We start from the raw sequence: 57,671 nt of genomic DNA, 5'->3' as shown, positions 1-57,671 counted from the left end.
ATTTTGCCGAGATGGCGCTGATTGAAAACCGCCGCGGGCTGCGCAGGCGTCCGCTGTGGGAGTTTGAAATCGACACCGCGCGCCAGCAGCTTAACCTGCAGTTCGGCACCCGCGATCTGGTCGGCTTTGGCGTTGAAAACGCCCCGCGCGGCCTCTGCGCCGCCGGTTGCCTGCTGCAATATGTCAAAGATACCCAGCGCACCTCCCTGCCGCATATCCGCTCAATTACCATGGAGCGTCAGCAGGACAGCATCATTATGGACGCCGCCACGCGTCGCAATCTGGAAATTACCCAGAACCTGGCGGGCGGTTTCGAGAACACCCTGGCCTCGGTGCTCGACTGTACGGTCACGCCGATGGGTAGCCGCATGCTTAAACGCTGGCTGCACATGCCGATCCGCGACGTCAACACCCTGACCGCCAGGCAGCAGACTATCGCCGCGCTGCAGGAACACGCCGCGCAGCTCCAGCCCGTGCTGCGCCAGGTGGGCGATCTGGAACGCATCCTTGCTCGCCTTGCCCTGCGTACAGCAAGGCCGCGGGATCTGGCGCGGATGCGCCATGCGTTCCAGCAACTGCCGGAACTGCGGGCGCAGCTGGCGGAAATCGCCTGCGCTCCGGTGCAGCAGCTGCGGGAAAAGATGGGCGAGTTCAGCGAACTGCGTGAGCTGCTGGAGCGGGCGATTATCGACGCGCCGCCGGTGCTGGTACGCGACGGCGGCGTAATCGCTCCGGGGTACAACGCCGAGCTGGACGAGTGGCGCGGGCTGGCTGACGGCGCCACGGATTATCTCGACCGGCTGGAGATACGCGAACGGGAGAAGCTGGGGCTTGATACGCTGAAAGTCGGCTACAACGCCGTCCACGGTTATTTTATTCAGATAAGCCGCGGCCAGAGCCATCTCGCGCCGATTCACTACGTACGCCGCCAGACCCTCAAAAATGCCGAACGCTACATTATTCCCGAACTGAAAGAGTACGAAGACAAAGTGCTCACCTCGAAGGGGAAAGCGCTGGCGCTGGAAAAACAGCTGTATGACGAACTGTTCGATCTGCTACTGCCGCACCTGGCCGACCTGCAGCAGAGCGCCGCGGCGCTGGCGGAACTGGATGTGCTGACGAACCTGGCAGAGCGCGCGGAAACGCTGAACTACTGCTGCCCGACATTCAGCGATAAACCCGGCATCCGTATTGTCGAGGGGCGTCACCCGGTCGTGGAGCAGGTGCTGACCGAGCCCTTTATCGCTAACCCGCTGAATCTCTCCGCGCAGCGCAGGATGCTTATCATCACCGGGCCGAATATGGGGGGTAAAAGTACCTATATGCGCCAGACGGCGCTGATTGCCCTGCTTGCCTGGATAGGCAGCTACGTCCCGGCGCAGAAAGTGGAAATCGGCCCGATTGACCGCATTTTCACCCGCGTTGGGGCCGCGGATGACCTGGCCAGCGGGCGCTCGACCTTTATGGTGGAGATGACCGAAACCGCCAACATCCTGCATAACGCCACCGAACACAGTCTGGTACTGATGGACGAGATTGGCCGCGGCACCTCCACCTACGACGGCCTGTCGCTGGCGTGGGCCTGCGCGGAGAATCTGGCGAATAAAATCAAAGCGTTGACGCTGTTTGCCACCCACTATTTCGAGCTGACCCAACTGCCGGAAAAAATGGAAGGGGTAGCGAACGTTCACCTGGACGCCTTAGAGCACGGCGACACCATCGCCTTTATGCACAGCGTACAGGACGGGGCGGCCAGCAAGAGCTATGGTCTGGCGGTAGCCGCGCTGGCAGGCGTGCCGAAAGAGGTGGTGAAACGCGCGCGGGCCAAGCTGCGCGAGCTGGAGAGTTTATCCCCCAGCGCGGGCGCAACCCAGATCGATGGCACCCAGATGTCGCTGCTCGCCGCGCCGGAAGAGACCAGCCCGGCCGTTGAGGCGCTGGAAAATCTTGACCCAGATTCGCTGACCCCACGCCAGGCGCTGGAGTGGATCTACCGCCTGAAAAGCCTGGTCTAAACCTTTGATGCCGTCATTACTCTGAAAATGCGCCATAGCCGGGCAAGCCTGGCTGTGGCTTCTATACTTTTTATCTCTGTTGAAGATAAAAAAGGAGCGATGATATGACGATTCAGAAGAAAGGGCAGGCCCACTGGGAAGGCGACATCAAACGCGGGAAAGGCACAGTTTCAACGGAAAGCGGCGCGCTCAGCCAGCAGCCGTACGGCTTTAACACTCGCTTTGAAGGCGCGGCGGGCACCAACCCGGAAGAGCTTATCGGCGCGGCCCACGCGGCCTGTTTCTCTATGGCGCTGTCGCTGATGCTGGGCGAAGCGGGCCATACCGCTGAAAGCATTGACACCACCGCGGTGGTCTCGCTGGACAAAGCCGGTGACGGCTTCGCCATCACCAAAATCGCCCTCAACAGCACGGTGAAAGTGCCGGGCATTGAAGAAGCGGCTTTTGACGAAATCATTCAGAAAGCCAAAGCGGGCTGCCCGGTATCACAAGTCCTCAATGCGGATATTTCGCTGGAGTACACGCTGAATTAATCCCCCAGCCCCGGGCAGGGGTTCCTGCTTTACTGGCCGCCGCGGGCGGCCTTTCTTTTATTCCATCATCCGGCGAATCAGCCGGGTAAACTGCGCCTGTTCAGCTTCGCTTAATTTGCCAAGAAACGCATTGTCCACGCCGTTACCCAGCGGCATGCTGTTTTGCAACAGCGTCTCCCCTTCTGGCGTAAGAAACAGAAAACGCCGCCGCTTATCATCAGGATCGTGCTCACGGCGCAGCAGCCCGCGCGCCTCCATACGGCTTAACATCTCCGCCAGCGTCGCTTTGGTGCTGGCAGCGACTTCGATGAGCGCGACCTGCTCTATGCCGGGGTGCTCCGCGATGGCGCGCATCACCGCATACTGCGGCTTGGTCAGGTCCGGCAGCGCCTGCTGCCAGCAGGCGGTGTGCTGCTGAAACAGGTGGCGTAGCAGATGAAACGTCTCGTTTCTTAACTCCATGAATGCTCCATCGTTGAAATCACCCCCTCATGATAGCCGCTAAACGGCGAAATTTTAACGCGCCCGGCTTGTGCAAAAAATGCGGCCCTGTGCAAACGCGATTGTCGACTTTCGAGTGAAGGAGTAATTTAAATGAAAATGTTCGTACACGAACAATTATTGAGGATATGAATGAGACTGATTATCGGAATGACGGGCGCGACCGGCGCTCCGCTGGGCGTGGCGCTATTGCAGGCGCTCCGCGCAATCCCAGATGTGGAAACGCACCTGGTCATGTCGAAATGGGCCAAAACCACCATCGAACTTGAAACGCCCTTTTCCGTTCGCGATGTCGAAGCGCTGGCGGATGTGGTTCACAGCCCGGTCAACCAGGCCGCGACAATCTCCTCCGGGTCGTTTCGTACCGACGGCATGATAATCATCCCTTGCAGCATGAAGACGCTGGCAGGCATTCGCGCAGGTTATGCCGAAGGGCTGGTTGGGCGGGCGGCCGACGTCATCCTTAAAGAGGGGCGCAAGCTGGTACTGGTGCCCCGCGAAACGCCGCTGAGCACCATCCATTTAGAGAATATGCTCGCCCTCTCCCGCATGGGCGTGGCGATGGTTCCCCCGATGCCCGCCTGGTACAACCATCCGCAAACTGCGGACGACATTGCGCAGCATATCGTCACCCGCGTGCTTGACCAGTTCGGTCTGGAGCACAACCGTGCCCGGCGCTGGGAAGGGCTAAAGGCCGCACAGAATATTTCACAGGAGAATGAAAATGGCATTTGATGATTTACGGAGCTTTCTGCAAGCCCTCGACGACCAGGGGCAACTGCTGAAAATCAGTGAAGAGGTGAACGCCGAGCCGGATCTGGCCGCCGCCGCCAACGCCACCGGGCGCATCGGCGATGGCGCGCCGGCGCTGTGGTTCGATAACATTCGCGGCTTCACCGATGCACGGGTCGCCATGAACACCATCGGCTCGTGGCAGAACCACGCCATCTCTCTGGGCCTGCCGCCCAACACGCCGGTTAAGAAACAGATTGATGAGTTTATTCGCCGCTGGGACAACTTCCCCGTCACCCCGGAACGCCGCGCTAATCCGGCATGGGCGGAAAACACCGTCGACGGCGACGCGATTAACCTGTTCGATATTCTGCCGCTGTTTCGTCTGAACGACGGCGACGGCGGGTTCTATCTGGATAAAGCCTGCGTTGTCTCCCGCGATCCGCTGGATCCGGATAACTTCGGCAAGCAGAACGTCGGCATCTACCGGATGGAAGTCAAAGGCAAGCGTAAGCTCGGCCTGCAGCCGGTGCCGATGCACGACATCGCCCTGCACCTGCATAAAGCGGAAGAGCGCGGGGAAGACCTGCCGATCGCGATTACCCTCGGCAACGATCCAATCATCACCCTGATGGGCGCCACGCCGCTGAAATACGATCAGTCGGAATATGAAATGGCGGGCGCGCTGCGTGAAAGCCCGTACCCGATCGCCACCGCGCCGCTGACCGGCTTCGATGTTCCCTGGGGTTCAGAAGTGATCCTCGAAGGGGTGATCGAAGGCCGCAAACGTGAAATCGAAGGCCCGTTCGGCGAGTTTACCGGCCACTATTCCGGCGGTCGTAATATGACCGTGGTGCGCATTGATAAAGTTTCTTATCGCACCAAACCGATCTTTGAATCCCTCTACCTCGGCATGCCGTGGACCGAAATCGACTATCTGATGGGGCCTGCCACCTGCGTGCCGCTCTATCAGCAGCTGAAAGCCGAGTTCCCGGAAGTGCAGGCGGTGAACGCCATGTACACCCACGGCCTGCTGGCGATTATCTCGACCAAAAAACGCTACGGCGGTTTTGCCCGCGCGGTTGGCCTGCGTGCGATGACCACCCCGCACGGGCTGGGCTACGTGAAGATGGTGATCATGGTGGATGAGGATGTCGATCCGTTTAACCTGCCACAGGTGATGTGGGCGCTGTCGTCGAAGGTTAACCCGGCAGGTGATCTGGTGCGGCTGCCGAATATGTCGGTACTGGAGCTGGATCCGGGTTCAAGCCCGGCGGGGATCACCGATAAGATGATCATCGACGCCACCACGCCGGTCGCGCCGGATATTCGCGGCCACTACAGCCAGCCCGTACAGGATCTGCCGGAAACCAAAGCCTGGGCTGAAAAACTGACCGCCATGCTGGCCAACCGTAAATAAGGAGTTGCAGATGATTTGTCCACGTTGTGCCGATGAGCATATTGAAGTGATGGCGCACTCGCCGGTGAAAGGGGTCTGGACGGTGTACCAGTGCCAGCATTGCCTGTACACCTGGCGTAATACCGAACCGCTGCGCCGCACCAGTCGCGAGCATTATCCGGAAGCGTTTCGTATGACGCAGAAAGATATCGACGAGGCGCCAATGGTGCCGAGCATTCCGCCGCTGCTGCCAGCAGATAAGCGCTAAGGCGAAAAGCAGGCATAAAAAAGGCCGGTCAGTTGACCGGCCTTTCTGTTTCTTAGCGCTTACTCGCGAAAGAGTGCTTCGATGTTCAGCCCCTGCGCCTGCAGGATTTCACGCAGGCGACGCAGACCTTCAACCTGAATCTGACGAACGCGTTCACGCGTCAGACCGATTTCACGACCCACATCTTCAAGGGTTGCTGCTTCGTAGCCCAGCAAGCCGAAACGACGCGCCAGCACTTCACGCTGTTTGGCGTTCAGTTCGAACAGCCATTTGACGATGCTTTGCTTCATGTCATCGTCCTGCGTGGTGTCTTCCGGGCCGTTGTCTTTTTCATCGGCCAGGATGTCCAGCAGCGCTTTTTCAGAATCACCGCCCAGCGGGGTATCCACCGAGGTGATGCGCTCGTTGAGACGCAGCATACGGCTTACGTCATCAACCGGCTTGTCGAGCTGCTCTGCAATCTCTTCCGCGCTTGGCTCGTGGTCCAGCTTATGGGACAGCTCACGTGCGGTACGCAGATAGACGTTCAGCTCTTTCACAATGTGAATCGGCAGACGAATGGTGCGGGTTTGATTCATGATCGCCCGCTCAATAGTCTGTCGAATCCACCAGGTCGCATACGTAGAGAAACGGAAGCCGCGCTCGGGGTCAAATTTCTCAACCGCACGAATCAGGCCCAGGTTCCCTTCTTCAATCAGATCCAGCAGCGCCAGACCACGATTGCTGTATCGACGGGCAATTTTCACCACCAGACGCAAGTTACTTTCAATCATGCGGCGGCGCGAAGCGACATCGCCACGCAGAGCGCGACGGGCAAAATAGACTTCTTCTTCGGCCGTTAATAACGGAGAATAACCAATCTCTCCGAGATACAGTTGAGTCGCGTCCAGCACACGCTGGGTCGCACCCTGCGATAACAGCTCCTCTTCGGCCAGGTCGTTATCACTGGGTTCCTCTTCAACTAAGGCTTTTTCATCAAAAGCCTCTACTCCGTTCTCATCAAATTCCGCATCTTCATTTAGATCATGAACTTTCAGCGTATTCTGACTCATAAGGTGGCTCCTACCCGTGATCCCTGAGTAAAGCACTTAAAGTGTCTTCATTCAGACAGTTACAGCGGCATCTGCGCACGCTGTAAGGTCATAAATAAGGAACCTTCAACTACTTTACCGATTTATCGCTGCGGCAAATAACGCAGCGGGTTGACGGATTTCCCCTTGTAACGAATTTCAAAATGCAAGCGTGTAGAGCTGGTTCCGGAGCTACCCATGGTTGCTATTTTTTGCCCCGCCTTAACTTCTTGTTGTTCCCGGACCAGCATCGTATCGTTATGGGCGTAGGCACTCAGGTAATCATCGTTGTGTTTGATGATGATAAGATTACCGTAACCGCGCAGCGCGTTACCGGCATATACAACGCGCCCATCTGCGGTCGCGACGATAGCCTGCCCTTTGCTGCCTGCGATATCGATACCTTTGTTGCCACCTTCGGTTGCAGAGAAGTTATCGATAACGTTGCCCTCAGTCGGCCAGCGCCATATAGCAATCGGCGTGCTGGTTGTCGTACTGCTGACAGTCGGTTCGGTTGTGCTGACAGATGGAGCCGTAACAGGCGCTGTGACGGGTGTCGCAGGCTTATTGTTCGGCAACATTTTGTTAGCACTTTGTTCACCTGAGTCCTCAGAATACGTAATTGTCGGTTTTGAAGCAACAACCACGGTGGAATTTTGCGCAGGTTTTGAGACTATTCCTTGTGCAGAAGCATCAGCCTGAGTGATTGCATTTCCGCCAGTTATTGGCGTACCTGATGCATTCCCTACCTGTAGCGTTTGCCCGACAGTCAGGCCATACGGGGCCTGAACGTTATTCCGCTGTGCTAAATCACGGAAATCGTTCCCGGTGATCCAGGCGATATAGAATAGAGTATCCCCGCGCTTGACGGTGTAGGTACTGCCGCCGGTATAGCTTCCTTTCGGAATATTCCCATACTGACGATTGTAAACAATACGTCCGTTAGCGGTTTCAACAGGCTGTTGCGCGACGGGTTGCGTCTGCGTCGGCTGGACGACCGGCGCCTGAACCGGCGGCGGCTGAATCGGCTGCGATTGTGGCTGTGCGCTCATTTGCGACGGCGGCGTGATTAACATCCCGGAATTGGTGCTGGGCGTCGTACTGCCGTTAACGGAACTGACCGGCGCAGGCGGATTGCCGGAACTGGTACAGCCTGCCAGCCAGAGTGAAACCAGTGATAATGCCGCAACACGGCTTACGGTGAATTTAGGGCTTCCCGTGCTCATTTATCCCCCAGGAATGTTTTAGCTACCAATGACTTAAAAAGGACCGTGTCGGAACAGGCAAATTTGCCCACCATACGCTGAAACGGCGGCATTAACCCAGGAAAAATCTGTTTCTCAGGCCAGCTCGCCTTTCACCAGCGGAACAAAACGCACGTCTTCCACGGTATCGATGATAAATTCGCCTCCCCGCCGACGAACACGCTTTAACTGCTGGTGTTCGTCGCCCACGGGTAAAACGAGAATGCCGCCTTCGTCCAGTTGCGACATGAGCGCTGCCGGAATTTCCGGCGGCGCGGCGGTCACGATAATGGCGTCGAACGGGGCGCGAGCCTGCCAACCCTGCCAGCCATCGCCGTGACGTGTTGAAACATTGTGTAAATCAAGTTGTTTGAGCCGTCGACGCGCCTGCCACTGCAGGCCTTTGATACGCTCGACGGTACAAACATGATGCACCAGATGCGCCAGTATGGCGGTCTGGTAGCCGGAACCGGTGCCAATTTCCAGCACCCGCGACTGCGGCGTCAGCTCCAGCAGCTCCGTCATGCGCGCCACCATATAGGGCTGTGAGATGGTCTGCCCCTGACCGATGGGCAGCGCAACGTTATCCCAGGCCTTGTGCTCAAACGCCTCATCAATAAATTTTTCGCGCGGCACCCGCGACAGTGCCTCCAGAACGTGCTCGTCCTGAATCCCCTGGGCGCGTAATTGAGAAAGAAGTGTCTGGACGCGTCCGTTTACCATTGCGAACTTACTCCAGCGCGATCCAGCCAGCCCGAAACCACCTCATGGGCGCTGTAGGCGGTTAAGTCGACGTGCAGCGGCGTGACGGAGACATAGCCTTCATCGACGGCGGCGAAGTCGGTATCCGGCCCCGCATCGTGTTTCTCCCCCGGCGGCCCTATCCAGTAGAGCGTATTGCCGCGCGGGTCCTGCTGCGGGATGACTTTATCCGCCGGATGACGGCTGCCGCAGCGGGTAACCCGAATGCCTTTGATGTCGCTAAGCGGCAGGTCAGGCACATTGATATTCAGTATCCGTCCGGTACGCAGCGGCTCGCGCGACAGGGCGCGCAGAATAGAACAGGTGACCGCCGCCGCGGTATCGTAGTGGGTCTGCCCATTGAGCGACACCGCCAGCGCCGGAAAGCCAAGATGCCGTCCTTCCATCGCCGCAGCGACGGTGCCAGAGTAGATAACGTCGTCGCCCAGATTGGGCCCGGCGTTAATACCCGAGACCACCACATCCGGGCGGGGGCGCATCAGCGCGTTAACGCCCAAAAAGACGCAGTCGGTCGGCGTGCCCATCTGGACGGCGATATCGCCGTTATCAAAGGTGAAAGTTCTGAGCGAGGATTCAAGCGTGAGCGAGTTGGACGCGCCGCTGCGGTTACGATCGGGAGCGACTACCTGCACCTCGGCAAACTCCCGCAGGGCACTGGCCAGCGTCTGAATACCTGGCGCGTGAATCCCGTCATCGTTACTCAGCAATATTCGCATAGTCACCCAATGTATTGATCGTTTCTCTTACTACGCTGGTGGCGAAGCTACCTGCCGGTAGCCAGAAGCGTAACTCGACGGTTACGTCATCCCACCAGTTCCAGCTAAGCTGTTGCGGAAAAAGCAGCATCGCGCGGCGGGCGGCTTCGACTTTTTCCCGTACCAGAAGATGCTGTAATTCAGGCATATCAGCAATGGCGGCCTGTTCAAAGGCCAGCGCGTCACGCTGGGTGCCCCACTCGCCGGAGCCCGGCAGCGCCGCGGTAATCAGCAGCGCCTGCCCATCAACGCGGGCCTGTAATTCTTCACGCTCTTCCGGGGTGGCAACGAACCAGCTCCCGCGCCCGGATAATTGTAGCGCATCGCCGTCAACAACTTGATTAAAGTCCGGTTTTTTCAACCGCTCGCTGACTATCTGATTAAACAACGCGCTACGCGCCGCCGACAACCAGAAACTGCGCTTATTGCGATCGCGCACCGGCGTATCGCTCTGCGCCCAGCGCAGCGCACCCTGCAAGTTACTGCCGCCGATGCCGAAGCGCTGTGCGCCAAAATAGTTTGGCACCCCGTGCTGGCTAATGGCATGAAGACGGGCGTCGACATCCGCGCGATCGCTCACTTCACGCAGCACCAGCGTAAAGCTGTTGCCTTTAAGCGCGCCTAAACGCAGCTTACGCTTATGACGCGCGTATTCCAGCACCTGACAGCCTTCAAGCTGAAACGCGCTTAAGTCCGGCATCTCTTTGCCCGGCACCCGCGCGCAGAGCCACTGTTCGGTGACGGCCTGTTTGTCCTTCTGCCCGGCGAAGCTCACTTCGCGGGCGTGTATTTTAAGGAATTTTGCCAGCGCGTCGGCAACAAAACGGGTATTGCAGCCGTTTTTCAGAATTCGTACAAGGATATGTTCGCCTTCGCCATCGGGGGCGAAGCCTAAATCCTCGGTTACCACGAAATCTTCCGGGCTGGCTTTTAACAGACCGCTGCCCGCCGGTTTACCGTGCAGCCAGGTGAGATTATCGAACGCCGTCATTTTGCCGCCTTCACCAGTAAGGCAACCGCTTCGCAGGCGATACCTTCACCGCGCCCGGTAAAACCCAGCTTTTCTGTCGTGGTGGCCTTAACGTTGACATCATCCATATGGCAACCGAGATCTTCGGCGATAAAGACGCGCATCTGCGGAATGTGCGGCAGCATTTTCGGCGCCTGAGCGATGATTGTGACATCGACATTGCCAAGGGTGTAGCCTTTCGCCTGAATACGCCGCCAGGCTTCACGCAGCAGCGCGCGGCTGTCCGCACCCTTGAACGCGGGATCGGTGTCGGGAAACAGTTTGCCGATATCGCCCAGCGCCGCAGCGCCAAGCAGCGCGTCGGTTAGCGCGTGCAGCGCCACATCACCGTCGGAGTGCGCCAGCAGCCCTTTTTCCCAGGGAATGCGCACGCCGCCAATAATAATCGGGCCTTCGCCGCCGAATGCGTGTACGTCAAAACCGTGTCCAATGCGCATTATGATGTCTCCAGGTCTGCTGAATGGGTGAGATAAAATTGAGCAAGCTGTAAGTCTTCTGGCCGCGTAACTTTGATGTTATCCGCGCGCCCGGCGATAAGCTCAGGGTGGTAGCCGCAATACTCCAGCGCCGAGGCTTCATCGGTGATGGTGGCGCCTTCGTCGAGCGCCCGCGTCAGGCAGTCGTGCAGCAGTTGATGGGGGAAAAATTGCGGCGTCAGCGCGTGCCAGAGGTCGTTGCGCTCAACGGTATGGGCAATGGCGTGTTTACCCGGCTCGGCGCGCTTCATGGTGTCGCGCACCGGGGCGGCGAGAATGCCGCCGACGCGGCTGGTGGCGCGCAATGCCAGCAGCCGGTTGAGATCGTCCTGATGCAGGCAGGGACGCGCGGCGTCATGCACCAGCACCCACTGGGCCCCCTGCGCCGCTTTCAGCCCCGCCAGCACGGAGTCGGCGCGCTCTGCCCCCCCCTCCACGACGGTTATCGCGGGGTGCTGCGCCAGCGGCAGCTGTGCGAAACGCGCATCGCCGGGGCTGACGGCGATAATCACCTGCCCCACCTGCGGGTTACGCAATAACGCCGCGACCGCGTGTTCGAGGATCGTTTTATCGCCAATGGAAAGATACTGCTTGGGACATTCCGTCTGCATGCGGCGGCCAAATCCGGCGGCCGGCACCACGGCACAAACGTCCGGAATTCTTGCTGCCATGTCTTAAGCCCGGGATTGTTTATCGATTATTTTGTGTGTTCTGTATGGACCCCTGGTTGCGTTTGGACGCGTCAGGCACCAGACGATAGAAGGTCTCGCCCGGTTTGGTCATCGTTAATTCATTACGCGCGCGTTCCTCAATCGCCTCCTGGCCGCCATTGAGATCGTCAATTTCAGCAAAGAGTTGATCGTTGCGCGCTTTTAATTTGGCGTTTGTCGCCTGCTGTGCGGCGACATCTTCGCTGACCCGGCTGTAGTCATGAAGCCCGTTCTTGCCGAACCACAGCGAGTACTGCAGCCAGACCAGCAAAGCCAGCAATAGCAGCGTTAGTTTACCCATCCTGCCCCCTGAAAAACGGCAACATCATCCCATAACTTTTTCGCAGACTCCACACCGGGGCCGGGTTATACCGCGTCACCGCGACAGAATGTAGCATAGTTAACGCGCTTTCCGTAGGGCTGAACGCCGGACACATCGTCTTAATGTGAGTTACGGTTTGAAGTATGAACGCCTTTACCCCATCAGCCACATAAAGAGCGCGCCGAACATGGCGACCACCACCAGGGCGGTAATGATCGCGCTGAAAATCAGTTTGCCATTGGCAAGAGAGTGGAGGGCGATGCCGACCACTACAGAGACAGGCATCAGCGCCAGAAAGAAAGGCCAGGTATACAGAAACAGGAACAGCGTATTGGAGCCGTACAGCATAAACGGGATCGATAGCGCCAGTAGCCATGCGACAAAGCCCACAATGGCCCCAGGCAGGGACCAGGTGGTTTCTTCGCTGGTCGTGATGGAATCCGACCGGGAGAAAGTGATGTTCTGACTATTACGCATATCTGATCCCATTGCCTGACTGTCCGGCGAGGCTGGATACGCCACGCATTCAGCGTATCCCCGGTACTGTCTCAGGATCTGATAATATCGTCCCGTCTCATGAGGTCTAATAATTGACTCACCAAATTTGTTACTAATTGTTCACCTGCCAGGTGAACATCCGGCGATTCAGGCGCTTCGTATACCGCGTCGATACCGGTGAAGTTTTTCAGCTCTCCGGCGCGCGCTTTTTTGTACAGCCCTTTCGGGTCGCGCGCTTCGCAGATAGCCAGCGGCGTATCAACGAAGACTTCGATAAAGCGCCCCTCGCCCAGACGTTCGCGCACCATCTGGCGCTCGGCGCGGTGGGGGGAAATAAAGGCGGTCAGCACCACCAGTCCGGCGTCCACCATCAGGCGGGCCACCTCCCCCACCCGGCGAATATTTTCCCGCCGGTCGTCATCGGTAAAGCCAAGATCGTTACATAAGCCGTGGCGCACGTTATCGCCGTCCAGCAGATAGGTGCTCACGCCGAGCTTATGCAGCGCCTCCTCCAGCGCCCCTGCCACGGTAGATTTCCCGGAGCCGGAAAGGCCGGTGAACCACAGCACAACCCCCCGGTGACCGTGGAGCTGTTCGCGGGCGCTGGCCGTTACCGGATGGGCGTGCCAGACGACGTTCTCGTCATGCTCCGCCATTACTGGCCTCCCAGCAGATCGCGCGCGCCCCAGTGCGGGAAGTGTTTGCGAACCAGCTGATTAAGCTCCAGTTCAAAAGCGCTGAACTGCGACGGCGCGGTATCAGCCTGCTGGTGCACTTCACGCACCATGCCTGCGCCAACCGTAACGTTGGTCAGCCGGTCGATGAAGATAAGACCGCCGGTTACCGGATTCTGCTGGTAAGGGTCAAGAGTAAGGGGCTCATCAAAAGTCAGATTGACCAGGCCGATGCCGTTTAGCGGCAGCGCCTCCACTTCCCGCTGGGTCAGGTTGTTGATATCCACCTGGTACTGAATCGCGTCCACGCGGGCGCGGGTTTTCTTGCCGGCGATTTTGACATCAAAACTCTGCCCCGGCGACAGCGGCTGCTCCGCCATCCACACCACGTCCAGCGCGGCGCTCTGTACCGCAGGCACCGTCTCCTGGGCGTCCAGAATCAGGTCGCCGCGGCTGATGTCGATCTCATCTTTCAGCACGAGGGTAATGGCTTCACCCGCGTAAGCTTCCTGTAGATCGCCGTCAAAGGTGACGATGCGCGCTACGGTGGATTCAACGCCGGACGGCAGGGCTTTAATGCGCTGCCCTACCCTGACGCTACCGGAGGCCAGGGTGCCGGAAAAGCCACGGAAATCGAGGTTCGGACGGTTGACGTACTGCACCGGGAAGCGCATCGGCTGGCTTTCCACCACCCGCTGGACCTCAACGGTTTCCAGCACTTCCAGCAGCGTCGGGCCGCTATACCAGGCCATGTTATCGCTCTGGCTGGCGACGTTATCGCCTTCCAGCGCCGACAGCGGCACAAAACGGATATCCAGGTTGCCCGGCAGCTGCTCGGCAAAGGTGAGGTAATCTTCACGGATACGGTTAAAAGTCTGCTCGCTAAAGGAGACCAGATCCATTTTATTGACCGCTACCACCAGGTGCTTAATCCCCAGCAGGGTGGAGATAAAGCTGTGGCGGCGGGTCTGATCGAGCACGCCTTTACGGGCGTCGATCAGCAGGATCGCTAAGTCGCAGGTGGAAGCGCCCGTCGCCATATTGCGGGTGTACTGCTCGTGCCCCGGCGTGTCGGCGATGATAAATTTCCGCTTCTCGGTGGAGAAGTAGCGATAGGCCACGTCGATGGTGATCCCCTGCTCGCGCTCGGCCTGGAGGCCATCCACCAGCAGCGCCAGATCCAGTTTTTCGCCCTGGGTGCCGTGGCGCTTGCTGTCATTGTGCAGCGTAGAGAGCTGATCTTCGTAAATCTGACGGGTATCGTGCAGCAGACGGCCAATCAGCGTACTTTTGCCGTCGTCGACGCTGCCGCAGGTCAGAAAGCGCAGCAGGCTTTTATGCTGTTGCGCGTGCAGGTATGCTTCGACGCCGCCTTCGTTAGCAATTTGTTGGGCGATAGTGGTGTTCATGGCGGCTCCTTAGAAGTATCCCTGACGTTTTTTCAGTTCCATCGAGCCGGCCTGGTCGCGGTCGATAACGCGGCCCTGGCGCTCGCTGGTGGTGGAGACCAGCATCTCCTCAATGATTTCCGGCAGCGTCTGCGCGTTCGATTCCACCGCCCCGGTCAGCGGCCAGCACCCCAGAGTACGGAAGCGCACCATGCGCTGTTTGATCATTTCGCCGGGCTGCAGGTCGATACGATCGTCATCGATCATCATCAGCATGCCGTCGCGCTCCAGCACCGGGCGCTCAGCCGCCAGATAGAGCGGGACAATCTCGATATTTTCCAGAAAGATGTACTGCCAGATATCCAGCTCGGTCCAGTTGGAGAGCGGGAACACGCGAATGCTTTCGCCTTTGTTAATCTGGCCGTTGTAGTTATGCCACAGCTCCGGGCGCTGGTTTTTGGGGTCCCAGCGGTGGAAGCGGTCGCGGAAGGAGTAGATCCGCTCTTTCGCACGGGATTTTTCTTCGTCGCGGCGCGCGCCGCCGAACGCGGCGTCAAAGCCGTATTTGTTCAGCGCCTGCTTGAGCCCTTCGGTTTTCATAATGTCGGTATGTTTGGCGCTGCCGTGCACAAAGGGGTTGATGCCCATCGCTACCCCTTCCGGGTTTTTGTGCACCAGCAGCTCGCAGCCGTAAGCTTTGGCGGTACGGTCACGGAACGCGTACATCTCGCGGAATTTCCAGCCGGTATCCACATGCAGCAGCGGAAACGGCAGCGTACCCGGGTAAAAAGCCTTACGCGCCAGGTGCAGCATGACGCTGGAGTCTTTACCAATGGAGTACATCATCACCGGGTTAGAAAATTCGGCGGCCACTTCGCGGATAATGTGGATACTTTCCGCTTCCAGCTGCCGCAGGTGAGTAAGTCGTTTTTGATCCATAACCGTTCCTTTAAAAGCCTGGCAGGCGATCTCTAAGCCAGATTGACCACAGAAGAAGCGAAGTTCTCTGCGTCTGTTGTAGGTTGAAACCAGGCGAGTTGCTGATGAAGCTGCACCACTTCGCCCACCACGATCAGAGCGGGCATTGGCGCATCTTTCGCCAGCGCTTCGAGTTGTTGTAAGGTGCCGGTTCTGACCTGCTGGTCAGGCCGGGTGCCGCGGGAAATAACTGCGGCTGGCGTCTTCGCATCACGCCCGTGCTTAATCAGCTGTTCGCTGATTTCCGCCGCCTTCATCGTGCCCATATAAATGGCCAGCGTCTGGCGGCTTTGGGCCAGCAGCGACCAGTCAAACGGGGCGCTGTCGGCTTTGTAATGGCCGGTAACAAAAGTGGCGCTCTGGGCATAATCACGATGGGTCAGCGGGATGCCCGCAAACGCCGTCGCGCCGGAGGCCGCCGTCACGCCGGGCACCACCTGGAAGGGAATGCCCGCCTGCGCCGCCGCCTGCAGCTCTTCGCCGCCGCGGCCAAAAATAAACGGGTCGCCGCCTTTCAGACGCACCACGGTTTTGCCTTCACGCGCCGCGTCAATCAGCATCTGGTTGGTTTCATGCTGCGCCACCGCGTGGCCGCCTGCCCGCTTGCCGACGCAGATTTTGTCCGCATCCCGGCGCGTCAGCTCCAGCACCTCGTCGCTGACCAGATGGTCGTAAAAGACCACATCCGCCTGCTGTATCACCTGCAAACCGCGCAGGGTGAGCAGCCCGGCGTCGCCCGGCCCGGCGCCAACCAGAATGATCTCGCCTGAGGCTGCGCCCGGGTTCGCCAGCTCATCGGCCAGCGCCTGTTCAGCAGCCTGCTCGTTGCCCGCCGCCATCAGGCTGGCAAAGCGCCCGCGAAAGGCGCGCTCCCAGAAACGGCGGCGCTCATCGGTGGTTTTACGCACCGCTTTGATACGCGTGCGCCAGCGCCCGGCCACCTCCGCCATGCGCCCGAGGTTAGCTGGCAGCAACGCCTCGATTTTTTCCCGCAGCAGCCGGGCCAGTACCGGCGCGTTACCGCCGGACGAGATGGCGATTTGCAACGGAGCCCGGTCGACAATCGACGGGAAAATAAAGGAGCACAGCGGCTGGTCGTCCACCACGTTCACCAGCCGCTGGCGGGCGTTAGCGGCGTCGAAAACGCGTCGGTTCAGCGCCCGGTCGTCGGTGGCGGCAATCACCAGAAAAACGCTGTCCAGCTGCGCCTCGTCAAAAGCTGTCGCCAGCAGGTGGATATGCTGCGCCTGGGCCAGCTGTTGCAGTTCGCCATTAAGCGAAGCCGCTACCACCAGAATCCGTGCGCCCGCTTTGCGTAAAAAGAGGATTTTTCGCGCGGCGACATCGCCACCGCCCACCACCAGCACGGGGCGATCTTTAACAGCGGCGAACAGGGGAAGGTAGTCCACAGGGCAACAACTCTCTAACAATCAGGAATAGGGGGACTATAGGGGCGAGCTTAGAACGAATGAAATTACGAATTGGAATGAGTAGTTCCGCAAAAGAATAACGGTGTGGAAAAACAAATATCAAAAAGTGCTTAACCATTGCGTTTTCGCAGGGTTAAGGAGATTTGAATTTGTGTAAAGCCGATCACAGTTTCATACTAAGCGCGGTAAAAATTTTGTCTTAAAAAGGACTCTCTATGTTTTCCGCATTGCGCCACCGTACCGCTGCCCTGGCGCTCGGCGTATGCTTTATCCTTCCTGCTCAGGCACGAGCCCCTCAGCCCGGCGATTTCGCCAGCACTCAGGCACGCTATATCGCAACGTATTTCCCAGGCCGGATGACCGGCACGCCGGCAGAAATGCTCTGCGCCGATTATGTGCGTCAGCAGTTCGCGCAGATGGGCTACCAGAGCGATATTCGCCAGTTCAACAGCCGCTACAGCTGGACCGCGCGCAATAATCAGCAGAACTGGCGTAACGTCACCGGCAGCACGGTGATTGCCGCCCATGAAGGCAAAGCGCCAGAGCAAATTATTATCATGGCGCATCTGGATACCTACGCGCCGCGTAGCGAAATAGATAACGACCACAATCTGGGCGGTCTCACCTTACAGGGGCTGGACGATAACGCCTCCGGGGTGGCCGTGATGCTGGAACTGGCGCAGCAGCTTAAATCCACGCCCACCGAATACACCATCCGTTTTGTCGCCACCAGCGGCGAAGAAGAGGGTAGCCTTGGCGCAGAAAACCTGCTTAAGCGTATGAGTGAAAAAGAGAAAAAGCAGACGCTGCTGGTCATCAATCTCGACAACCTGGTGGTGGGCGATAAGCTCTACTTTAACAGCGGCAAGAAAACCCCCGCCTCGGTGCGCAAACTCACACGGGACCGCGCGCTGGCTATCGCCCGTAAGCTGGGGATCGGCGCAGCCATCAACCCCGGACAGAACCCCAACTACCCGAAAGGCACAGGTTGCTGTAATGACGCCGAGGTGTTTGATAATGCAGGCATTCCGGTGCTGTCGGTGGAGGCCACTAACTGGTCGCTGGGTAAAAAGGATGGTTACCAACAGCGGGCTAAATCCAAAGCCTTTCCCAACGGCGTAAGCTGGCATGACATCCGTCTGGACAGCGTTCAGCATATCGATCAGGCGCTGCCGGGGCGTATTGAACGCCGCAGCCGCGATGTGGTAAGAATCATGCTACCGCTGGTGAAAGAGCTGGCGAAGGCGCATAGCCGGTAAGAAAGCGTTCCGGCAACAGGGAGTGTAGCCATAATGCTTATTCGTTTTCTTCTGTTCTGTTGCCTGCTGATGAGCGAAACGGCGATAGCCGACAGCCAGGTCTATATCTGGCAACGCGTCTGGCGCGCCGATCATCAGCAGGCGCTACATCAAAGCCAGGATCTCTTCTCTACTCTGCGCGTACTGGGGTTACAAATTCACCCGCAGGAAGGGGCGCGCGTGGCCCGTGTCGATACCCGGCTTTTACAGCAGGACGGCCGCCCGGTCTGGCTGGTGGCGCGCCTTGACGGTAGCCTGACCCGGCTTAATGCCGCCGCGCTCCAGGCGCAGGTCAGGCCGATTATTGATAACTGGCGAGCCGCGGGCGTTAACCTGCGCGGGCTGGAAATCGATTACGACGCCCCCACCTCCCGGCTTGGCGATTACCAGCAGCTGCTCAGCGCCTTACGCCCCGCGCTCCCTGCTGACATGACGCTCAGTATTACCGCTCTGCCGACGTGGCTCTCTTCTGCGCAGCTTAAGGGTTTGCTGGCGACGGTAGACAGTTCGGTGTTGCAGGTGCACAGCGTACTCTCGCCGGATAAGGGGCTGTTCGACCCGCCGCTGGCGCAGCGCTGGAGCCAGCAATACAGCCTTATCGCCCCCCACCGATTTTATCTGGCGCTGCCGGCTTATGGTTCAGCGCTCTTCTCCGCGCCGGGCCGCACGGCGCAGGTGGAGAGCGAATCGTCGCTGCGGATAGCGGGGGACAGGCAGGAGCTTAGCGTCTCGCCGCAGCAGGTAGACACCTTTACCCGGGGGCTGGAAGAGAAGCCGCCAAAGAATTTCGCCGGCTTTGTCTGGTTTCGCCTGCCGCTGGCGAGCGACACCCGCGCCTGGTCGCTTACCACGCTTGCCGCGGTCATTCATCACCAGCCGCTCACCGCGCGCTGGCAGTGGCTGACGCGGCGTGATGCGCAAAATGCCAGCGCGGACTCTGCCCTCTATGAGCTGGCCGTCAAAAACGTCGGCACCATTGACGCGCCGCCGCCAGCCACAATTAACCTGAACGCTGACGACTGTCTGGCCGCAGACGGCGTAGGCGACTATCGCTTTAGCGAGCAGGCTTTTCACCTGACCACCCCGGCGTTATTACGCGCCGGGCAAACCCGCGCCGTTGGCTGGGCAAGATGCCCGAAGCCGCCACAAGGAGAGTTTCATGACAGCCCGTAAATTACCGCTGGCCCTGCTGCTGACAACTGCGCTGAGCGCCACCGCCAGCCACGCCTGCGGCCCCTTCTTCCCCAACTATTTGCTGGCGGACCGCAACGCCAACCTGCTCTATATGCCGGAAGGCAGCTTCGCGCTGGAGAGCAGCCGCCTGGTCGCACCCGACCCGCGCCTGCCGGGATGGCGCGACACGTCCGATGAAAAACCCACGCCCGCCACCGCGCAGCAGAGGTTACTGGCGGAGATTCGCGCGCGCGGCTCGCTGGAAGAGGCGGAGAAGATGGCCGCCGACCTGCCCCCTGCCGCCCGGCTGTATGCGCTCGGGTCGGTGGCGTTTGCCAGCCACGATAGCCGGGCGCGGGACTATTTCCGCCAGCTGCTTGCCCTGCCCGCCGACCAGCAGGGGGAGTGGGGGCTAAAAGCGCGTTACTCGTTGGGGCGCGATTTAATGCATGATTATCCGGGGCGCAGCAGGCTCGATGTATTCTCGACGTCGCGTGGTAATAAAGAGGAGCTACAGGAAGCCTTCGGCCTGTATCAGCAGATAATCGATGCCGTACGCAACGGTGCGGACGACCCGGAGCAGCTTGCGCTGGCAAGCCTGGGACAGCAAGGGCGCATCAAGGCCTGGCAGGAGGAGTGGTCCGACGCCACGCAACGCTATGCCCTCCAGGCCGCGCAGGGTTCCCCCACCGGCACGCTCTCGCTAGGCTACGTCGCCAGCATCCTGGACCACCCGGAAAATGCCCATATCCTGCAACCGCTCCTTGACGATCCGCTGATTCAGCAACTGCTTATCGCCGATTTTTTCACGCATCCGTTTACCGCCTGGTCCGATGAAGATAAAAAGATCAAAGAGTACCAGGAGGCGGTAATAGCGACGCTCGCGCAGAAGGTGAATCACGATTTTCCCGGCAGCGATCGCCTGATTGCTCTTGCCTGGCGTAACGGCCAGTATCCGCTTGCGGCTTTGCTGCTAAAGAACGCGAAGGAAAACGGGCTGACGTCCTGGGTCAGAGCCAAAATGGCGCTGCGGGATGGGGATGTGAAAAAAGCAACCGCGTGGTATGCAAAGGCGGCGGCATCGTTTCCAACCGATGAGGCCTGGGGATACCAGTATTTCAATGAAGATATCGGCGGGGAGGAGTTTGTTATTCCGGCCTGCCGCATTAGCGCCGAACGGGCTATCCTGGCGTTAAATCGTAATGATTACCAGGAAGCGATGCGGCTGATGTTTAAGGCTAAGGAGAATTACTGGGCAGATGTGGCATGGATTGCCGAGCGGGTGCTGACGTTAAAAGAGTTAACGGCGTTTGTGGATAAAAATACCCGCGCGCCGCAGTCCCCGTTGTCACGTGATGTGGCGCTCTCCGCCGACAGCAGGCTGCGCGCCCTGCTTGCCCGTCGCCTGATGCGTGCGGGCCAGTATCAAAAAGCATTGGCCTATTTTGATGTTGCAGAAGAACGGCTGATGGCGCAGCGTTACCTCGACGTCTTGCCCAAAGGCGGGCCGAAGCTTGCCAAAGCCCAGGCGTGGTGGCAGGCCGCGCTTATCCTGCGCGATCAGGGTATGCGCCTGACGGGCTATGAGATGTCGCCGGACTTTGCCCTGTATGATGGCGGGTACTCGTGGCCTTATTACGATGACGGGCCAGAAAACAATGCAGCAGAAAAATCATGGGTGAGCGCAGGCGAACGCGCCCGCGCCGGGCAATCCCAGCCAGCCAGCGACAACCATTTTATGCACTATCGCTGGCAGGCGGTAAAGCACGCGGAAAATGCCGCCGGACTGTTGCCGCATAAATCGCAGGCCTACGCCGCGGTTCTCTGTAACGCGACGGACTGGATATGGGCGCAGGATCCTAAATCCGTGCGGCGGTTATACCGGATTTACGTAAAAAACGGCGCGCCCTTCCCCTGGGCGGAGAATTTTGGCCGCCAGTGCCCGGAGCCGGATTTTGCTTCGCTTAACCGCGACGGCAAAAAATAGCGGAATAATCTGCGGGCGGGTGGCGAAAATGCGTGTCGCCCTCGCCCGCCCTTGTTTTTACCCCTCAGGCAGAATTACGTCTGGCTCACACTTTCGCATATTCATTTATCGCTGCGCCGGGTACTGGCTGGCGGTATTTCGTTGTTTTTACGGGACTATCGTTGCCAGCCCTTTACAGATATAGGTTTATTCTATACCTCGTCATGTTAATTCAATTATCGGCCCCAGGATGCCCCGGAGATACTGTCGCTAATAAGGAAAGTACATGTAGAGGAAAAGATGAAAAAGCTAAGAACAACAGATCGTCTCGCCTATGCTATTGGCGGCGGATTCTCATCGAATTTAGGCTTCTACGTAATGCTCATTTTTTTCATTACGTTTGCCACCGACGTTTATGGCATTAACCCGGTTACTGTCGGCGTTATTACGCTGGTATCACGACTAATTGATACATTCACCGACCCGCTGATGGGCGCAATTGGCGACCGCACCAGGACGCGCTTTGGCAAATATCGATTCTGGGTTTTAACCAGCGCGCCATTCGTGGGCATTACCACCTGGATGGTATTTGCCTCACCCGAACTCAGCGGCATAACAAAAATTATTTATATGTATGCCGCCTATATTTTATATTCGATCATTTCAACCGCCGCCAACATTCCTTACCACTCGCTCACGGCATATTTAACGAATGATGTGAAGGAACGCTCTAATATCGTTTTGATCAAACAGTTTACCGGGCTGTTAACGCAGTTTGTGGTCAGCGCTGGCGGCGTCTATATCCTTGAAAGCTATAGCCGTAGCCACGACAGCGCCGGACGGGTAATTATTGATACTTCCGGCTATCAGGTGTTGGGGATCGTGTTTGGTCTGCTCATCACGCTCGGCTTCTGGGTTTGCGCATGGGGAGCGAGGAATAACGATTCGCTGGAACGTCTGGAGCAGGAAAGCACCCCAGAAAAAACCTCTACCAAAGATATTTTTAGCCAGATGACGCTGGCATTCAAAAGCCGTTCGCTGATCTCGCTTGCCGTAATGTCGATAGCCAACACGCTGGTGCTGGCCATGTCTTCCGGAATTACCGTGCAGTTTTTCACCTACGTGCTGGGTAATGCCAGCTACGTGAAAACCAGCGCGCTGTTTAACGTCTGTTTTGGCGCCGCAGCTTACCTGCTGGTCAAGATACTGGTCACGCTGTATGGCAACAAAAAAAGCTTCATCTATATGTGCGTGCTGACGATCCTCTCCTCGCTGGTGCTCTATTTCACTTTCACTGCCTCCGCGCCGCTTTACGTCATGATCGTGCTGGGGCTGATTATGTGCTTCACCCAGGCCGCCTCGTTGCTTACCTGGATGATGGTCACGGATTGCGCCGATGAAATTCAGTGGCGGACCAGGAAAAACGCAGCGGGCATTGCATCGTCCACCCTTACTTTTTCCAATAAATTTGGATCGGCCATTGGCGCATTTATTCTGGGCTATACGCTCAACGCGATAAATTATGCGCCGGGCGCGACTTCGCAAAGTGCGGAAACAATCAGCGGGCTGGTGTTTTTAATGATTATCACGCCAATCATCGGCAAGGTAATTGCGTTATTAAGCATGTATTTTTACCCCTTGAGTAACAGCTACCACCAGCAGATTGTGGCAGAGTTGAATAAGGAAATGAAATGAAAGCTATTATTCTGATGTTTGACACGCTGTGCCGACATAAATTACCGAATTATAATCCCGATATTAGCGGCATGCCGAATTTCCAGCGCCTGGGGGCGCGAACCGTCCGCTTCGATAACTTCTACGTGGGTTCAATGCCCTGCATGCCGGCGCGGCGTGACCTGCATACCGGCAGGCTCAACTTCCTGCACCGTAGCTGGGGGCCGCTGGAACCTTTTGACGACTCCATCTTTGAAATACTCAAAAAAAATGGCGTCTACTCTCATTTAATTACGGATCACCAACACTACTGGGAAGACGGCGGCGCAACCTACCATAACCGCTATAGCAGCTATGAGTTCGTTCGCGGCCAGGAAGGGGATTTGTGGAAAGCGAAGCTGGGATTCAGCGGTGAGGAACATCTGGATTCGTGGAAAAAGGCGGAGCCGCTGCGCCAGAATATGATCCGCCACGACCAGATAAACCGCAGCTATATGACCAGAGAAGAGGATTATCCGCAGGCGCGATGCTATCAGGCCGGGCTGGAATTCCTTGCCGAAAACCACGACCAGGATAACTGGCTGTTGCAGATTGAAAGCTTCGATCCCCACGAGCCGTTTTTCGTGCCTGACCGTTTTAAACGTATGGTCGACCCCAGTCTGGTTAATAACCCTGATGACTGGCCGGAATACAGCTCAACGGAGAGAATTAATAACCCGGACAAAATCATCCACGGCGAAAAGCACTATCAGGCGCTGATGATGATGTGCGACGAGTATTTAGGCAAGGTGCTGGATTTCCTTGATGAACATGACATGTGGAAAGACACGCTGCTGATCGTCAACACCGATCACGGCTTTATGTTTGGCGAGAAAGAGTGGTCTGGTAAAAGCGTTATGCCGGTCTATAACGAGATTGCGCACGTGCCCTTTTTCATCTGGGATCCGCGCAGCAAGCGGGCTAATGAGAGCCATAATTCGCTCGCTCAGATGCACGATGTCGCCGTAACGCTGCTTGACGCATTTGGTGTAGAAAAAACGCCGCAGATGACAGGCCGGTCGCTTTTACCCGCCCTGGCCCATAATAACGATATTAAGTCGCAGGCGATATTTGGCTATTTCGGCGCGCATGTGTCGATTACTGACGGGCGGTATGTTTATATGCGCGCCAGCCAGACGCCCGAAAATACCCCGCTATATGAATATACGTTGATGCCGATGCGCATGCGGCGCATGTTTAATGACGCGGAATTACAGAACGCGACCCTGCACCCCGGCTTTGCGTTTACCCGGGATATTCCGGTACTCAAAGTACCGGGCTCCGCCGGTTTTTACAGCTCCTACGCGCACGGTAATCTGCTGTTTGATTTATGGCAGGATAAGCACCAGCAGCACCCTTTGTGCCAGCCTGAGTTAGAAGCGGTGTTTATCCGCAAGCTGTCAGAGGCGCTGTCGGAAGCGGGCGCTCCTGCCGATGAATGGCGGAGGCTTGGGATCCCCACCGACGCGCAGCAGATAACCGGGGCGTGGGTGGTAAACGAACACCAGCAACGAGCGCAATGTATGGCTGGCATTCTCGGGGGGCTCTACGCGGTCAATATGCATGCGGATACCAGAACATTGCTGCTGGAAATCGCCGCCTGCCAGGGCGGGAAGTATTTTATTCAGGCAATGAATGACGCAGGAGAGCGTGAGCATCTCAGCCGCCAGGATATCCTCGATTTTTATGAACGCGGCGAGTTCGACCCGCTACTGCGCAACCTGTTTAATAAACCTTACTGACCGATCGCCCCTCCCTGCTCGCAGGGAGGGGCATTGACGGACGGAGAGCTAATGCATTCTGAAAACCCGGATAAATTTCCCGATTATCGGTTTACGCTCGCCAATGAACGTACTTTCCTTGCCTGGATCCGTACCGCGCTGGCATTTATGGCCGCCGCGATTGCCGTCGATCAGCTCGCCATCGCCCTGGTTCCGGCCATGCTGCATGGGATACTGGTTGTGGTGCTTGGCCTGACCGCGGCGATATTATCCCTCTACGGATACTATCGCTGGCTCAATAATGAAAAAGCCATACGCCAGGACAGCGCGCTTCCCTTCCCGCAACTGCTTCTTTGGTTAAGCGGCGGTCTGTCCGCTGGCATTGTTTGCATGCTGGTTATCATGGTGACAGTATGACGCCTGTATTACGCGCCCGCGATCCGGGCCTGCAGCCTGAACGCACCGCGTTATCGTGGCAGCGAACCGCATTTTCCTCACTGGTTCTGGCGCTGGTTATCCTGCGTTCAGGGTACGGCCGGGGCAGCCTGCTGCTGATTTGTCTGGGCTACGTCTCCGTCGCCTTTTCCGCAGTGCTTATCATCACGTCCTACCGACGCCAGAAAATACTGGTGACAGAGTGCCCTTTGGCGAGCCTTGAGTCACAGCGTACAAAAGGGTTAATTTGCGCCTCCCTTCTTCTGAACGCTGTCGCGGTGATAATAGAAGGTGTGCTGGCGTTATGCTGAGGTGAAATAGCCAAAGGGAGAACAGAGAAAAGGTATGCACTTACATAAGCTGATTTATCAGTTCAAGGTTCTGGTTGATAAGAAGACGTTTACCTCTGCCGCCGAAGCACTGTGCATTTCACAGCCTACACTGACGCAGAATATACAGCGTCTGGAGTCCGCACTGGAGGTCTCGTTGCTGGTCAGGGAAGGTAAAACGCTGTCGCTGACGGTATATGGCGAACATCTCTACCAGCATGGCTGCCTGCTCGACAGAAATTACCGTCAGGCCATGCTGGATCTCGATACCTTAAAGCGTAATCACCGTCATACGCTGGTACTGGAGTGCGGCCATGCATGGAGCCATGGGGTGCTGTTCAGCCTGATGCAGGACTATATGCAGACGTACCCTGAGGTACGGATTACCATCAAGAATAGCAACAGCGTGCTGGGGCAGCAGCATTTACTGCGGGGAGAGTGCGACCTGGCGTTAGGCGCGATCCCCTCGGCGCAGGCGCAGATATCGTCTGTTCACTATCTGCCGGTATTCTCGACGCGATTCATGCTGTTTTGTGCCGAAGAGCACCCCCTGACCGACGCCCTGAGCATTACGACCGATCAGCTTAATCAGCACAACTGGGTTGTCTTAAAGCATGAGTCAGAAGAAGGGGGAACTGACGATCCGCTGCTGTGCACCATCGCACCTGAGCGGGTGCGTTTCGAAGTTTATTCCGTTTCCACCGCCATTACGCTGGCAAAACAGAACCGCTGTTTGCTGGCGCTCCCTTTGCAGCTGGAACAAGAGGCGCTGTCTCGTGGACTGGTTGCCCTTGATATAGCCGAAGCCTTCACCACCTTTCAGACGGGTATTATGTATATTGATGATGTATTGAAATACCCGCATAAAAAAGCGTTTATCGACACGCTTATTTCATCCAGAGATCGCTTTTAACGGATGCCTTTTAAAAGCGCGCAAAAAAACAGGCATAAAACGCTATGCCTGTAATAAATAAGATGACAATTTCTAATGATACAAGGGAATAAAATTCACCTTTGATTATTTAATGCCGATGGCCGCATTAAGCTGTTTCATTGCCGCAAGCCCTTGCTGGCATCCCGCATCCTGCTGCGCCGGGGCTAATGCTTCCAGCTGTTTTTTGGTTTCAACCAGCTGGGTTTTCAGCATATCAACCTGCGCTTTTGCCTCTTCATGTTTCGATGCCTCTTTAATAAAGGTATCGGTTTCAGCAAAGTATTGTTTGCAGAGTTCAGTTTCAGCGAAGGAAGAGGCAGACAAGCTGGTCAGCAGTGCTGCGAGAAGAATTTTTTTCATTAAAGTATCCCTGAGTTCTTAAAATAAGATGCCATCCGCAATGGCTTGCTTACGATACCAAAATAAGGGAGACGGAACTTGTCCGAAATCGGACATATTGATGGGAATGAAGATGGAGATGGGTTTATCCCCGCTAAGGCGGGGAAGCTGCCGTGAAGCATAAAATGCTGACGCCAAACCGCGGTTTATCCCCGCTGGCGCGGGGAATACATATTCGCCAGTTTCATATGAATAGTTAAAAACGGTTTATCCCCGCTGGCGCGGGGAACACGGCAGTGCGCCTGGCGCGCTGAAAAATCTGGGCGGTTTATCCCCGCTGGCGCGGGGAACACTTTAACGCTGACGCCCTGGCTGAAATCATCGGCGGTTTATCCCCGCTGGCGCGGGGAACACTCAAAACCTCACTGCCGTTCTGAGTAACCGTGCGGTTTATCCCCGCTGGCGCGGGGAACACGTCAGCATTATTTGGCGAACGGCCAAGAAGCTCGGTTTATCCCCGCTGGCGCGGGGAACACGGGGAACCGGATTTCTAATCTGGGAGACCCGGCGGTTTATCCCCGCTGGCGCGGGGAACACGGAATCCTGTCAACGGTCCCACTGTTGATGCCCGGTTTATCCCCGCTGGCGCGGGGAACACATCAAGAAGCCATACAGTGTGTGGCTGATAACCGGTTTATCCCCGCTGGCGCGGGGAACACTCTAAAAGTAACCAATTGAATTTAATAACCTTTTTAAGGCTTTCAAATTCCACCAGATTTTCCATATTTTTAAAGACCGTTAACCTATTGATTTATAAGAGGCATAAACGACACCAGGCGTAGTCCATCAAAATCTACTGGAATTCGTCGATTTTCACCAAAGGTTTGAAACTCAAAACCTGATTCGGTATTGGTCGCCCAGGCCATAACAACATTTCCCTCTTCCGCCAGAGTAGCGACCTGTTGCCATATCATTTCACGGATGCGTGTAGAAACATCACCAATGTAAACACCTGCACGAACCTCCAGTAACCAGACCGCCAGCCTGCCGCGTAAGCGCGGAGGAACATTTTCCGTCACTACCACTAACATGCTCATGATTAGCTGCTCCGATGGCCAGCATCGCCTAAAGAAACAGGAAGTGGAATGGCTATCGGCTGCGCATCAGCGGGAGGCGAAGGCGGTTCTATTTCGCCAGCGGCAAGAACGTCTTCAATAAGAGGAATCAGCTTTGCCAGCGTCTTACCACTGCGAAAGATATCACGGCAGGCAAGCCGTACTTCACGATCGGGTTCAGAGGGATTTTGCCGCGCAATTTCGAAAGCTTTGGGAACCACGGTGTCAAATTTAATGATATCGGCGATATCGTAAACAAAAGAGAGCGGCTTACCGGTATGTACAAACCCAATGGCTGGCGCATATCCTGCGGCCAGCACCGCCGCTTCCGTCACGCCATAGAGGCACGAAGTCGCTGCACTAATACACTGATTGATGACATCCCCTTTCTCCCAGTCTTTCGGATCGTAGCGACGACCGTTCCATTTGACACCAAACTGCTTCGCCAGCAGCGCGTATGTTGCCCGCACGCGACTTCCCTCAATGCCGCGTAATTGTTCAACTGAGCGGCGGCTCGGCGCAGGCTCACCAAAACGCAACTCAAACATTTTGCGCACCACTTTAAGCCGTAAATCTTCATCCAGCGCGAGTTTCGCCTGATAGAGCAATTTGTCCGAACGAGCACCACCCGGCTGGCCGGAGGCATAAAGCCGGACGCCGGCCTCCCCCACCCACACCAGCAGCGTTCCGACCGTAGCGGCGAGCCGCACGGCGGCATGGGACATCGCGTACCGGGTTCCCGCATAATACAGGCAACAGAACCAACCGGAATATGGGTGCGAACCCCAGTTTTATCGACCAGCACGAACGCGCCATCGATAACATCTATCTGCCCGTACTGGAGAAAAATCATCGATACACGGTCTTTTAATGGAACAGGATTGAGAGGAAGCCAACTCATCAACGCCTCCTTTTCACCATTAACAAACCACATCCCAATGCCTTGCTCTTACCCAGACCGGAAAAAAGCACCTGTTCAAATTGCGAGACATCGGTGATGCAAAGCGTTCCGGCAAAATCAACGCTACTAAAAGCAATGGGATTTTCTTGTGCTTTACGAACAAAACGATGCTGCTGATAAGCCTGCACGCATTTGCAACGCTTCTGTAATTCGTAAAAATCCTCACCTGCCCATGCAGCAAACTCATCGGGTTCTGGTTCACACAGCTGAAAGCCGTGCTGCTGCCCTTGCCTTTCCAGCCACGCCTGCGCTGCCAGCTGCTGCAGCTCCCACCACTGTTCCTGCGCGATCCCATCGGCTTTCGCCTGATGTTTCGCATTCATCATTACATCACTACGTTTACCGTTGCGGGTAATGACCGGATTAGCCCGCAATTGAAAATCAAGCATCAGCCCATTAGTCAGCTGGGGATTGAATAACTTGGTTTCAACATGAAACAGAGAATGCTGCGCTAATGGCGGCGTTGCAGAGAGCATAAAGAAGCCTCCATGCGCCTCCTCCCGAAACAGAAACTGCCGCGATTGCTGATTCGGGAAGAGTTGCCATAACCACTGATGGCTGGTGTAGGGCCTGGCTGCATCCCATTTTTTCAACATTTCCGGTCGCAAATTATTAAACCGGAGCTGAATACGAGACAGATACATTATCCCCTCCCCTGTAGCAAGCCACTGAAACGGGTATAGCCGCCAAACTGCCAGCGCTGGCGACTGACAGGCTGGTTATTGCTTTGCAGCTTCTGCTGCCAGGAAATGCTGTTTTCCTCTGGATCGTCCCAGTAACAAACACCCTCTTTACGAATAAACCCGCTTAACTCCACAGGAGGTATTTCCCGTGCCGCCTCAATAAAGATGTCAGCCAGGGTGCCTGTCATTAAACGAGGCGCCAACGGTAAGGCCAGAGGGCAGCATTTTCGCCCCAGATAGAGCGGGAAGTGAGGCGTCAGCAACGCATCACGTAGCGCCGTAAGCGGATAAGGAGCGCCAGGCAAAGCGCTAACAGCAACGTGCCAGTAACCATCACAGCGGTACTCACGCTGTGATATCAATGTACCAACCTCATCAGGAGCCAGCGTAAGCTCATCCCGCCGCGTGTAATAGCGATACTTTTTATTCTCGCGCGGGGCACTGACGGTGTGGTAATCACGCAGCCACCGATCCTGTGCAGCCAGCGCATGTACCGCCAGAAAGTAATGCTGATTAAAAGTATTCAGTCGCGCCTCTTCGTCACGACGAATGCCTTTTGCCGCAGCGAGTAGACCTAATAATGCCGAGCGGGTGGGAACCGTGGCGGAATGCCGTATTTCTCCACAGGCTTCTTCTCCCCAGGAGGCCAGCGGCGCATAGAGCTGGAAAACCAGATATTCCTTCATCATTTATCCTTACTGGCTGACAAAGGCCAGTAATTCCGCCAGCGAGCCTTCATTACTATGAGCATTCAGTTCTATGCAGGCGTCGCTACAGTTACCGTATACGTTATTGAAATTGTCACGCTGCTGTTTTAAACGGGCGATTGCCGCCGGAATTTGATCGGTATCGCGCACGGGCTGGAAAAAAGCGGCAGCCAGAGAACGAGGCTGTTTTTTCCCTATTTCTGCCAGTGCGTAAGTGGCATAGGCGCGGGATGCGAAGCTATTTTGCTTGCCGGTGGGTGAAACGGTAAGTGCCGTTTCGGTAAGGGCCGCGATAGCGCGTTTTGCCAGCTCTTCATTACCACCCAGGTTTTCCACCAGCAGATCGCGGCTAATGCATACATAGGTATAAAAAAGCGCAGAGGCAAAACCCTGATCGCCCATGTGTGCAGAGCCAGCGTCTTCCTCTTTCTTATTAAGATCGTCAACGGCAGTGAAAAAATCAGACTCAACGGTCACGGCGCTGACGCCGAGAGCATGAGAGACCTGACAGGCAGCTTCAACGTTAAACTCCGGTGAGGACGCCAACATACGCCCAAACAAAGCCATGTCCACGCTGCGCTGCTCTTTTCGCAACAGCTTCAGTTCTTCATCACCAGGCTCACGGTTTTCCTTAATTAGCGTTTCCACCAATTGCTTAATTAACGCAATTTCATGCTGACTAACATGAACAATTTGTTCGATTTCGAGATTTTTTTCATCACGCGCATTTTTGTCATTTTTCAGCTTGCCGAACTGTTCCGCAATTTTCTTCGCCGTACTCATCACTAATTTATCGGCAATACCCGCGTTTTTCATCGGCTGATAAACATAGTCGATTCCAATCCTGCGAGTGCGCTTACCGATAAACCCATCCATTGCTTCTTCGAACGTTTCCGACACACGCCAGGCACGTTTAAGGCTTTGCGATGAAACGCGCAGGCGCTCTACGCCGCCCATAAAGGCCGTTTTGGGCCTGCCCGACTCATCGCGGTTAAGATTTGCAGGGGCATAGGCAGTTAATAAATGCAGTTGAATAAAAGTGGTCATCGTTAAGTCCTTCTAAAAATGATTATTTGTGCGACGTGGAAAGATATTCGTTTGCCCAACGGATACGGTTTCGCTCAAAGGGATTGCGAGGCTCGGGCTCATGCTGTTCGCGCCGTTGCCACTCCTCCATCCACAGGAAAATACTGTCGGCCAGCGACAGAATATTTACGCCATCCTTGCCGCGAATCTTCACGGCCTGAATTAATAACTGGCAAAAGGTTTCCGGGTCAGAGGCTTTCAGCAAACGTTCAAAGCGCAACCCTGAGACACAGGAGGTTGAGCCATTGAGCTTTTCCCCCAACTGCGCGGCAAAACTGGGTTTGTCCTTGTTGCTTTTTATATGGACGGCAACGCTGACAAAGAGCGCCAGCGCCATCTCTCCCAATGGCTGTAAGAGCATATGTTTAAGCAGGGCCTGACGGAGAGCATCATAACCTTCGCACATCATTACGCCGTAAGGCGGCTCCATTCTTTTCAGTTCTGCCCGCCAGGCGCGGCCATTGATACGTTTACCCTCTTCGCGCTCATTACGCTCAGATAACAGGGTAAACCAGTCAATCAGTGCTTTTTGCGCCTCAGGATGAACGATTCTGCATAACGCCGCGGTATTGCTGTTCAGCATATTTGGCTTCCTTCTTTTATTCGACCAGCGCCAGTACGTCCTTTCGCGCTTTATTTTTACGATAACTGCTTTCCAGATCCTGCCGGGCCGTCAGCTGGCGTAGCAGGATCTCGTCCGGGCTATCAGGATCGGTAAGAGCGTCACGATCAAAGACATGAAATAGATAGAGGTGTAGATCGCGTTCCCACTGGCGCACAGCAGCATGCGTTAACGTGTCGTTACGTTGCGGATCCTCTGCTAATGCGTTTATGAGTGCGCGATAGGCAGGCTCGGTCTCCTGCCAGAAAGCGATATCCACCATACTGAAATCGAATTTGGCCTCTTTTGGCTTATCAAATTTGGCATTTTTTAGCCCGTTTCTCAGCAGCGATAGCGCCTCGGACGCCAGCACCAGTACCTTGTTAAGGGCATCCCGAAACAGCTCTGGATGGGAAACACTGATTAATGGGATTCGGTGCTGATACCAGCAACGGGCCTTGGCGTTATCCATATCCCAGGCAAAGCACCATAAGCTCAGGTTCTTACGCCGCCCGGCGGCGCTGACCACCTTTGCAGGCTGCATTTTGTTGAACTTGTCTTCGCGCTCCAGCATAAGTCCCAGCCAGTCTTTATAACTTAGCCCGCCTGGCTGCCCTTTTAACGCCAGCCAGGGAGCGGAGGGATCTTTCGCTGCCTGTCGATAAGGCGAGAACGGATGCAGCCAGCCGTCATACTGAACGCCATAGTTTTTACTGCGCATCTGCAGCAGTAACGATTCGTGGTTTTCTCCGCATAAATCGCAGCGGCCCTGACAGGTATCGTGGAAATCAAGCTCAATACGGCGCGGCATACCCCAGTAAGCCTGTAACGGATGGGCGTTCTCCTGCGTAACAACATTCCCGGCTTTCTCGCTGGTTCTGGTCGCGGTCAGCCAGGGGAAAATGAGCGGAAACTGGGCCGCAGTCGGCGCATTTTCCTGCGGCAATACGTTGAGCCACAGCTTTTTCCAGAGCGGATATTTTTCTTCTTCCTGCGGCACGACCAGGGTGGTGAGCGGCCCACCGCCGCGCATTCCTACCCGATAACCCGCGCCACCAGCGGGTGAGTTCGTTTGGATTGCATAGAGGGCCATTACAGCGCAGTGAGGGCAGATTTTTTCTACGCTGCCGCGCTTAACAAAATGATCTTTATTAAGCTTAAGCGTGTTGCCGCCTGGCGCATCAACCAGCAGTCCGGCGATAGGGCCGTTTTCGCTATCCAGAGAATCGAAACTTTGTAGGAACGACGGCTTTTTTTCACCAAACTGAAAGGCGGGAGCAAGCGCCTGTAGCGCCTCGTTCCACTGGCCTTCTTCGATACCTTCGTTCCAGACGTCTTCCCAGACATATTTATCTTCCGGCGCCACGGTGCATTGTAAAATGCCGATTAGCATCTGCCATGCCGCGCCCTGAAAGTCAGCCCGGGGCCACGCCATATCCCTGACGTTGTCATTCAGGATTTCAGAAAGCGAGATTTTCGTTATTTCACCGTCAGAGAGGATGACGGGTAGCCATTTTTCGGTAAGTAAATCCATTTAGTTTCTCCAGGGTCACATCCTCAAAAGATATACAACCTGAAATGTCGCATCTCATTTATACAACCAGAACTCGTTGAGTGAAAATTTGTTAATGCCATAGGGAAAATAGCGATGACATCTCAAAATAACCAGTTCGTGTTCATGGCCTCGCGTTAATATTGTTATCATCATAATTTTTAATGGACAACTAAAAAGTGACGACCATGGAATTTCATGATTTCCTTCATTACTGGGGAAAAACAAATAGATCAAAAAATATCATAAGCGCCCCCTATCATTTACTGGCATATCATTGCCTCGACGTTGCCGCATGTGGATTTCACATAATTAAAAACAATACATTTGGCACTAAAGATATACTTAATAAATGTGACATGACCGGCACAGAGGCTGAAAACTGGTTAGTCTGGTTTCTCGCCAGCCATGATATTGGCAAGTTTGCCAGAGGCTTCCAAAAATATGCGCTCTTTCCCGATTCGCCATTAGTTCCACCCATCAAGGGTATTACCGCCTTTGAGCGACATGATTCTTTAGGTTTTTATTTATGGGAAGAATTATTAGAACAATGGAGCGAAGGTGAAAACAGCATTATTGCAGGCATTGAGCCGAAACAGCGAAGCAGATTCAAAGGTGCTCTGAATATCTGGATGACGATCGGTACCGGGCACCATGGTCTCCCCCCCAATACGTTAAAAAATAGCTGCTCACTGGCATTCAGCGATGACGATTTCGTTGCGGCAACGCATTATCTTGAGACGCTAAACTCGCTATTTCCTTTTACGCTTCCGCAGGCGTGGGGAACCCGGTCTGGCAGGAAAGCGCTCCAAAAGCACAGTTGGTTTTTTGCCGGTCTGGTAACGATTGCCGACTGGATGGGCTCAGATGAAACACTGTTCCCGTTAATCAGCGAACCCATGTCTCTGGAAGAATATTGGCCTCTGGCCTGCGAAAAAGCCCGGCAAGCCACTGACAAACTTCCCCCGCAGTCACCCCACAGTCAGTATCAAAGCCACCTCACGCTGTTTCCCTTTATTCAGTCCCTCACACCACTGCAGAAAAAGGCAAATGAGCTGGATATTTCTGCCCCCGGACCTCAACTGGTCGTGATGGAAGACGTGACCGGTGCAGGCAAAACAGAAGCAGCACTCATCCTCGCCCATCGTTTAATGTCAGCGAACAAAGGCCATGGTCTGTATGTTGGGCTACCAACAATGGCAACCGCAAACGCCATGTATAAACGGCTGGCGACGGCATATCGCGCATTGTTCGCTAAAGATGCCAGGCCTTCTCTCATACTCGCACACGGCGGGCGAGAAATGTCGGATGCGTTTCGCCAGTCCATCTGGCAACCCTCGGAAGAGATGGCAGAAAATTACGCGCCTGCCGACAGCAGCGCGGTCAGCGAATGCCATGCCTGGTTTGCTGATTCCCGCAAAAAGGCACTCCTGGCAGAGGTAGGCGTCGGCACAATAGATCAGTTATTAATGGCGGTCATGCCTTTTCGCCATCAGTCGCTGAGATTACTGGGGATGCGCGGTAAAATTTTACTGCTTGATGAGGTCCATGCTTACGATGGCTATATGGTGAAACTCCTGGAAGGGTTATTACGTTTCCACGCAGCCCAGGGGGGTAGCGCGATTATTCTGAGCGCAACGCTGCCCGCCTCTTTACGGGAAAAACTACTCGCAGCATTTAATGAAGGTGCCGGATTTAGCGCTATCGAAGGCAGGGCTGATGCGGGTTACCCCTGGTTAAGCAGCCTCAGCTCCGGGGGGTTATATGAACAACTTCTTACCACGCGTCCTGAAGTTCAGCGCACCGTTGCTGTTAACTGGATACAGCAGCCGCAGGAAGCGCTGGATATTATTCATCGCGTAGTGGCCGAGGGGCAGTGCATTTGCTGGATACGCAATACCGTAGACGATGCGCTGGGCGTTTATCAGCAATTATTACGTGAAGGCGTTATACCTGAACAAGATTTACTGCTCTTTCACAGCCGTTTCACGTTTGCTGACCGGCTGGATATTGAGGAAAAGACGCTCAGCTGGTTCGGAAAGAGCGCGGACGTTAGCGAACGACGCGGCAAAGTGTTGATTGCTACTCAGGTTGTTGAACAGAGCCTCGATTTAGATTTCGACTGGATGATCTCCGATCTGGCCCCTGTTGATTTGCTTATCCAACGAGCCGGACGGTTACAGCGCCATATTCGTGATACCCAGGGCAACTGTAAGCAGCAACTGCCCGATGAGCGTCCTGCACCTGTTCTCACTATTCTTGCTCCTGAGTGGCAACCCGATGCGGAGCGAGGGTGGTTGGGTCAGGCGTTACGGGGCACAGGATATGTTTACGCAGATCACGGCTGCCTGTGGCGAACCCAGGCCGTGCTAAGAAAGACGGGCGCAATACGTATGCCAGAGGAGGCGCGCAGGCTGGTAGATGGCGTTTATGAGCAAAAAATTGAAGCCCCGCCCGCACTACAAACCGTCTCCGATCTGGAGTTTGGTAAGGTTCTGAGCCGCCGCTCTGTTGCAGGTCAGCACTTGTTACGTGAAGAGAAGGGTTATGACCGGGAGGCCAGTGATTTCCGGTGGGATGAAGATATCGAGCTTTCAACACGCTTAGGTGAAAAAAGTCTGGATATTTATCTGGCGTGGCTGGATGCAGACGATCGGTTACAACCCGTTGCCAGGGATAGCGAGTTTCGCTGGGAGAAAAGCCGCCTTTCTGTACGGGAGTCATGGTGGCGGAAACATCATGAGAAACTGTCTCGCCCCAGTGAAGAAATATTAGAAATTTTCCGGAAGAGTCAGCATCGTCCCTCAGCATATATCGTTCTGGTTAATAAAAATGGCGAGGCGCCGTATTACAGTAAGCGCGTTGGTTTGATGGGGGACATAGAGGCTGGTTAATTCAGTGGCCATCCCCGCTGGCGCGGGGAAAACTGCGCCTCATGGCCCACCGGTACCACCCGATCCGGTCTATCCCCGCTCGCGCGGGGAACACCCAGGCAAACTCGCGAAACGCCGCACTGTTCACGGTTTATCCCCGCTCGCGCGGGGGAACACAATTACGCCTCAAAACAAACCAAATCAAGGTTCGGTTTATCCCCGCTCGCGCGGGGAACACAAATCAGCCTCTAACTTAGACGGCAGGCGGCGCGGTTTATCCCCGCTCGCGCGGGGAACACTTTTACTGTTCATGAGAAATCTACTGGCCTCACGGTTTATCCCCGCTCGCGCGGGGAACACGCCAGGAGCGGAGTTAGTCGAAACCAACGACGGCGGTTTATCCCCGCTCGCGCGGGGAACACCTCCGCCCCGGTCGGAGAAGCCACATGGTTTGCGGTTTATCCCCGCTCGCGCGGGGAACACGCCGGTTACCGACACTGCCGTCGCCTCGTTAACGGTTTATCCCCGCTCGCGCGGGGAACACCTTCCTCTGGTACATGGCCTGATGCGGATACACGGTTTATCCCCGCTCGCGCGGGGAACACCACGGCATTGCGATTATTAAATCGTTCGAAGCCGGTTTATCCCCGCTCGCGCGGGGAACACTCTAAGCATAACATATTGAATCTACATCCCTTTTTCCACCCTCAAAATTCCACCAACTTTTCCCTGTTTTTTAAAGAACACTAATTCTTTGATTTTACGGAAAAAGTAAAATAGCGCTGCGGACGATATCGCATTTCACCAAAGCTTTTTGCTTTTTCACTTTTGAAATAAAAAACGCCCGGGCGTTAGCCCAGGCGTCCGGTTTCAACCTGATTAAAAACTTACCCTTCGTGCAGCCCGCACTCGCGTTTAAGGCCGAAGAAGCGGGTCTCTTCTTCTGACATGCCCGGTTCCCACTTGCGCGTGGTATGGGTATCGCCAACGGAGAGGTAACCCTGGTCCCACAGCGGGTGGTATTTCAGGCCGTGCTTTTGCAGGTACTGGTAAACCGTGCGGTTGTCCCAGTCGATGATCGGCAGCACCTTGAAGACACCGCGCTGGATGCCAAGCACCGGCAGGTTAGCACGGCTGCCCGACTGCTCCCGGCGCAGGCCGGCAAACCAGGTCTGCGCGCCAAGCTCTTTCAGCGCCCGGTTCATGGGCTCTACTTTGTTGATATCGTTGTACTTCTCGATACCTTCAACGCCCTGCTCCCACAGTTTGCCGTAGCGGGCCTCCTGCCAGGCGGGGCTTTGCGCGGCGCGGTAAATTTGCAGGTTCAGCTTGAGCTTGTCCGTCAGCTCATCAATAAACTGGTAGGTCTCCGGGAACAGATACCCGGTATCGGTCAGAATCACCGGGATGTTGGGATGAACCTGATTGACCAGATGAAGGCTCACTGCCGCCTGAATGCCGAAGCTCGAAGAGAGCACATACTCTCCCGGCAGGTTTTCCAGCGCCCAGGCAACACGCTGTTCGGCGGTTTGCGCTTCCAGCTGCGCGTTCGTCTCCGCCAGCGCCTGCGCACGTTCCTCTTTGTTCAGGCTGTTCAGGGCGGTCAGATTGAGTACGGACATAGTAACCTCTCGTTTGTTCTTCCCCCTCTCTCAGCAATGAGAGAAAGGGAAGGCTGACGTTATTCCCAGAAATCTCTGGCCGGGTCGAGCACCGGGCGAATAACGCCGGTGCGGACAGTAAAGTCGCCGAAACCTTCGCCTGCGTTTCGTTCGGTTGCCCAGCGGCCAATCAGTTCATCCAGCGTGGCGATAATCTCCGGCTCGGTAATGTTCTCTTTGAACATTCTGGGGATGCGCGTGCCCATCCGGTTGCCGCCCAGATGCAGGTTATAGCGTCCCGGCGCTTTGCCCACCAGGCCCACTTCCGCCAGCAGCGCGCGGCCACAGCCGTTCGGGCAGCCGGTGACGCGCAGAACAATATGCTCATCGCCAACGCTGTGCTTCTCCATCACCGCCTCCACTTTATCGACGAACGAGGGCAGGAAGCGCTCGGCTTCGGCCATCGCCAGCGGACAGGTGGGGAATGACACGCAGGCCATCGAGTTTTCCCGCTGCGGTTTTACCGCCGCCATCAATCCGTGACTGCGCGCCAGCTGCTCGATTTCCGCTTTCTGGCTCTCCGGCACGCCAGCAATAATCAGGTTCTGATTTGCCGTCAGACGGAAATCTCCCTGGTGGATCTTCGCGATCTCCAGCAGGCCGGTTTTCAGAGGACGATCGGGGAAATCCAGGATCCGCCCGTTTTCAATAAACAGCGTCAGATGCCATTTATTATCGATCCCTTTCACCCAGCCAATGCGATCGCCGCGGCCAGTGAACTCATAGGGACGAATCGGTTCGAATGTAATACCCGCGCGGCGTTCCACTTCGGCTTTAAACGTCTCGGGGCCAACGCGCTCAAGGGTGTATTTGGTTTTGGCGTTTTTACGATCGGTACGGTTGCCCCAGTCGCGCTGGGTCGTTACCACCGCCTCCGCCACCGCCAGCGTGTGCGCCAGCGGCAGATAGCCAAACTCGGTGGCAGTGCGGGCATAGGTTTTCTTGTTGCCATGTTCGATAGAGAGACCGCCGCCCACCAGCAGGTTGAAGCCCACCAGCCTGCCGTGTTCCGCCACGGCGACAAAGTTCATGTCGTTAGCGTGCAGATCCACGTCGTTCTGCGGCGGAATCACCACCGTGGTTTTAAATTTACGCGGCAGGTAGGTCTTCCCGAGGATCGGCTCTTCATCGGTGGTAGCGACTTTCTCCGCGTCATGCCAGATCTCGGCATAGGCGCGGGTGCGCGGCAGCAGATGCTCAGAGATCTTCTTCGCCCACTCGTACGCTTCGGCGTGCAGCTCAGACTCCACCGGGTTAGAGGTGCACAGCACGTTACGGTTCATATCGTTGGCCGTCGCCAGGGCGTCAAGCCCCACCTCGTGCAGCATCTGATGCGCCGGTTTGACATTCTTTTTCAGAATGCCGTGAAACTGGAAAGTCTGGCGGTTGGTCAGACGGATGCTGCCGTAAAGGGTTTTATCGGCGGCGAACTTGTCGATAGAGAGCCACTGCTTCGGCGTGATAATGCCGCCCGGCAGGCGGCAACGCAGCATCATGGCGTGACGCGGCTCCAGCTTCTGTTCGGCGCGCTCGGCGCGAATATCACGATCGTCCTGCTGATACATACCGTGAAAACGGATCAGCAGGAAGTTGTCGCCCCGAAAACCGCCGGTCAGGCCGTCGTTTAAATCTTCCGCAATGGTGCCGCGCAGATAGTTGCTCTCGGCCTTCATACGTTCAGCGTCGGCCAGTTTACCTTCGACCACCAGTGGGCCTGGATATTTTTCGCTCATTAGTAGACATCTCGCTGATAACGGCGCTCAACGCGCAGCTCACTTAAAAATTCGTCCGCCGCTTCGGCATCCATCCCGCCAAATTCGGCAATCACGTCCAGTAAAGCCTGCTCAACGTCTCTCGCCATGCGAGTGGCGTCGCCGCAGACATAAATATGCGCGCCGTCATTAATCCAGCGCCACAGCTCCGCGCCCTGCTGGCGCAGTTTGTCTTGTACGTAGACTTTTTCTTTTTGATCGCGTGACCAGGCCAGATCGATGCGGCTCAGCACGCCCTCTTTCACGTAGCGCTGCCACTCCACCTGGTAGAGGAAATCTTCGGTGAAGTGCGGGTTACCAAAAAAGAGCCAGTTTTTGCCAGGCGCCTCTTCGGCGGCACGCTGCTGCATAAACGCGCGAAACGGCGCGATGCCGGTGCCAGGGCCAATCATAATGACCGGCGTTTCCGGGTTCTGCGGCAGGCGGAAGTTATCGTTATGTTCGATAAAGATGCGTACCTCGCCATCTTCTTCGACGCGGTCGGCCAGGAAACTGGAAGCCCCGCCAGCCCGCGCGCGCCCCTCTACGTCGTAACGTACCACGCCAACCGTCACGTGCACTTCACTTTCCACTTCCGCCTGAGCCGACGCAATAGAGTAGAGACGCGGCGTCAGCGGGCGCAGCAAGCCCGTCAGCGCCTGCGCATCCAGCTGCGCCGGAGCGAAACGTACCATGTCTACAATGGGGGTGGTCGCCGCATAGTGCTGGAGCTTTGCTTTATCGCCAACCAGTGGCAGCAGCGTTTCGTTACGGGTCAGGGTGGCGTAGTTCTCGACAATGTTGGCGGTGTTGACGGTCAGTTCAAAATGCCACTGCAGCGCTTCAGCCAGCGGCAGCGTTTTTCCATCGACGCTCACCTGCTCGTCGCCTTTCAGCCACAGCAGTTCAACCAGCTCTTTGACCAGGGCCGGGTCGTTCTGATACCAGACGCCCAGCGCGTCGCCCGGCTGGTAACGCAGCCCGGAGTCGCCCAGATCGATTTCAATATGACGAACGTCTTTTTCCGAGTTGCGGCCGGTAATTTTCTGGTTCACCGACAGCGTGGCGGTGAGAGGCTCTTCTTTGGTATAGGGGCTGGAGAAGACTTCGTTCACCGCGCCGCTTGCGGTAACGGCAGCCTGCGCGGGCGTCTCCTGCGGGACGCGAGATTTCAGTACCTCAACCACCCTGGCGCGCCATTCGGCCGCGGCAGGCTGATATTCAACGTCCGCATCCACGCGATCGAGCAGGCGTTCTGCCCCCAGTTCCGCCAGCTTGCTGTCGAAATCTTTCCCGCACTGGCAGAAAAATTCATAAGAAGTATCGCCCAGGCCGAAAACGGCAAAGGCGGCGCCGTTAAGCTTCGGCGCTTTTTTAGAGAACAGGAATTTATGTAACGCAACGGCTTCTTCCGGCGGCTCCCCTTCCCCCTGGGTCGAGGCCACCACGACCAGCAGTTTTTCGTTGGCGATCTGTTTGAATTTATAGTCGCCCGCGTTAACCAGATTGACGTTGAGTTTCGCCGCCAGTAAATCATCGCGCAACGCTTCTGCGACGCGGCGCGCGTTGCCGGTTTGTGAGGCGGAAATCAGCGTAATGGCTGGCGTTTCAACCGCAGGCGCAGGCGTAGCGGCTGCTACTGCGCCTGGCTGCTGGTTAAGCACGCCCCAGAAATAGCCGGAAACCCAGGCAAGCTGCGTGGGCGTTAAGTCAGTGGTGGCCGCCTGAAGGCGCGCCATTTGCTCCGGGTTCAGCGGAAGCAAAGCGGAAGGTGGTGCCTGAGTCGTCATGCGTCGTTATGTTCCAGTAAGCAAAGCTGTTTCGCGCCCTGTCAGCGCCGGAAAACAGAAAAGAAGGGTAGGTTAACGGTGTGGATAATAACAATTAAAGAAAGGTTGGAAATAATTAATAACTAAACGGACTAACCTGTTTTATTTATAGTTTTTAACAGTAAAAGTGTTTAACTAACCAGCTGAATTATAGAGGGAAACGCTATCACCCGTGGTGTTTTCGGCAGGCTTGACGCTTTTGGCGGTTTTAGTTAATGCTAAAAAAGGTCATTTCGGCTACCATGCGGCGGTTTTTTAAGCCAGAGAGCCAAGTATGTCTACCACCTTATTCAAAGACTTCATGTTTGAAGCCGCCCACCACCTTCCGCACGTTCCCGCAGGCCATAAATGTGGTCGTCTTCATGGTCATTCATTTATGGTGCGCCTGGAAATCACGGGCGATGTAGATCCGCATACCGGCTGGATTATGGATTTCGCCGAGCTGAAAGCGGCGTTTAAGCCCACCTACGATCGGCTCGATCATTACTATTTAAACGAGATCCCCGGCCTTGAAAACCCGACCAGCGAAGTGCTGGCCCGCTGGATCTGGGAGCAGGTGAAGCCTGCGGTTCCACTGCTGAGCGCGGTGATGATTAAAGAGACCTGCACGGCTGGCTGTGTTTATCGCGGCGAATAGGTTGCGGCTGGGTTGGTAATGTATTCGGTTTATCCCCGTTTGCGCGGGGAACACTCTTCTTTTATCTCGATCACCGCCTCAACCGGCGGTTTATCCCCGCTCGCGCGAGGAACACGACTTTTCGCTATCAAGAGCAGCTAAAGCCAACGGTTTATCCCCGCTCACGCGGGGAACACTCTGAGCCAGATATCTTCACCTACGCGCTCACCCGGTTTATCCCCGCTCGCGCGGGGAACACGCGGATGCAGCAACAAAAGCTGCTGTAGCGTCCGGTTTATCCCCGCTCGCGCGGGGAACACGAGTTTTAGAATGTCTTTGATGCCGCCCATATCGGTTTATCCCCGCTCGCGCGGGGAACACCCCCGGAGGAAAACAAATGCGCGGCTCAGTGACGGTTTATCCCCGCTCGCGCGGGGAACACGCGTTCAATTTCGGCGATAATCAGCGCGGCTGCGGTTTATCCCCGCTCGCGCGGGGAACACGTGAAAGCTACGGCATGGAAACTGACGCTGAACGGTTTATCCCCGCTCGCGCGGGGAACACTCATCGGTAATTTTAAAGCGTAATTGCCCTGCCGGTTTATCCCCGCTCGCGCGGGGAACACAAATGCAGGATGGCCTGGTCGGGTTTAAAAACCGGTTTATCCCCGCTCGCGCGGGGAACACAAAATTTTGTCAGTCATTAACCACAATGCGTACGGTTTATCCCCGCTCGCGCGGGGAACACGCACGCGCCGTGGTATGTGGCGATGTCCGGCAGCGGTTTATCCCCGCTCGCGCGGGGAACACCGTGCGCTCAGCAATATTGGTAACAGCCGCAGCGGTTTATCCCCGCTCGCGCGGGGAACACAAGAAGAAGAGTTAACAAAGACTGCTGCTCTACGGTTTATCCCCGCTCGCGCGGGGAACACCCCGAACGCCACCCAGATAATCTCTGTATCCTCGGTTTATCCCCGCTCGCGCGGGGAACACAATCAGAATGCAGAAATAATACACAAAGCATTCGGTTTATCCCCGCTCGCGCGGGGAACACGTACATGCTCATTGGGTCTTCCCACAGTTCAACGGTTTATCCCCGCTCGCGCGGGGAACACTTCAGTACGCTTACGCCAGTCCAGCATCTCGGCGGTTTATCCCCGCTCGCGCGGGGAACACTCTAAACATAACTAATTGAATCTAAATACCTTTTCCCACCATCAAAATCCTACCAACTTTTCCCTGTTATTAAAGAACATTAATATGTTGATTTTACAGGATAATTAAAACAGTGCTGCGGGCGGTATCGCATTTCACCAGGCAAAATTAAAACCCGCCAAATTTCGCCATAAAAAACGCCCGGTTTGTTACGCCGGGCGTTATATGTTTGCCTGAGCCAGCCGTCAGGCAATATTCAGGTATTTATGGGTCTGCATGGAAAAGCGCCAGTTGCGGGCGATGCAGGTTTCAATGCATAAGCGCGTGGCATCTTCTTTCTGGCTGATGGGCTGCAGGGAGATGACGCGATGTTTGTCGTCGGTAAGCTTCGCCAGCAGTTCATCCAGGGCTTCGATATCGCGGGTGCGCCCGACCGGATGTTTGATTTCATCCGCACGCTCCAGCGCCTGCTGGAGAATATCGTATCCGCCGCGCATATTGACCTTCGGCGAGACGGTAACCCACGTGGCGTGGGAGGTACGAATCTCATGGGTGCCGCTGGTCTCTATCTGGCAGCTAAAGCCATGCTTCGCCAGCAGGTGCGTCAGCGGAATCAGGTCGTGAATGCACGGCTCGCCGCCGGTTATCACCACATGACGGGCCGTCCAGCCCTGGCGCTCAATAATCGCCAACAGCTCTTCGCTGCTTGCCGCGCCCCATTTATCGCTCTCTTTGGTCTTCGCCAGCACGCTGTAAAGGGAGATCTCCCGATCTTCAAGCTTATCCCAGGTGTGTTTGGTGTCGCACCAGGCGCAACCCACCGGGCATCCCTGTAAACGAATAAAGATAGCGGGAACGCCGGTAAAGTAACCCTCGCCTTGCAGGGTCTGGAACATCTCATTTATCGGGTACTGCATAGTCAACTCTGATAAGGGGTAAACCGTAATTATTACACAGTTCGCCGAAGGGATCCTGCGCCCTTCGCATCAGCGGCACGCCGCTTACTGCAACGACAGACATGTAATGGCGTCTTGTTCTTACATCATTCTTTGCAGTCGATCACTAATTCATCTTTTACCATACCAATACACTGGTATAACAACTATGCAAAAGTAATAATCCAATCGCTTTACATATCATACCAATTATACGTTTTGACAAGGAACATGAATGAATGCTTTCGTTGAAGCCTTGCCGGTGATCTGGGTTGCCCTTGGCGTTGTCGTACTTCTTATCCTCAATATAAAATTCAAAATCAATGGTATGCTGGCATTACTGTTGGCGGCCATTTTCGTTGGCTTTTGCGAAGGGCTTCCGCTGGAAGCGATTGGCAAATCGATCGAGGCAGGCATTGGCAGCACCCTTGGTCATCTAGCATTAATCATCCTGTTTGGCGCTATTTTAGGCAAGCTGATGGTTGATTCAGGAGCGGCGCAGCGTGTCTCGTCTACGCTGTTAAAAAGCTTCGGACCGAAAAAGGTTCAATGGGCGATCATGGTGATTGGGCTTATCTTCGGCCTTGCCATGTTCTATGAAGTCGCTTTTTTGATCCTTGCGCCGCTGGTTATTAGTATCGCCCGCGAAGCAAAAATTCCGTTTTTGAAACTCGGCATTACCATGGTTGCCGCATCAACCACGGCGCACAGCCTGTTTCCGCCGCAGCCTGGCCCGACGGCTCTGGTATCGGCGTTTCATGCGGATATGGGAATGGTCTACATCTACGGCCTGATTGTCGCTATCCCGACCGTTATCTGTTCCGGTATCCTGTTGCCGAAACTGCTGGGCAACCTGGAGCGCCCCATTCCGGCGCTGCTGGAGTCTCAGAAAGTCTTTCGCGATGATGAAATGCCTTCGTTTGCTACCAGCCTGCTGGTGCCGCTGATCCCGGCCATTATTATTACCGGCGTCACCCTTATCAAACTCTTCATCCCTGCTGACGCTCAGGTTATCTCGCTGCTTAATTTTATTGGCAGCGCGCAAATCAGCATGCTGATCGCGGTCCTTGTGGCGCTGTATGCGTTTGGTACCGCCCGCGGTAAATCCATGACGCAGGTTATGAGCTCCTACTCAGACGCCATTGAGAAAGTCGCGCTGGTGGTTTTTATCATCGGGGCAGGCGGGGCATTTAAGCAGATTATTATGGATACCGGTGTTGGCGACTATATTGCCGACATGATGCGTACTTCTTCGGTGTCGCCGCTTATCATGGCGTGGTTTATTACCGTGCTGTTAAGGCTGGCCACGGGTGCAGGCACGGTTTCGGCCATTACCGCTGCCGGGATAGTTGGCCCGATGATCACGACGTTTAACGTTGATCCGGCGTTGATGGTGCTGGCGACCGCTTCCGGTAGTAACACCCTGACCCATGTGAACGATGCCGCATTCTGGCTGTTTAAAGAGTATTTTGGCCTGTCGATTAAGGATACGTTCAAGACCTGGGGGCTGCTGGAGCTGACCAACTCGGTGGTGGGGCTGCTGATAGTGTTGCTGCTGGATATGATTATCTGACCACAGGCATAAAAAAACCGGGCATTGCTGCCCGGTTAAGGATTTCAGGAAAGACGATTACGCCTGGCCTTTGATCTCTTTACGACCGTTGTACGGTGCTTTTTCGCCCAGCGCTTCTTCAATACGAATCAGCTGGTTGTATTTAGCAACGCGGTCAGAACGGCTCATAGAACCGGTTTTGATCTGGCCTGCAGCGGTACCAACAGCCAGGTCAGCGATGGTTGCGTCTTCAGTTTCGCCAGAACGGTGAGAGATAACGGCAGTGTAGCCAGCGTCTTTCGCCATCTTGATTGCAGCCAGAGTTTCGGTCAGAGAACCGATCTGGTTGAATTTGATCAGGATGGAGTTAGCGATGCCTTTCTCGATACCTTCTTTCAGGATTTTGGTGTTAGTTACGAACAGGTCGTCACCAACCAGCTGGATTTTGTCGCCCAGTACTTTGGTCTGGTATGCGAAACCATCCCAGTCAGACTCGTCCAGACCATCTTCGATGGACACGATCGGGTACTGTTTGGTCAGCTCTTCCAGGAAGTGAGTGAACTCTTCAGAGGTGAACGCTTTGTTGCCTTCGCCAGCCAGAACGTATTTACCGTCTTTGTAGAATTCAGAAGCCGCGCAGTCCATCGCCAGAGTGATGTCTTTGCCCAGCTCGTAGCCTGCTGCTTTAACCGCTTCTGCGATGACAGCCAGCGCTTCGGCGTTGGAGCCCAGGTTCGGCGCGTAGCCGCCTTCGTCACCCACAGCGGTGTTCATGCCTTTGCTTTTCAGCACTTTCGCCAGGTGATGGAAAACCTCAGAACCCATACGGATGGCTTCTTTAACAGTTTTCGCGCCAACCGGCTGAATCATGAATTCCTGGATGTCGACGTTGTTGTCAGCGTGCTCGCCGCCGTTGATGATGTTCATCATCGGAACCGGCATGGAGTATTTGCCCGGAGTGCCGTTCAGCTCAGCGATGTGCTCGTACAGCGGCTGGCCTTTAGAAGCAGCGGCAGCTTTAGCAGCAGCCAGAGAAACGGCCAGGATTGCGTTCGCACCGAAGTTAGATTTGTTTTCAGTACCGTCCAGGTCGATCATGATCTTGTCGATGCCAGCCTGATCTTTAGCATCTTTGCCCAGGATTGCCTGAGCGATCGGGCCGTTAACCGCGCCAACAGCCTTGGTTACGCCTTTACCCAGGAAACGGGATTTGTCGCCATCGCGCAGTTCCAGCGCTTCGCGGGAACCAGTAGAAGCACCTGACGGAGCGGCTGCCAGACCAACGAAACCACCTTCCAGGTGTACTTCGGCTTCAACAGTCGGGTTACCACGGGAGTCGATGATTTCACGACCGATGACTTTAACGATTTTGGACATTAGGATTTCCTCAGTACAAGTTAAACTAAAACTCCAGACAAACGATGCACCCCTGAGGGTGCACCGCCGTTCTAACTCTTACTTCGCCTGACGCTTCTGGTACTCACCGGCGGCTTTTACAAAGCCTGCAAACAGCGGATGCCCGTCACGCGGCGTTGAAGTAAATTCCGGGTGGAATTGACAGGCGACGAACCACGGATGGTTTGGCACCTCGATGATCTCGACCAACTGATCATCGCCGGAACGGCCTGCAACACGCAGACCCGCAGCTTCAATTTGTTTCAACAGCAGGTTGTTCACTTCATAGCGATGGCGATGACGTTCGACAATGGTCGGCTCGCCATACAGTTGACGGACCAGGCTGTCGTCGCCAAGCTGACACTGCTGCGCGCCAAGGCGCATAGTACCACCGAGATCGCTCTTCTCCGAACGGACTTCGATGTTGCCTTCTTCATCACGCCATTCGGTAATAAGCGCCACAACCGGGTATTTACAGTCTGGCACAAATTCCGTTGAGTTGGCGTCCTCCATTCCCGCAACGTTGCGAGCGAACTCGATCAGCGCAACCTGCATGCCCAGGCAGATGCCGAGGTAAGGAATATTGTTCTCACGCGCGTAACGGGCGGTGGCGATTTTGCCTTCCACGCCACGGTAGCCGAAACCGCCAGGGATCAGGATAGCGTCCAGATCTTTCAGAATTTCGACACCGCGTGTTTCAACATCTTGCGAATCGATCAATTTGATGTTGACGGTTACACGGTTTTTCAGCCCGCCGTGTTTCAGCGCCTCGATAACAGACTTATAGGCATCCGGCAGTTCAATGTACTTGCCGACCATACCGATAGTCACTTCACCTGCCGGATTAGCCTGTTCATAGATAACCTGTTCCCATTCGGCCAGGTTTGCTTCCGGACAGTTCAAGCTGAATCGTTTACAAATATAATCGTCCAGCCCTTGGGATTTCAACAGGCCCGGAATTTTATAAATGGAATCGACATCTTTCATTGAAATAACGGCTTTTTCAGGCACGTTACAGAACAAAGCAATTTTCGCGCGTTCGTTCGCCGGAACGGCGCGGTCGGAGCGGCAAACCAGGATGTCAGGCTGAATACCGATGGAGAGCAGCTCTTTAACAGAGTGCTGAGTCGGTTTGGTTTTCACTTCACCTGCGGCTGCCATATAAGGCACCAGCGTCAGGTGCATAAACAGCGCGTGTTCACGACCAATATCCACCGCCAGCTGGCGAATGGCTTCAAGGAACGGCAGGGATTCGATATCGCCGACGGTGCCGCCGATTTCGACCAGCACCACGTCGTGCCCTTCACCGCCTTCAATAATGCGCTCTTTAATGGCGTTGGTGATATGCGGAATGACCTGTACGGTTGCGCCCAGGTAGTCGCCACGACGCTCTTTACGCAGAACGTCGGAGTAGATACGGCCCGTAGTGAAGTTGTTGCGACGGGTCATTTTGGTACGAATAAAACGCTCGTAGTGGCCAAGATCCAGATCGGTTTCAGCGCCGTCTTCTGTAACGAACACTTCCCCGTGTTGGATTGGGCTCATGGTGCCAGGATCGACGTTGATGTACGGATCCAGTTTCATCATGGTCACATTGAGGCCACGGGCTTCAAGAATGGCTGCGAGGGAGGCTGCGGCAATGCCTTTTCCCAGAGAGGATACGACCCCGCCGGTCACAAAAATATAGTTCGTTGTCATGCTGAACCTGAGAAGTTAGGTTTAAAAGACGATGGAATAACCAGGACGGGAAAGTAGTATACCGGAACAGGACGAGCCCCACAAACTTTCATTCTCCCTCCTGTTCTTCAAACCACACTTAACATAAGGAGGGAGAAAATAGCCCTTTTTGGGGAAATGATTTTGACGCAAATCAAGCGCTTGTTATTTAAAAAATCACACAAATAACCCCTTGCGGCATAAAAGCGTTAGTTATCAGTTTCCTGGCGTTTTACCTCTTGCCATATCGACTCCATTATTTCCAGGTCAACGCCGGTCATCTCCAGGCCGCGGGCGGCGACAATTCTCTCGACTTCACGAAAACGACGCTCGAATTTGAGGTTGGCTTTTTGCAGCGCCGTCTCTGCTTTTACCCCTAAATGGCGCGAAAGATTGACGGTGGCGAAGAGCAGATCGCCCATCTCTTCTTCCAGTTTTGCCTCGTCCACCACCGCCTGCTGCGCCTCGTGCATCACCTCGTCAATCTCTTCATGCACTTTGTCCAGCACCGGGCCGAGTGAGGTCCAGTCAAAACCCACCGCAGAACAGCGTTTCTGGATTTTTTGCGCGCGCATCAGCGCCGGGAAGCTATGGGGAATATCATCCAGCGCGGAATGCTGCGCTTTTCCGGCGCGTTCGGCGCTTTTAATCTCCTCCCAGCGGGCGAGGACTTCGCTACTGCTGCCTGCGCTGGCGTCACCGAAAATATGTGGATGGCGGCGTTCCAGTTTGTCGCTGATGGCGGCGCAGATGTCGTCAAAATTAAAGCGCCCCTCTTCCTGCGCCATCTGGGCGTAGAACACCACCTGGAACAGTAAGTCGCCCAGCTCGCCGCGCAGATCGTCGAAATCCTCCCGGGAAATGGCATCCAGCACTTCGTAGGTTTCTTCCAGCGTATAGGGGGCGATGGTGGCGAACGTTTGTTCTTTATCCCACGGGCAACCCTGTTCCGGGTCGCGCAGGCGCTGCATGATGCCCAGCAGGCGGTCGATTTGACTCATTTTATTTCCCTTTGAAAGCCCGGAGACGGCTAAGCGCCGCCTCCGGGAATAAGAACGAAAGGCGCGTTAACCGCCGTGCAGGCGACGGGCGTCAATCACATCCGGCACCTGGTTCAGCTTGCTGAGCACGCGGCCCAGCACCTGCAGGTTATAAATTTCGATGTTCATATCGATGGTGGCCAACTGTTCGCGGGTGTCGCTGCGGCTGGCGACGCCCAGCACGTTCACTTTCTCGTTGGCAAGAATGGTGGTGATATCACGTAGCAGGCCGCTGCGGTCGTTGGCGGTTACTCTCACCACCAGCGAATAGCCCGCCGAGTAGCTCTCGCCCCACACCGCGTCGACAATCCGCTCCGGCGCATGGGCGCGCAGCTCTTCAAGCTGGTCGCAGTCGGCGCGGTGAATAGAGATGCCGCGCCCCTGGGTGATGAAACCGACGATTTCGTCCCCCGGAATCGGCTGGCAGCAGCGGGCAATATGGTGCATCAGGTTGCCCACCCCTTCCACCACTACCCGGCCATTATCTTTGCTGCGATTCTGCGGCGCGTACGTTTTCTGCTGCAACTGCTTTAAGGCCGCCGCATCCTGCTCTTCGGCGCTGGGCTTGTTGAACTGCGCCTGCAGGAAATTGACCATCTGGTTCAGGCGAATGTCGCCACCACCGATAGCCGCCAGCAGCTCCTCCAGCTCGTTGAAGTTATAGCGGGGCAGCAGGTGCTTCTCCGCCTCTTTCAGGCTGATGCCGAGATGCGCCAGTTCGTCGTCGAGGATCTGGCGGCCGGCAAGAATGTTTTTGTCCCGATCCTGTTTGCGGAACCAGGCGTGAATTTTTGACCGCCCACGGCTGGTGGTGACATAGCCCAGGTTCGGATTAAGCCAGTCGCGGCTGGGGTTCGGCTGCTTCTGGGTGATAATTTCAATCTGATCGCCCATTTGCAGTTGGTAGGTAAAAGGCACGATCCGGCCGCTGATTTTTGCCCCGATGCAGCGGTGGCCGACGTCGCTGTGAATGTGGTAGGCAAAGTCCAGCGGCGTGGAGCCTGCCGGGAGGTCCACCACGTCGCCTTTTGGCGTAAAGACGTAGACCCGATCGTCGAAGACCTGGCTGCGCACTTCGTCGAGCATTTCGCCGGAGTCGGCCATCTCCTCCTGCCAGGCGATAAGCTTCCGCAGCCAGGCGATGCGGTCTTCGTGCGCCGAGCGCGGCCCGGCTGTGGCGGTGCCCTCTTTATATTTCCAGTGTGCCGCTACCCCCAGCTCCGCATCTTCATGCATCTGTTTGGTGCGGATCTGGATTTCAACGGTTTTGCCGCCGGGCCCCAGCACGACGGTATGAATAGACTGGTAGCCGTTGGGTTTCGGGTTGGCGACGTAATCGTCGAACTCGTCCGGCAGGTGGCGGTAATGGGTGTGCACAATCCCCAGCGCGGCGTAGCAGTCCTGCAGGCGTTCGGCGACGATACGCACGGCGCGCACGTCAAACAGCTCGTCGAAAGCGAGGTGCTTTTTCTGCATTTTTCGCCAGATGCTGTAGATATGTTTTGGCCGCCCGTAGACCTCGGCCTTCACCCCTTCGGTTTTCATTTCTGAGCGCAGGTGGCCGACAAACTCTTCGATATAGTGTTCACGATCGATACGGCGCTCGTGCAGCAGTTTGGCAATGCGCTTGTACTCCGCCGGGTGCAGATAGCGGAAGCAGTAATCTTCCAGCTCCCATTTCAGCTGCCCGATGCCTAAGCGGTTGGCCAGCGGGGCGTAGATGTTGGTGCACTCTTTTGCCGCCAGTACGCGTTCGTCTTCCGGCGCGTCTTTGACCTCGCGCAGGTGGGCGATACGTTCGGCAAGCTTAATGACCACGCAGCGAAAATCATCCACCATCGCCAGCAGCATGCGGCGAACGTTGTCCACCTGTTCGGAAGAGACTGAATCGGTGTGGGTAGCTTTAAGCTGGCGGATTGCCGCCATATCGCGCACGCCGTGGATAAGGCTGACAACGGATTTGCCCACGCTTTCCCGCAGCACCTCTTCGCTGACCACTTCGGCATCCGCCAGCGGAAAGAGCAGCGCGGCGCGCAGCGTGTCGATATCCATACTGAGCATGGAGAGGATTTCCACCATCTCGACGCCGCGCCAGAGCAGCAGGTCGGCGTGAGGATGCCCTTGCGTTTGCCGCAGACAATATTCCCAGGTTTCGGCTAAGCGATCGCACGACGGTTGGCTGGAGATACCCAGACTGGCGATCCATTTTTTCGGATCGAATTCACCCGCTTTATTTAAATGTGCACTTCTTACCGCAACCATTGTCCTCTCCTTTTAAGGGACCGACCGGGCCTGCCGAACTCAGCAAGCCGAAATTAATCACTTGTGCTCAAACAACACCATCGACTCCAGATGCCCAGTGTGCGGGAACATATCCAGCATCGCCAGCCGCTGAATCTGGTAACCTGCGCTGATTAACGCTTCGCTGTCGCGCGCAAGCGTCGCCGGGTTACAGGAAACATAGACGATTTTTTTCGCTGCCAGCTTAACAATATGCCGCATTACGCCCGCAGCGCCTGCACGTGCGGGGTCGAGCAGTATTTTATCAAAACCCTGCCGCGCCCACGGCTGCTTTGTGACATCTTCTTCAAGATTTTCATGAAAAAATGTCACGTTTTGCAAACCGTTCTGTTGCGCATTCTCACGCGCTTTCACGACCAGCTCGTTTACCCCTTCAACGCCAACCACGTTCGCCGCCCGCTTCGCCAGCGGCAGGGTAAAATTGCCCATCCCGCAGAAGAGATCGAGCACGCGGTCCTGTGGCTGCACGTCCAGCCAGGCCAGCGCACGGGCCACCATCTGCTGGTTAACGCCATCGTTAACCTGAATAAAGTCCCGCGGGCTGAAGGTTAAGCGTAGCCCGTCAGAGCTGTACCAGGGCGCTTCGCCGGTAAGCTGTTCTACTATCTCGCTTTTCGGCGCCAGGAACAGGGCCAGATGCTGGGAATGCGAAAAGCGTTCCAGTTTTTGTTTATCCGCAGCGCTCAGGGGAGCCGTATGGCGCAGCACCATCAGAGGGCCGTTATCCGCCAGCACCAGTTCCACATGACCTAAATCGCGCGCCCCCTGCAAACCTGCCAGGCAGTCGTGCAGCGGGAGAAGGAGTGCCTCAAGACGGGGCACCAATACCGGGCAGCGCGATATGTTCACAATATCGCTGGCGCTGGCTTTGCGAAACCCCATCGCCAGGCGCTGGGTTTTGGGCTGCCAGCTCAGGCTAAGGCGGGCGCGACGGCGGTAGCCCCAGGGCTCTGCGGCAATCACTTCGTCCACCTCACGGTTCATCATTCTTGCCAGCGCGGCGCTTTTACTGCGCTGTTGCAGGGCAACGCTGGCGTGCTGCTGCTGACAGCCGCCGCAGACGCCAAAGTGGGGGCATCGCGGCTCGACGCGCTCAGGGCTGTCGTTCAGGCGACGCTTAACGTCGCCGCGGGCGAACTGGCGTTTATCTTCTGTCAGCGTGACCGTCGCCGTCTCCTGCGGCAGTAATCCAGGCACAAACAGCGCCTTACCGTTATGCCGCGCGACCCCCTGCCCGAAGGGATCGAGGTCGTTTACTGTAACGGTTATGATCTCGCGCGTCGTCACGCGCCGTTTTGCAGAGTAGAATTGCGCCATTGCCGGGAATATTCTCGAATATCTTTGAGTGGCCACATTGTCCCATAACGGAACCCCATGACCAACTACAGCCTGCGCGCGCGCATGATGATTCTGATCCTCGCCCCCACTGTACTTATCGGCGTGCTGTTGAGTATTTTCTTCGTTGTTCATCGCTATAACGATCTCCAGCGCCAGCTGGAAGACGCGGGCGCCAGCATTATCGAACCGCTGGCGGTTTCCAGCGAATACAGTATGCGGCTGCAGGATCGGGATGCCATTGGGCAGCTCATCAGCGTGCTGCACCGCCGCCATTCAGAAATCGTTCGCGCAATCTCTATCTATGACGAGCACAATAATCTGTTCGTCACCTCCAATTTCCAGCTCGATCCCGGCGAGCTACGGCTGGCCTCAGGCGTCCCCTTCCCCCGGAGGCTCAGCGTCTCGCGCAAGGGAGATCTGATGATTCTGCGCACGCCGATTATTTCCGAAGGTTATTCGCCCGATGAATCAGCCCTTTCCGCCGCTAAGCCCGCGCGCAATACGCTGGGCTATATTGCGCTGGAGCTGGATCTGCAATCGGTACGCCTGCAGCAGTACAAGGAGATATTCATCTCCAGCCTGATGATTCTGTTCTGTATCGGCATCGCTTCGATTTTTGGCTGGCGCTTGATGCGGGACGTGACCGGGCCTATCCGCAATATGGTGAACACGGTGGACCGCATCCGGCGCGGTCAGCTGGACAGCCGGGTGGAGGGCTTTATGCTCGGCGAGCTGGACATGCTGAAAAACGGCATTAACTCGATGGCGATGTCGCTGGCCGCCTATTACGAAGAGATGCAGCACAATATCGACCAGTCCACCTCCGATCTGCGCGAAACCCTGGAACAGATGGAGATCCAGAACGTCGAGCTGGACCTGGCAAAGAAACGCGCCCAGGAAGCGGCGCGCATTAAATCTGAGTTTCTGGCGAACATGTCCCACGAACTGCGCACGCCGCTTAACGGGGTGATCGGCTTTACCCGCCTGACGCTGAGATCCGAACTGAACCCAACCCAGCGCGACCATCTGCTGACCATTGAGCGCTCGGCCAATAATTTGCTGACCATTATCAACGACGTGCTGGACTTCTCGAAGCTAGAAGCGGGCAAGCTGATTCTGGAGAGTATTCCGTTCCCGCTGCGCAGCACGCTGGATGAGGTGGTCACGCTCATGGCGCATTCGGCGCACGATAAGGGGCTTGAGCTGACCCTGAATATTAAACAGGATGTGCCGGATAACGTTATTGGCGACCCGCTGCGTCTACAGCAGGTGATCACCAACCTGGTCGGCAACGCCATTAAGTTTACCGAAAGCGGGAATATCGACATTCTGGTGGAGCGGCGTTCCATCAGTAATAACAAAGTGCAAATTGAGGTGCAGATCCGCGACACCGGCATCGGTATTCCTGAACGGGATCAGTCGCGGCTGTTTCAGGCGTTTCGCCAGGCGGACGCCAGCATCTCCCGCCGTCACGGCGGCACCGGGCTGGGCCTGGTTATCACGCAGAAGCTGGTGAAGGAGATGGGCGGCGATATCTCTTTCCATAGCCAGCCGGGACGCGGCTCGACCTTCTGGTGTCATATCAACCTGGATCTCAACCCGAACGCGATTACCGAAGGGCCGCTGACCGGGTGCCTGGCCGAAAAACGGCTGGCCTACGTTGAACCCAATACCGCCGCCGCGCAGAGTACGCTCGACGTGCTGAACGCCACGCCGCTGGAGGTGATTTACAGCCCCTCCTTCTCCGCCCTACCCCCTGACCATTACGATATTCTGCTGCTGTCGATACCGGTCACCTTCCGCGAGCCGCTCTCCATGCAGCATGAACGGCTGGCGAAAGCCGCGTCGATGACTGACTACCTGCTGCTGGCGCTGCCGTGCCACGCGCAGATTAACGCCGAGGAACTGAAACAGGACGGCGCGGCTGCCTGCCTGCTCAAACCCCTGACCGCCACCCGGTTGCTGCCCGCGCTGACGCAATATTGCCAGATAAACCAGCTGGCGCAGCCGCTGGATAATCGCAAACTGCCGATGGCGGTCATGGCGGTGGATGATAACCCCGCCAACCTGAAGCTTATCGGCGTGCTGCTGGAAGATTTGGTGCAGCACGTGGAGGTTTGTAGCAGCGGCATAGAGGCGCTGGAGAAGGCAAAACAGATGCAGTTCGATCTGATTCTGATGGATATCCAGATGCCGGAAATGGACGGTATTCGCGCCTGCGAACTGATTCGCCAGCTTCCCCATCAGCAGCAGACGCCGGTTATCGCCGTGACTGCCCACGCCATGGCCGGGCAAAAAGAGAAGCTGCTCAGCGCCGGGATGAACGATTATCTGGCGAAACCGATTGAAGAGGACAAACTGTACAACCTGCTGCTGCGCTATAAGCCCGGCGCGGTGGTGGCGACCGTCGCGGCCAGCGCGGAAACCTCAGCGCCAGCGCCGCAGGCTGATGTCACCCTCGACTGGCAGCTGGCGCTTCGCCAGGCGGCGGGGAAATCGGACCTGGCGCGCGACATGCTACAGATGCTGGTGGAGTTTTTACCGGAAGTGCGTAACAGGGTTGAAGAGCAACTGGTGGGCGAATCGCCCCAGGGGCTGCTGGATTTGATTCATAAACTGCATGGCAGCTGCGGCTATAGCGGCGTGCCGCGGCTGAAAAAGCTCTGTCAGATTATTGAGCAGCAATTGCGCAGCGATGTGCCTGCCGAAGAGCTTGAGCCGGAGTTTCTGGAGCTACTGGATGAGATGGATAACGTGGCGCGGGAAGCCCGTAAGATGATCGGTTAAGTGGGTATCTCCCGGATGCGGCGTTGCCTTATCCGGGCTACCAAACTCACGATGCGCACCCGGGAATTCCCCCGGATGCGGTTACATAAGAGAGAACATTACTTATTGAGGCCGATTTTCAGCACCGCCGCCACGTTACGCGCCGTCATTTGCACATTGTCGCCGGCGTTGGCCAGCGCATCCTCAAGGGTGCAAATTTTATACATCACGCTGAAAACCGCGTCGATTCCGTGGTCGTGAACCACGCCGACATCCGCCGTCAGGCTGCCCGCAATGCCGATAACCGGGACATTGTGCCGCTTCGCCACCTTCGCGACGCCAACAGGCACTTTGCCGTGTACCGTCTGGCTATCAATACGGCCTTCGCCGGTAATAACCAGATCCGCGTCGACCACATGCTCATCAAGTGAGAGCGCCTCGGTGACAATTTCAATCCCACGACGAAGCTCCGCGCCGCAGAAAGCGTGCAGGGCCGCGCCCATTCCGCCCGCCGCGCCGCCGCCCGCCAGGCTCATCACATCCTTGTCGAGATACTTCGCGATAAGCTTCGCATAGTGTCCAAGCGCCTTATCCAGCCGGGTAATCATCTCCGGCGTCGCCCCTTTCTGCGGGCCAAATACCGCCGTCGCCCCCTCTTTGCCGGTGAGCGGGTTCGTCACGTCGCAGGCGACTTCAATACGACAGGTGGCCAGCCGGTTATCCAGTTCGCTGATATCAATCTCAGCCAGCGCTTCCAGCGCCGCGCCGCCAGCGCCAATTTGCTGACCCTGCGCATCCAGCAGCTTCGCGCCCAGCGCCTGCACCATGCCTGCGCCGCCGTCGTTGGTCGCGCTGCCGCCAATACCGATGATGATATGTTTAACGCCTGCGTCCAGCGCATGGCGAATCAGATCGCCCGTGCCCCAGGAGGTCGTTTTGAGCGGATTGCGCTGCGCGGGCGGCACCATCTCCAGGCCGCTTGCCGCCGCCATTTCGATAAATGCGCACTGTTCGTCGCCCGACAGCCCGTAAAAGCCTTCTACCTCATCGCCAAGCGGCCCTTTCACGGGAACATGAACGATCCGCCCCTGCGTCGCGGCGACCATCGCTTCAACCGTTCCTTCGCCGCCATCCGCCATCGGCAGTTTTACATATTCCGCCGCCGGGAAAATGGCGCGAAAGCCGTTTTCAATCGCGGTCGCAACCTCTAAGGCACTCAAACTTTCTTTCCAGGAGTCAGGTGCGATAACTATTTTCATAAGCCATCCTTACGCATATTCACTGCCGCAAGCATATACCGGGAAGTCTCAGGAAAATGCCGACCCGCACGCGGGCCGGCAACTCCA

General features: G+C 56.0%; 49 protein-coding genes, 1 pseudogene and 3 CRISPR repeat arrays (1 of these 53 only partly in view). Of the genes and pseudogenes, 18 read left to right on the top strand and 32 right to left on the bottom strand.

All coding sequences use genetic code 11. The features are described from left to right. Both mutS and ENTHG_RS13130 read left to right on the top strand, forming a co-directional pair. On the top strand, positions 1-2,015 hold the 3' portion of the coding sequence (gene mutS, locus ENTHG_RS13135) for a DNA mismatch repair protein MutS (RefSeq protein WP_044180360.1). Its footprint begins 547 nt before the window's first position; the window shows 2,015 of its 2,562 coding nt (coding positions 548-2,562); the start codon falls outside the window, past its left edge; it ends in the stop codon at positions 2,013-2,015. Positions 2,016-2,119: 104 nt separating this feature from the next. Further along, positions 2,120-2,548 carry an OsmC family protein gene (locus ENTHG_RS13130; protein WP_044180358.1) on the top strand — a complete coding sequence of 143 codons (429 nt, stop codon included), beginning with the start codon at positions 2,120-2,122 and terminating at the stop codon, positions 2,546-2,548. A 57-nt stretch (positions 2,549-2,605) separates the two neighbouring features. Here the strand turns inward: ENTHG_RS13130 and ENTHG_RS13125 are convergent, their stop codons facing one another. Beyond that, positions 2,606-3,010 carry a MarR family winged helix-turn-helix transcriptional regulator gene (locus ENTHG_RS13125; protein ID WP_044180355.1) on the bottom strand — a complete coding sequence of 135 codons (405 nt, stop codon included), beginning with the start codon at positions 3,008-3,010 and terminating at the stop codon, positions 2,606-2,608. Positions 3,011-3,181: 171 nt separating this feature from the next. Here ENTHG_RS13125 and ENTHG_RS13120 point away from each other — a divergent pair, with 171 nt between their 5' ends. The 3 genes from ENTHG_RS13120 to ENTHG_RS13110 are packed head-to-tail and all read left to right on the top strand — an operon-like array spanning position 3,182 to position 5,448. Continuing rightward, on the top strand, positions 3,182-3,784 hold the full coding sequence (locus ENTHG_RS13120) for a non-oxidative hydroxyarylic acid decarboxylases subunit B (RefSeq protein WP_044180353.1): 603 nt from the start codon (positions 3,182-3,184) through the stop codon (positions 3,782-3,784). Further along, a complete protein-coding gene (locus ENTHG_RS13115) occupies positions 3,774-5,201 on the top strand; it encodes a non-oxidative hydroxyarylic acid decarboxylases subunit C (protein ID WP_044180351.1) in 1,428 nt (475 codons plus the stop codon). The genes ENTHG_RS13120 and ENTHG_RS13115 overlap by 11 nt, the downstream gene beginning before the upstream one ends. A 10-nt stretch (positions 5,202-5,211) precedes the next feature. Beyond that, positions 5,212-5,448, top strand: coding sequence for a non-oxidative hydroxyarylic acid decarboxylases subunit D (locus ENTHG_RS13110; protein WP_044180349.1), 237 nt, complete (start codon positions 5,212-5,214; stop codon positions 5,446-5,448). A 59-nt stretch (positions 5,449-5,507) separates the two neighbouring features. On the opposite strand, the gene rpoS is transcribed toward ENTHG_RS13110, so the two are convergent. Together rpoS and nlpD are read right to left on the bottom strand one after the other, a co-directional pair. Further along, positions 5,508-6,500, bottom strand: coding sequence for an RNA polymerase sigma factor RpoS (rpoS, locus tag ENTHG_RS13105; RefSeq protein WP_044180346.1), 993 nt, complete (start codon positions 6,498-6,500; stop codon positions 5,508-5,510). Positions 6,501-6,622: 122 nt separating this feature from the next. Further along, on the bottom strand, positions 6,623-7,693 hold the full coding sequence (gene nlpD / locus ENTHG_RS13100) for a murein hydrolase activator NlpD (RefSeq protein WP_237567490.1): 1,071 nt from the start codon (positions 7,691-7,693) through the stop codon (positions 6,623-6,625). On the opposite strand from nlpD, the gene ENTHG_RS26035 reads away from it, so the two are divergent. Continuing rightward, positions 7,635-7,766 (top strand): peptidase, encoded by a 132-nt coding sequence (locus tag ENTHG_RS26035; RefSeq protein WP_237567489.1) that lies wholly within the window; start codon positions 7,635-7,637, stop codon positions 7,764-7,766. The two genes, nlpD and ENTHG_RS26035, sit on opposite strands and share 59 nt — an antisense overlap. Positions 7,767-7,858: 92 nt before the next feature. Here ENTHG_RS26035 and ENTHG_RS13095 read toward each other — a convergent pair whose 3' ends face one another. From ENTHG_RS13095 to cysG, 11 genes are all read right to left on the bottom strand, one after another. Then, entirely contained in the window at positions 7,859-8,485 is a 627-nt protein-coding gene (locus ENTHG_RS13095) for a protein-L-isoaspartate(D-aspartate) O-methyltransferase (protein WP_044180343.1), read from the bottom strand. Then, complete coding sequence (gene surE, locus ENTHG_RS13090; protein WP_044180342.1) at positions 8,479-9,240, bottom strand: 5'/3'-nucleotidase SurE; 762 nt, start codon at positions 9,238-9,240, stop codon at positions 8,479-8,481. Before surE ends, ENTHG_RS13095 begins: the two co-directional genes overlap by 7 nt. Beyond that, a complete protein-coding gene (gene truD, locus ENTHG_RS13085; protein WP_044180340.1) occupies positions 9,221-10,270 on the bottom strand; it encodes a tRNA pseudouridine(13) synthase TruD in 1,050 nt (349 codons plus the stop codon). The genes surE and truD overlap by 20 nt, the downstream gene beginning before the upstream one ends. Continuing rightward, positions 10,267-10,746 (bottom strand): 2-C-methyl-D-erythritol 2,4-cyclodiphosphate synthase, encoded by a 480-nt coding sequence (ispF, locus tag ENTHG_RS13080; protein ID WP_044180338.1) that lies wholly within the window; start codon positions 10,744-10,746, stop codon positions 10,267-10,269. Before ispF ends, truD begins: the two co-directional genes overlap by 4 nt. Continuing rightward, complete coding sequence (gene ispD / locus ENTHG_RS13075) at positions 10,746-11,456, bottom strand: 2-C-methyl-D-erythritol 4-phosphate cytidylyltransferase (protein ID WP_044180336.1); 711 nt, start codon at positions 11,454-11,456, stop codon at positions 10,746-10,748. The genes ispF and ispD overlap by 1 nt, the downstream gene beginning before the upstream one ends. A gap of 19 nt (positions 11,457-11,475) precedes the next feature. Continuing rightward, positions 11,476-11,796, bottom strand: coding sequence for a cell division protein FtsB (gene ftsB, locus ENTHG_RS13070; RefSeq protein WP_044180334.1), 321 nt, complete (start codon positions 11,794-11,796; stop codon positions 11,476-11,478). A gap of 174 nt (positions 11,797-11,970) precedes the next feature. Continuing rightward, positions 11,971-12,294, bottom strand: a complete 324-nt coding sequence (locus tag ENTHG_RS13065; protein ID WP_044180332.1) for a DUF3561 family protein — start codon at positions 12,292-12,294, stop codon at positions 11,971-11,973. A gap of 71 nt (positions 12,295-12,365) precedes the next feature. Next, a complete protein-coding gene (gene cysC / locus ENTHG_RS13060; RefSeq protein ID WP_044180330.1) occupies positions 12,366-12,971 on the bottom strand; it encodes an adenylyl-sulfate kinase in 606 nt (201 codons plus the stop codon). Beyond that, entirely contained in the window at positions 12,971-14,398 is a 1,428-nt protein-coding gene (cysN, locus tag ENTHG_RS13055; protein ID WP_044180328.1) for a sulfate adenylyltransferase subunit CysN, read from the bottom strand. Before cysN ends, cysC begins: the two co-directional genes overlap by 1 nt. Before the next feature lie 9 nt (positions 14,399-14,407). Further along, complete coding sequence (gene cysD / locus ENTHG_RS13050; RefSeq protein WP_044180326.1) at positions 14,408-15,316, bottom strand: sulfate adenylyltransferase subunit CysD; 909 nt, start codon at positions 15,314-15,316, stop codon at positions 14,408-14,410. Between the two features lie 32 nt (positions 15,317-15,348). Beyond that, on the bottom strand, positions 15,349-16,764 hold the full coding sequence (cysG, locus tag ENTHG_RS13045) for a siroheme synthase CysG (RefSeq protein WP_044180324.1): 1,416 nt from the start codon (positions 16,762-16,764) through the stop codon (positions 15,349-15,351). A 236-nt stretch (positions 16,765-17,000) separates the two neighbouring features. On the opposite strand from cysG, the gene ENTHG_RS13040 reads away from it, so the two are divergent. From ENTHG_RS13040 to ENTHG_RS13005, 8 genes are all read left to right on the top strand, one after another. Beyond that, a complete protein-coding gene (locus ENTHG_RS13040; protein WP_044180322.1) occupies positions 17,001-18,044 on the top strand; it encodes an aminopeptidase in 1,044 nt (347 codons plus the stop codon). Positions 18,045-18,077: 33 nt separating this feature from the next. Then, entirely contained in the window at positions 18,078-19,256 is a 1,179-nt protein-coding gene (locus tag ENTHG_RS13035; RefSeq protein WP_044180321.1) for a DUF3142 domain-containing protein, read from the top strand. Further along, entirely contained in the window at positions 19,243-21,243 is a 2,001-nt protein-coding gene (locus ENTHG_RS13030; RefSeq protein WP_052332708.1) for a hypothetical protein, read from the top strand. The genes ENTHG_RS13035 and ENTHG_RS13030 overlap by 14 nt, the downstream gene beginning before the upstream one ends. A 279-nt stretch (positions 21,244-21,522) precedes the next feature. Then, positions 21,523-22,917 carry an MFS transporter gene (locus ENTHG_RS13025; protein ID WP_044180317.1) on the top strand — a complete coding sequence of 465 codons (1,395 nt, stop codon included), beginning with the start codon at positions 21,523-21,525 and terminating at the stop codon, positions 22,915-22,917. After that, on the top strand, positions 22,914-24,677 hold the full coding sequence (locus tag ENTHG_RS13020) for a sulfatase (RefSeq protein WP_044180315.1): 1,764 nt from the start codon (positions 22,914-22,916) through the stop codon (positions 24,675-24,677). The genes ENTHG_RS13025 and ENTHG_RS13020 overlap by 4 nt, the downstream gene beginning before the upstream one ends. 51 nt (positions 24,678-24,728) lie before the next feature. Next, positions 24,729-25,073 carry a YidH family protein gene (locus ENTHG_RS13015; protein WP_044180314.1) on the top strand — a complete coding sequence of 115 codons (345 nt, stop codon included), beginning with the start codon at positions 24,729-24,731 and terminating at the stop codon, positions 25,071-25,073. Continuing rightward, positions 25,070-25,402 (top strand): DUF202 domain-containing protein, encoded by a 333-nt coding sequence (locus tag ENTHG_RS13010; RefSeq protein ID WP_044180313.1) that lies wholly within the window; start codon positions 25,070-25,072, stop codon positions 25,400-25,402. Before ENTHG_RS13015 ends, ENTHG_RS13010 begins: the two co-directional genes overlap by 4 nt. A 34-nt stretch (positions 25,403-25,436) precedes the next feature. Then, on the top strand, positions 25,437-26,333 hold the full coding sequence (locus tag ENTHG_RS13005) for a LysR family transcriptional regulator (protein WP_044180312.1): 897 nt from the start codon (positions 25,437-25,439) through the stop codon (positions 26,331-26,333). 105 nt (positions 26,334-26,438) lie between these two features. On the opposite strand, the gene ENTHG_RS13000 is transcribed toward ENTHG_RS13005, so the two are convergent. The 8 genes and pseudogenes from ENTHG_RS13000 to casA form a co-directional block, all read right to left on the bottom strand. Beyond that, the gene (locus ENTHG_RS13000) at positions 26,439-26,714 is read right to left on the bottom strand and encodes a DUF5339 domain-containing protein (protein ID WP_044180311.1); all 276 of its coding nucleotides are present in this window, start codon (positions 26,712-26,714) and stop codon (positions 26,439-26,441) included. Positions 26,715-26,895: 181 nt separating this feature from the next. Then, positions 26,896-27,412: direct repeats of the CRISPR family, unit length 29 nt; unit sequence CGGTTTATCCCCGCTGGCGCGGGGAACAC. A gap of 84 nt (positions 27,413-27,496) precedes the next feature. Further along, positions 27,497-27,790, bottom strand: a complete 294-nt coding sequence (cas2e, locus tag ENTHG_RS12995) for a type I-E CRISPR-associated endoribonuclease Cas2e (RefSeq protein ID WP_044180309.1) — start codon at positions 27,788-27,790, stop codon at positions 27,497-27,499. Positions 27,791-27,792: 2 nt separating this feature from the next. Next, positions 27,793-28,709, bottom strand: a pseudogene (gene cas1e, locus ENTHG_RS12990) (type I-E CRISPR-associated endonuclease Cas1e). Next, the gene (gene cas6e, locus ENTHG_RS12985; protein ID WP_044180307.1) at positions 28,709-29,413 is read right to left on the bottom strand and encodes a type I-E CRISPR-associated protein Cas6/Cse3/CasE; all 705 of its coding nucleotides are present in this window, start codon (positions 29,411-29,413) and stop codon (positions 28,709-28,711) included. The pseudogene cas1e and the gene cas6e overlap by 1 nt, the downstream one beginning before the upstream one ends. Further along, positions 29,413-30,138 (bottom strand): type I-E CRISPR-associated protein Cas5/CasD, encoded by a 726-nt coding sequence (cas5e, locus tag ENTHG_RS12980; RefSeq protein ID WP_044180305.1) that lies wholly within the window; start codon positions 30,136-30,138, stop codon positions 29,413-29,415. Before cas5e ends, cas6e begins: the two co-directional genes overlap by 1 nt. A gap of 9 nt (positions 30,139-30,147) precedes the next feature. Next, complete coding sequence (gene cas7e, locus ENTHG_RS12975) at positions 30,148-31,206, bottom strand: type I-E CRISPR-associated protein Cas7/Cse4/CasC (RefSeq protein WP_044180303.1); 1,059 nt, start codon at positions 31,204-31,206, stop codon at positions 30,148-30,150. Positions 31,207-31,228: 22 nt separating this feature from the next. After that, complete coding sequence (casB, locus tag ENTHG_RS12970; RefSeq protein WP_044180301.1) at positions 31,229-31,828, bottom strand: type I-E CRISPR-associated protein Cse2/CasB; 600 nt, start codon at positions 31,826-31,828, stop codon at positions 31,229-31,231. 16 nt (positions 31,829-31,844) lie between these two features. Next, positions 31,845-33,380 carry a type I-E CRISPR-associated protein Cse1/CasA gene (gene casA, locus ENTHG_RS12965; RefSeq protein WP_044180299.1) on the bottom strand — a complete coding sequence of 512 codons (1,536 nt, stop codon included), beginning with the start codon at positions 33,378-33,380 and terminating at the stop codon, positions 31,845-31,847. A gap of 206 nt (positions 33,381-33,586) precedes the next feature. Between casA and ENTHG_RS12960 the strand changes: the two genes are divergently transcribed. Then, positions 33,587-36,292, top strand: a complete 2,706-nt coding sequence (locus ENTHG_RS12960) for a CRISPR-associated helicase/endonuclease Cas3 (protein WP_106403263.1) — start codon at positions 33,587-33,589, stop codon at positions 36,290-36,292. Between the two features lie 65 nt (positions 36,293-36,357). Then, a CRISPR array of direct repeats spans positions 36,358-36,937; the repeat unit is 29 nt; unit sequence CGGTTTATCCCCGCTCGCGCGGGGAACAC. Positions 36,938-37,158: 221 nt separating this feature from the next. On the opposite strand, the gene cysH is transcribed toward ENTHG_RS12960, so the two are convergent. From cysH to cysJ, 3 genes are read right to left on the bottom strand one after another with little or no spacing between them, the layout of a single operon-like run. Then, the gene (cysH, locus tag ENTHG_RS12955; RefSeq protein WP_044180295.1) at positions 37,159-37,893 is read right to left on the bottom strand and encodes a phosphoadenosine phosphosulfate reductase; all 735 of its coding nucleotides are present in this window, start codon (positions 37,891-37,893) and stop codon (positions 37,159-37,161) included. 59 nt (positions 37,894-37,952) lie between these two features. Continuing rightward, positions 37,953-39,665 (bottom strand): assimilatory sulfite reductase (NADPH) hemoprotein subunit, encoded by a 1,713-nt coding sequence (cysI, locus tag ENTHG_RS12950; RefSeq protein WP_044180293.1) that lies wholly within the window; start codon positions 39,663-39,665, stop codon positions 37,953-37,955. Next, positions 39,665-41,473: an NADPH-dependent assimilatory sulfite reductase flavoprotein subunit gene (gene cysJ, locus ENTHG_RS12945; protein ID WP_044180291.1), complete on the bottom strand. Its 1,809-nt coding sequence runs from the start codon at positions 41,471-41,473 to the stop codon at positions 39,665-39,667. The genes cysI and cysJ overlap by 1 nt, the downstream gene beginning before the upstream one ends. 313 nt (positions 41,474-41,786) lie before the next feature. Between cysJ and queD the strand changes: the two genes are divergently transcribed. Further along, on the top strand, positions 41,787-42,149 hold the full coding sequence (gene queD / locus ENTHG_RS12940) for a 6-carboxytetrahydropterin synthase QueD (protein ID WP_044180289.1): 363 nt from the start codon (positions 41,787-41,789) through the stop codon (positions 42,147-42,149). 25 nt (positions 42,150-42,174) lie between these two features. Continuing rightward, positions 42,175-43,303: a CRISPR direct-repeat array (repeat unit 29 nt; unit sequence CGGTTTATCCCCGCTCGCGCGGGGAACAC). Between the two features lie 224 nt (positions 43,304-43,527). Here the strand turns inward: queD and queE are convergent. Beyond that, positions 43,528-44,199, bottom strand: a complete 672-nt coding sequence (queE, locus tag ENTHG_RS12935; RefSeq protein WP_044180288.1) for a 7-carboxy-7-deazaguanine synthase QueE — start codon at positions 44,197-44,199, stop codon at positions 43,528-43,530. A 253-nt stretch (positions 44,200-44,452) separates the two neighbouring features. On the opposite strand from queE, the gene ENTHG_RS12930 reads away from it, so the two are divergent. Beyond that, positions 44,453-45,790 carry a gluconate:H+ symporter gene (locus ENTHG_RS12930; RefSeq protein ID WP_044180286.1) on the top strand — a complete coding sequence of 446 codons (1,338 nt, stop codon included), beginning with the start codon at positions 44,453-44,455 and terminating at the stop codon, positions 45,788-45,790. A gap of 57 nt (positions 45,791-45,847) precedes the next feature. On the opposite strand, the gene eno is transcribed toward ENTHG_RS12930, so the two are convergent. The 5 genes from eno to rlmD form a co-directional block, all read right to left on the bottom strand. Beyond that, positions 45,848-47,146 carry a phosphopyruvate hydratase gene (gene eno / locus ENTHG_RS12925; RefSeq protein ID WP_044180284.1) on the bottom strand — a complete coding sequence of 433 codons (1,299 nt, stop codon included), beginning with the start codon at positions 47,144-47,146 and terminating at the stop codon, positions 45,848-45,850. Positions 47,147-47,224: 78 nt separating this feature from the next. Beyond that, positions 47,225-48,862, bottom strand: a complete 1,638-nt coding sequence (gene pyrG, locus ENTHG_RS12920; RefSeq protein WP_044180283.1) for a glutamine hydrolyzing CTP synthase — start codon at positions 48,860-48,862, stop codon at positions 47,225-47,227. A gap of 227 nt (positions 48,863-49,089) precedes the next feature. Then, positions 49,090-49,881, bottom strand: a complete 792-nt coding sequence (mazG, locus tag ENTHG_RS12915; protein WP_044180282.1) for a nucleoside triphosphate pyrophosphohydrolase — start codon at positions 49,879-49,881, stop codon at positions 49,090-49,092. A gap of 66 nt (positions 49,882-49,947) precedes the next feature. Beyond that, on the bottom strand, positions 49,948-52,182 hold the full coding sequence (relA, locus tag ENTHG_RS12910) for a GTP diphosphokinase (RefSeq protein ID WP_044180280.1): 2,235 nt from the start codon (positions 52,180-52,182) through the stop codon (positions 49,948-49,950). 57 nt (positions 52,183-52,239) lie between these two features. After that, entirely contained in the window at positions 52,240-53,538 is a 1,299-nt protein-coding gene (gene rlmD / locus ENTHG_RS12905) for a 23S rRNA (uracil(1939)-C(5))-methyltransferase RlmD (RefSeq protein ID WP_044180278.1), read from the bottom strand. 57 nt (positions 53,539-53,595) lie between these two features. Between rlmD and barA the strand changes: the two genes are divergently transcribed. Next, positions 53,596-56,346: a two-component sensor histidine kinase BarA gene (gene barA, locus ENTHG_RS12900; protein ID WP_044180276.1), complete on the top strand. Its 2,751-nt coding sequence runs from the start codon at positions 53,596-53,598 to the stop codon at positions 56,344-56,346. Positions 56,347-56,444: 98 nt separating this feature from the next. On the opposite strand, the gene ENTHG_RS12895 is transcribed toward barA, so the two are convergent. After that, positions 56,445-57,584, bottom strand: coding sequence for a glycerate kinase (locus ENTHG_RS12895; RefSeq protein ID WP_044180275.1), 1,140 nt, complete (start codon positions 57,582-57,584; stop codon positions 56,445-56,447). Positions 57,585-57,671 lie beyond the last annotated feature (87 nt).

The organism is Phytobacter massiliensis JC163 (assembly GCF_000321045.1).
GTDB classification, from domain to species: domain Bacteria; phylum Pseudomonadota; class Gammaproteobacteria; order Enterobacterales; family Enterobacteriaceae; genus Phytobacter_A; species Phytobacter_A massiliensis.
This window is presented reverse-complemented; position numbering and strand designations above follow the sequence as displayed.

Bases quoted from the DNA above. Each gene is read 5' to 3' on its own strand.
- ENTHG_RS13035 (WP_044180321.1), top strand. From the start codon at position 18,078: ATGCTTATTCGTTTTCTTCTGTTCTGTTGCCTGCTGATGAGCGAAACG.
- ENTHG_RS13005 (WP_044180312.1), top strand. From the start codon at position 25,437: ATGCACTTACATAAGCTGATTTATCAGTTCAAGGTTCTGGTTGATAAG.
- cas6e (WP_044180307.1), bottom strand. From the start codon at position 29,413: ATGTATCTGTCTCGTATTCAGCTCCGGTTTAATAATTTGCGACCGGAA.
- ENTHG_RS13115 (WP_044180351.1), top strand. From the start codon at position 3,774: ATGGCATTTGATGATTTACGGAGCTTTCTGCAAGCCCTCGACGACCAG.
- mazG (WP_044180282.1), bottom strand. From the start codon at position 49,881: ATGAGTCAAATCGACCGCCTGCTGGGCATCATGCAGCGCCTGCGCGAC.
- truD (WP_044180340.1), bottom strand. From the start codon at position 10,270: ATGACGGCGTTCGATAATCTCACCTGGCTGCACGGTAAACCGGCGGGC.
- rpoS (WP_044180346.1), bottom strand. From the start codon at position 6,500: ATGAGTCAGAATACGCTGAAAGTTCATGATCTAAATGAAGATGCGGAA.
- cas5e (WP_044180305.1), bottom strand. From the start codon at position 30,138: ATGAAGGAATATCTGGTTTTCCAGCTCTATGCGCCGCTGGCCTCCTGG.
- cas7e (WP_044180303.1), bottom strand. From the start codon at position 31,206: ATGACCACTTTTATTCAACTGCATTTATTAACTGCCTATGCCCCTGCA.
- cysD (WP_044180326.1), bottom strand. From the start codon at position 15,316: ATGGATCAAAAACGACTTACTCACCTGCGGCAGCTGGAAGCGGAAAGT.
- ENTHG_RS13030 (WP_052332708.1), top strand. From the start codon at position 19,243: ATGACAGCCCGTAAATTACCGCTGGCCCTGCTGCTGACAACTGCGCTG.
- ENTHG_RS12895 (WP_044180275.1), bottom strand. From the start codon at position 57,584: ATGAAAATAGTTATCGCACCTGACTCCTGGAAAGAAAGTTTGAGTGCC.
- casB (WP_044180301.1), bottom strand. From the start codon at position 31,828: ATGCTGAACAGCAATACCGCGGCGTTATGCAGAATCGTTCATCCTGAG.
- cysH (WP_044180295.1), bottom strand. From the start codon at position 37,893: ATGTCCGTACTCAATCTGACCGCCCTGAACAGCCTGAACAAAGAGGAA.
- ENTHG_RS13020 (WP_044180315.1), top strand. From the start codon at position 22,914: ATGAAAGCTATTATTCTGATGTTTGACACGCTGTGCCGACATAAATTA.
- ENTHG_RS13095 (WP_044180343.1), bottom strand. From the start codon at position 8,485: ATGGTAAACGGACGCGTCCAGACACTTCTTTCTCAATTACGCGCCCAG.
- ENTHG_RS13010 (WP_044180313.1), top strand. From the start codon at position 25,070: ATGACGCCTGTATTACGCGCCCGCGATCCGGGCCTGCAGCCTGAACGC.
- cysI (WP_044180293.1), bottom strand. From the start codon at position 39,665: ATGAGCGAAAAATATCCAGGCCCACTGGTGGTCGAAGGTAAACTGGCC.
- queD (WP_044180289.1), top strand. From the start codon at position 41,787: ATGTCTACCACCTTATTCAAAGACTTCATGTTTGAAGCCGCCCACCAC.
- surE (WP_044180342.1), bottom strand. From the start codon at position 9,240: ATGCGAATATTGCTGAGTAACGATGACGGGATTCACGCGCCAGGTATT.
- ftsB (WP_044180334.1), bottom strand. From the start codon at position 11,796: ATGGGTAAACTAACGCTGCTATTGCTGGCTTTGCTGGTCTGGCTGCAG.
- ENTHG_RS13120 (WP_044180353.1), top strand. From the start codon at position 3,182: ATGAGACTGATTATCGGAATGACGGGCGCGACCGGCGCTCCGCTGGGC.
- ispF (WP_044180338.1), bottom strand. From the start codon at position 10,746: ATGCGCATTGGACACGGTTTTGACGTACACGCATTCGGCGGCGAAGGC.
- ENTHG_RS13015 (WP_044180314.1), top strand. From the start codon at position 24,729: ATGCATTCTGAAAACCCGGATAAATTTCCCGATTATCGGTTTACGCTC.
- pyrG (WP_044180283.1), bottom strand. From the start codon at position 48,862: ATGACAACGAACTATATTTTTGTGACCGGCGGGGTCGTATCCTCTCTG.
- casA (WP_044180299.1), bottom strand. From the start codon at position 33,380: ATGGATTTACTTACCGAAAAATGGCTACCCGTCATCCTCTCTGACGGT.
- ENTHG_RS13130 (WP_044180358.1), top strand. From the start codon at position 2,120: ATGACGATTCAGAAGAAAGGGCAGGCCCACTGGGAAGGCGACATCAAA.
- ENTHG_RS13025 (WP_044180317.1), top strand. From the start codon at position 21,523: ATGAAAAAGCTAAGAACAACAGATCGTCTCGCCTATGCTATTGGCGGC.
- ENTHG_RS13000 (WP_044180311.1), bottom strand. From the start codon at position 26,714: ATGAAAAAAATTCTTCTCGCAGCACTGCTGACCAGCTTGTCTGCCTCT.
- ENTHG_RS12960 (WP_106403263.1), top strand. From the start codon at position 33,587: ATGGAATTTCATGATTTCCTTCATTACTGGGGAAAAACAAATAGATCA.
- ENTHG_RS13065 (WP_044180332.1), bottom strand. From the start codon at position 12,294: ATGCGTAATAGTCAGAACATCACTTTCTCCCGGTCGGATTCCATCACG.
- ENTHG_RS13110 (WP_044180349.1), top strand. From the start codon at position 5,212: ATGATTTGTCCACGTTGTGCCGATGAGCATATTGAAGTGATGGCGCAC.
- queE (WP_044180288.1), bottom strand. From the start codon at position 44,199: ATGCAGTACCCGATAAATGAGATGTTCCAGACCCTGCAAGGCGAGGGT.
- cas2e (WP_044180309.1), bottom strand. From the start codon at position 27,790: ATGAGCATGTTAGTGGTAGTGACGGAAAATGTTCCTCCGCGCTTACGC.
- cysC (WP_044180330.1), bottom strand. From the start codon at position 12,971: ATGGCGGAGCATGACGAGAACGTCGTCTGGCACGCCCATCCGGTAACG.
- cysN (WP_044180328.1), bottom strand. From the start codon at position 14,398: ATGAACACCACTATCGCCCAACAAATTGCTAACGAAGGCGGCGTCGAA.
- ENTHG_RS13040 (WP_044180322.1), top strand. From the start codon at position 17,001: ATGTTTTCCGCATTGCGCCACCGTACCGCTGCCCTGGCGCTCGGCGTA.
- ENTHG_RS12930 (WP_044180286.1), top strand. From the start codon at position 44,453: ATGAATGCTTTCGTTGAAGCCTTGCCGGTGATCTGGGTTGCCCTTGGC.
- rlmD (WP_044180278.1), bottom strand. From the start codon at position 53,538: ATGGCGCAATTCTACTCTGCAAAACGGCGCGTGACGACGCGCGAGATC.
- eno (WP_044180284.1), bottom strand. From the start codon at position 47,146: ATGTCCAAAATCGTTAAAGTCATCGGTCGTGAAATCATCGACTCCCGT.
- ENTHG_RS13125 (WP_044180355.1), bottom strand. From the start codon at position 3,010: ATGGAGTTAAGAAACGAGACGTTTCATCTGCTACGCCACCTGTTTCAG.
- relA (WP_044180280.1), bottom strand. From the start codon at position 52,182: ATGGTTGCGGTAAGAAGTGCACATTTAAATAAAGCGGGTGAATTCGAT.
- ispD (WP_044180336.1), bottom strand. From the start codon at position 11,456: ATGGCAGCAAGAATTCCGGACGTTTGTGCCGTGGTGCCGGCCGCCGGA.
- barA (WP_044180276.1), top strand. From the start codon at position 53,596: ATGACCAACTACAGCCTGCGCGCGCGCATGATGATTCTGATCCTCGCC.
- cysJ (WP_044180291.1), bottom strand. From the start codon at position 41,473: ATGACGACTCAGGCACCACCTTCCGCTTTGCTTCCGCTGAACCCGGAG.